This is a genomic window from Streptomyces sp. NPDC058045 (genome assembly GCF_042885635.1).
Classification (GTDB): domain Bacteria; phylum Actinomycetota; class Actinomycetes; order Streptomycetales; family Streptomycetaceae; genus Streptomyces.
The window spans coordinates 1-52,626 of the sequence record NZ_JBHVRR010000041.1 but is presented as its reverse complement, the minus strand read 5'-3'; the positions used below and the strand labels follow the sequence as shown (position 1 = coordinate 52,626).

The following is a 52,626-nucleotide window of genomic DNA, read 5'->3' as shown; positions in this document are numbered from 1 at the left end:
TGACTGTTGTACCGGTAATTCGGATGGTTCGGGGGGCTGGTAGCGAGTTCGGCCGCGGGATTCCGGTCGGAGCTCCGGCGGCGGAACGTCAGCGCGTCAAGGGGAATCGCCCGGCGTGTCCGGTCGTTCGGCCGACGTGCCGTCAGTGGGCGCGCCGTCAGTCGGCGCCGTCAGTGGGCGGCGGACTCCCAGTCCGGGCCGACGCCCACGGAGACGTCGAGCGGGGCGCGGAGGTCGGCGGCGGCCGGCATCTCCCGGCGCAGCAGTTCCTCGACGGCCTTCCGCTCGCCGGGGGCGATCTCCAGCACGATCTCGTCATGCACCTGGAGCAGCATCCGGGAGCTCAACTCCGCCTCGGTGAGCGCCTTGTCCACCCGCAGCATGGCGATCTTGACGATGTCGGCGGCGGTGCCCTGGATGGGCGCGTTGAGCGCCATCCGCTCGGCCATCTCGCGGCGCTGGCGGTTGTCGCTGTTGAGGTCGGGCAGATAGCGGCGGCGGCCCAGCATCGTCTCGGTGTACCCGGTGGCGCGGGCCTCCTCGACGACGCGGTGGAGGTAGTCCCGTACGCCGCCGAAGCGTTCGAAGTAGGTGTCCATCAGGGCGCGCGCCTCACCGGCCTCGATGCCCAACTGCTGGGACAGCCCGAACGCGGACAGCCCGTACGCCAGGCCGTACGACATGGCCTTGATCTTGCGGCGCATCTCCGGGTCGACCGCGTCCCGTGCCACGCCGAACACCTGGGAGGCGACGGTGGAGTGCAGGTCCTCGCCGGAGGTGAAGGCCTCGATGAGGCCGGCGTCCTCGGAGAGGTGCGCCATGACGCGCAGCTCGATCTGGCTGTAGTCGGCCGTCATCAGCGACTCGAAGCCCTCACCGACGACGAAGCCGCGGCGGATGGCGCGGCCCTCGTCGGTGCGGACCGGGATGTTCTGCAGATTGGGCTCGGTGGAGGAGAGACGGCCGGTGGCGGCGACGGTCTGGTTGAACGTGGTGTGGATACGGCCGTCGCCCGCGATGGTCTTCACCAGGCCCTCGACGGTGACCCGCAACCGGGCCTGCTCGCGGTGGCGCAGCATGATGACGGGCAGCTCGTGGTCGGTCTGGGTGGCGAGCCAGGCCAGGGCGTCGGCGTCGGTGGTGAAGCCGGTCTTGGTCTTCTTCGTCTTGGGCAGCGCCAACTCCCCGAAGAGGACCTCCTGGAGCTGCTTGGGCGAGCCGAGGTTGAACTCATGACCGACGGAGGCGTGCGCCTCCTTCACCGCCTGCTGGACGGCGGCGGCGAAGGTCTGCTCCATGGCCTGGAGGTGGCCGCGGTCGGCGGCGATGCCGTGCCGTTCGAGTCGGGCCAGCAGGGCGGACGTCGGCAGCTCGACATCGGTGAGGAGATCGGCGGCGCCGACCTCGGGCAGCCGCTCCCCGAAGGCCTCGCCCAGGTCGAGCACGGTACGCGCCTGCACCATCAGGGCCTGGGCCTCGGCCTCCTCCTCGGCGCCGAAGGCGAGTTGCCCGTCGGCCGCGGCGGGGGCCAGCTCCCGGCCCAGGTACTCCAGGGCGAGCGCGTCCAGGGCGAAGGAGCGGCGGCCGGGCTTGACCAGGTACGCGGCGAGCGCGGTGTCCATGGTGACGCCCTCGATGCGCCAGCCGTGCTCGGCGAAGACCCGCATGGCGCCCTTGGCGTTGTGCAGGACCTTGGGCGCGGCCGGGTCGGCGAGCCACCCGGCGAAGGCGTTCTCGTCGGCCTGGTCGAGCTGGGCCGGGTCGAACCAGGCGGCGGCACCGCCCGCGGTGGCCAGCGCCACCTCGCCGACCGAGCCGGTGCCGAGCTGCCAGGTGTCGACGGTGGCCATCCCCAGTACGGCGGCGCCGTGCTCCGCCAGCCAGGGCGCCAGCTCCCCGGTGCCGAGGACGCTGCCGTCGACCTCGATCTCCGCGGTGGGCGCCGGGGTGTCCGCCACCGCGCCCGGGTCGACGGCGAGCAGACGCTCACGCAGCGAGGGGTTCCGGATCTCCAGGGTGTCCAGGACCAGGGCCAGCGCCTTGCGGTCGTACGGGGCGCGGGCTAGGTCGGCGACGGTCCTGGGGAGGGCGACGTCGCGGACCATCTCGGTGAGGCGGCGGTTGAGCTTCACGGCCTCCAGGTGGTCGCGGAAGTTCTGCCCGGCCTTGCCCTTGACCTCGTCGGCGCGCTCCACCAACTCCGCGAAGGAACCGAACTGGTTGATCCACTTCGCGGCGGTCTTCTCGCCGACGCCGGGGATGCCGGGGAGGTTGTCCGAGGGGTCGCCGCGCAGCGCCGCGTAGTCCGGGTACTGGGCCGGGGTCAGGCCGTACTTCTCCTGGACCTTCTCCGGGGTGAAGCGGGTCAGCTCGGAGACGCCCTTGGTGGGGTAGAGCACCGTGACGTGGTCGGTGATGAGCTGGAAGGAGTCCCGGTCGCCGGTGACGATCAGCACCTCGAAGCCGGCCGCCTCGGCCTGGGTGGCGAGGGTGGCGATCACGTCGTCCGCCTCGAAGCCCTCGACCGCGAACCGCTCCGCGTGCATCGCGTCCAGCAGCTCACCGATCAGCTCCACCTGGCCCTTGAACTCGTCGGGCGTCTTGGAGCGGTTGGCCTTGTACTCGGTGAACTCCTCGGCGCGCCAGGTCTTCCGGGACACGTCGAACGCCACCGCGAAGTGGGTGGGCTCCTCGTCCCGGAGGGTGTTGGCCAGCATGGAGGCGAAGCCGTAGATGGCGTTGGTGGGCTGGCCGGTGGCGGTGGTGAAGTTCTCCGCGGGCAGCGCGAAGAACGCCCGGTACGCCAGGGAGTGGCCGTCCATGAGCATCAGGCGGGGGCGGACGCCGTGGGCCCGGGCCTCGGCGGCGGCCTCCTCGGCCTGCGCCACGGCGCTCGCCGCGGGCTCGGTCTGCTGGGGCTGCTGGGTCTGCTGCGCTGCTTTCTCTGCCACGGGTCCGATCCTGCCACGCCCCACCGACAGCGCGGCCCGCCCTCCGTACCCGCACGGCCCCGGCCCGCCAGGTCGTGTCCGGAGAGTCCCGCCGGGAGCCCGCCGCACCGGTCCCGGCTGTGGGCCGGGCACCCCGCCCGGGGGTCCGCCGCGGTGCGCCTGGAACAATCCGCAGCAGCCTAAGCAATTGCTCAGGCACACCGGTCGCCAGAAGTGCGGGAGTCCCGTTCCCGCCCGAAGGCCCAGAAGACCCAGAAGACCCGAAGAACGGAGCCGGCCCATGGGCGAGCAGCAGACCGTGAAGTTCCCGCAGAAGGTCATCGACGAGTACGCGGCGCTCGGCGTCGACCTGCCCGCCCTGTTCTCGGCCGGCCGCCTCGGCGAGCGGATGGGCGTGCGGATCCTGGAGGCCGCCGCGGACCGGGTGGTGGGCACCATGCCGGTGGAGGGCAACACCCAGCCGTACGGGCTGCTGCACGGCGGGGCCTCCGCGGTGCTGGCCGAGACCCTGGGCTCGGTCGGCTCGATGCTGCACGGCGGCCCCTCGAAGCTCGCCGTCGGCGTGGACCTCAACTGCACCCACCACCGCTCGGCCCACTCCGGTGTGGTCACCGGGGTCGCGACCCCGGTGCACCGCGGCCGGTCCACCGCCACCTACGAGATCGTGATCACCGACGAGGCGGACCGCCGGGTCTGCACCGCCCGTCTCACCTGCCTCCTCCGGGACGCCTCCGCAGCGTGACCGCCTGATCACCCAGGGGCCCAACTCCCGCTCACACAGCCCCGGTTGACGTGCCGCCCGGGGCCGCGGCCACCGATCACCGGCCGCCTCGGGCACCGTCTCCGCCGCCCACCCCGTACCCGTCACAGACCGTGTCCGTCCGCTATGCGGGCAGCCGGTCGCGCGTACCGGTGGGCGGTCGTGGTTCCGGCTCCGGGATCGCATAGGCCGCCGGGGGCGGGCGGGGAACGCGGTGTGCGCGGCGCCGGTCACCGGGGTGCGGATCGACGCCTACTCCCGGGCTCCCGGGGCCACTTCCTCACCTCGGGCGCCTTTCACACCGAAATCGGGAAACCGGCGCAGGAATCGCATCACCATGCGCGAAGAGGAATGCACCCGCACTCATCGGAATGCCGGACTCCCTTTCCCCGGAGTAACTCTGCGTGATTTTCCGGCAAAGCAGCGGCGGAGTTTCATCCCGGGACGGAACCACCCGAAGGCACTCTCCATCTCCCTCGGCCGGACCCGCTCGCCGGTCTCCCCGTCATGACCAAAACGAGCCGACAGTCCTGCCGGTAAAGCCGCGTCGGACACCCCGACCAGGAGCCATCCCCGGCCAATCGACCAGCCGGATTTCCGCCGGTAATCCCCAGCGGCATAACAAGAACGTCACAGCCTTGGCCAGACCACTCCTCTCCCCACAAAGGCGCGCTTAGAGTCACGGCCAGTCACCGCGCCACCGGATTCCTCGTCAGTTCGGTTCCAGCGCTCAACTCGGCGCCCGACAGGGAGCCGTGCCAGGGGAAAGGACTGAACGTGCGCCAACGTTCGCTCATAGCCATCACCGCCGCTCTCACCGCGGGGGCCCTCACCCTCACCGCCTGCGGTTCCCGCGGCGACAAGAAGGACGACGGGGGATCGGGCGGCGGCACCACCGTCGTCATCGGCGTGGACGCTCCGCTGACCGGCGACCTCTCCGCGCTGGGTGTCGGTATCCGCAACTCCGTGGACCTGGCGGCCAAGCAGGCCAACGCCAAGAAGTTCGTGGACGGTGTGACCTTCAAGATCGAGGCCCTCGACGACCAGGCCCAGGCCTCCTCCGGCCAGACCAACGCCACCAAGTTCGTCGGCGACAAGAAGGTCCTCGGCGCGGTCGGCCCCCTCAACTCCAACGTCGCCGAGTCCATGCAGAAGGTCTTCGACGACGCCGGCCTCGTACAGGTCTCCCCCGCCAACACCAACCCGGCCCTCACCCAGGGCAAGGACTGGAACGGCGGCACCAAGAAGCGCCCGTACGCCTCCTACTTCCGCACCTGCACCACCGACGCCGTGCAGGGCCCCTTCGCCGCGCAGTACCTCTTCGACAAGGCGAAGAAGAAGAAGGTCTTCATGATCGACGACAAGAAGACCTACGGCGCCGGCCTCGCCGGCACCTTCCGGACGGAGTTCACCAAGCTCGGCGGCAAGGTCGTCGGCACCGAGCACGTCAACCCGGACACCAAGGACTTCTCCGCCGTCGTCACCAAGGTGAAGAACTCCGGTGCGGACGTGGTCTACTACGGCGGCGAGTACCCCGTGTCCGGCCCCCTGAGCAAGCAGATCAAGCAGGCCGGGGCCAAGATCCCGCTGGTCGGCGGTGACGGCATGTACAGCGCGGACTACATCAAGCTCTCCGGCAAGGAGGGCAAGGGCGACTACTCGACCTCCGTCGGCCAGCCCGTCGAATCGCTGCCGTCCGCCAAGGAGTTCGTGGCCAACTACAAGAAGGCCGGCTACAAGGAGGCCTTCGAGGCCTACGGCGGCTACTCCTACGACTCCGCCTGGTCGATCATCGAGGCCGTCAAGAAGGTCGTCGACGACAACGACGGCAAGCTGCCCGACGACGCCCGCGCCCAGGTCATCAAGGCCATGAGCAAGGTGTCCTTCGACGGTGTGACCGGCAAGGTCTCCTTCGACCAGTACGGCGACGCCACCAACAAGACCCTCACGGTCTACGAGGTCAAGAACACCGCGGACCCGGCCACCGGCTGGAAGGCCGTGGAGTCCGGAACCTTCGCCGGCTGACCCACCGAGAACACCACCCACCGCGCGGGGCCGCTGTCAGCCGGCGCCCCGCGCGGTGCCGTATCCGCCGTCACCCCCGGCACCCGGCGGCCCCGCACGGCACCGGAACCACACCGAAAGACACGGAGGACCCGCGGTGCACGAACTGCCGCAACAGTTGGTCAACGGCCTGCTACTGGGATCCATGTACGGCCTGATCGCCATCGGCTACACAATGGTCTACGGCATCGTCCAACTCATCAACTTCGCCCACGGCGAGATCTTCATGACCGGGGGCTTCGGCGCCCTCACCGTCTGGCTCAGCCTCCCCGACGGCACCACGATGTGGCTGGCGCTGCCGCTGATGCTCATCGGTGCCATCGTTGTCTCCACCCTGATCGCCGTCGGCGCGGAACGTTTCGCCTATCGGCCGCTGCGCGGCGCGCCCCGCCTCGCGCCGCTGATCACCGCGATCGGCCTCTCCCTGGCGCTCCAGCAGGCCGTGTGGGCCTGGTACCCCGGCGCCAAGTCCGCCAGGACCTTCCCCGAGATACCCGGCGGCCCCTTCCACCTCGGCAGCGTCACCATCCAGACCGGCGACATCTTCCTCATCAGCGCCGCCCCGGTGTCCATGCTGATCCTCGGCTGGTTCGTGATGAAGACCCGCGTCGGCCGCGGGATGCAGGCCACCGCCCAGGACCCGGACACCGCCAAGCTGATGGGCATCAACACCGACCGCGTCATCGTCATCGCGTTCGCCCTCGGCGCCGCCTTCGCCGGTATCGCCGCCGTCGCCTACGGCCTCAAGTACGGCCAGGTCAACTTCAAGATGGGCTTCATCCTCGGTCTGAAGGCCTTCACCGCCGCGGTCCTCGGCGGCATCGGCAACATCTACGGCGCCATGATCGGCGGTGTGGTGCTCGGCGTCGCCGAAGCCCTCACCACGGCCTACGTCACCGACATCCCCGGTATGCAGCAACTCGGCGGCCAGACCTGGGCCGACGTCTGGGCCTTCGTACTCCTCATCGTCGTGCTCCTCGTCAGGCCCCAGGGCATCCTCGGCGAGCGCGTCGCGGACAGGGCGTGATCACCATGAACACACCGACCACCCAGACCCCGGCCGACGCCCCCGGCACCACCGCGGCCCCCGCGCCCGCCGGGCTGATCCCGCTGCCCGAGTCCCTGGCCCGCGCCCTGGCCACCGCGGGCGGCGCCCTCACCGTCGTCGCCTGCCTCCTCGCCTGGACCTGGACCTCGTCCTTCCCCGGCGACCTCACCGTCTACGGCTACCCGGGCGGCCTCCAGTGGCTCGTCCTGATCGCCGGCGCCCTCACCACCGTCCTCGGTGTCGCCTCGTACGGCGTCAAGGGCTTCCGGGTCCTCACCCCCGCCGGTGCCGACCCGGCGCTGCGGCTCGGTGCGCTGGCCGCGTTCACCACCGCCTGGTACACGATCATCGCCATCAGCACCGAACTCGGCGGTCTGGCCAACCTGGAGCCGGGCGGCTGGGTCGTCGCCGTCACCAGCCTGGTAGCCCTGCTCGGCGCGCTCGCGCTGCCCTACCAGCGGCCCGAGACCTACCCGCCCGACCCGGAGGACACCGCCTGGGAGCAGGCGATGCACCGCGGGCGCAACGCCTGGGCCGGGGTCAAGGCCGGCTTCGCCGCGCCCGCCCCCAAGGCCCCCGCGCAGCTCCCCGTCTGGATGGAACTGCTCGCCATCCTCGCCGCCCTCGCCGTCGGCCTGCTCGTCTTCACCTACGGCATCGGCACCGAGTACGACGAGTTGTTCATCGGCTTCCTGCTCACCACCGGCTTCGGCTTCGCCGCGCTCAACAAGTCCGGGCTGATCCCCCAACTCACCACCCTCAGCGGCCGGCACCGCACCTTCACCCTCATCGGGTCCTTCATCGCCGCCGCCCTCTTCCCCTTCACACAGTCCAGCGACCAGTACGCCACCCTCGGCGCGTACATCCTGATCTTCGCCACCGTCGCCCTCGGACTGAACATCGTCGTCGGCCTCGCCGGCCTGCTCGACCTCGGGTACGTCGCCTTCCTCGGCGTCGGCGCCTACGCCGCCTCGATGGTCTCCGGCTCGCCCTACTCGCCGTTCGACATCCACCTCCCCTTCTGGGGCGCGATCCTCGTCGGCGCCGCCGCCTCCCTGGTCTTCGGTGTGCTCATCGGCGCCCCGACCCTGCGGCTGCGCGGCGACTACCTCGCCATCGTCACCCTCGGCTTCGGTGAGATCTTCCGGATCGCCGCCAACAACCTCGACGGCACCTCGGGCCCCGACATCACCAACGGGTCCAACGGCATCTCGTCCATCCCGGACCTCAACATCCTCGGCCTGGACTTCGGCAAGGCCCACAGCGTCGGCGGCTTCGACATCGGCCGCTTCGCCAACTACTTCCTGCTGATGCTGCTGATCACCCTCGTCGTGGTCCTCGTCTTCCGCCGCAGCGGGGACTCCCGCATCGGCCGCGCCTGGGTCGCCATCCGCGAGGACGAGACCGCCGCACTCGCCATGGGCATCAACGGCTTCCGGGTCAAGCTCATCGCGTTCGCCCTCGGCGCCTCCCTCGCCGGACTCGCCGGCACCGTCCAGGCGCACGTCACCTACACCGTGACGCCCGAGCAGTACCAGTTCGCCAACTCGGTGCCGCCGAACTCCGCGTTCCTGCTCGCCGCCGTCGTCCTCGGCGGCATGGGCACCATCAGCGGACCCCTCATCGGCGCCTCGCTGCTCTACCTCATCCCCAACAAGCTCCAGTTCCTCGGGGACTACCAGCTCTTCGCCTTCGGCCTCGCCCTGGTGATCCTGATGCGCACCCGCCCCGAAGGCCTCATCCCCAACCGCCGCCGCCAACTGGAGTTCCACGACAGCGAACCGGCCACCGCCACCCCCGCCCTCGGCAAGACAGGGGCCTGACCATGACCACCACCCACACCGCCCCCGACACCGCCACCATCCTCGACGCCCGCGGCGTCACCATGCGCTTCGGCGGCCTCACCGCGGTACGCGGAGTCGACCTCACCGTCGGCTCCGGCGAGATCGTCGGCCTGATCGGACCCAACGGCGCCGGGAAGACCACCTTCTTCAACTGCCTCACCGGGCTCTACACGCCCACCGAGGGCGAGGTCCGCTACCGCGGCACCAAGCTCCCCGCGAAGTCCTTCAAGGTCACCGCGGCCGGCGTCGCCCGCACCTTCCAGAACATCCGCCTCTTCGGCAATATGACCGTCCTGGAGAACGTGCTCGTCGGCCGCCACACCCGCACCAAGGAAGGACTCTGGTCCGCCCTGCTGCGCGGCCCCGGATTCCACCGCGCCGAGCAGGCCAGCCGTGAACGGGCCACCGAACTCCTGGAGTTCGTCGGCCTCGCCGAGAAGGCCGACCACCTCGCGCGCAACCTCCCCTACGGCGAGCAGCGCAAACTGGAGATCGCCCGCGCCCTCGCCAGCGAACCCGGACTGCTGCTGCTGGACGAACCCACCGCGGGCATGAACCCGCAGGAGACCCGCGCCACCGAGGAACTGGTCTTCGCCATCCGCGACCAGGGCATCGCCGTCCTCGTCATCGAGCACGACATGCGCTTCATCTTCAACCTCTGCGACCGGGTCGCCGTCCTCGTCCAGGGCCAGAAGCTCGTCGAAGGCGACAGCGCCACCGTCCAGGCCGACGAGCGCGTCATCGCGGCCTACCTCGGCGAACCCATCGAGGGCGACCCCGGGCAGGCCGAGGCCGCCGAGGTCGCCGAGGCGGAAGCCGCAGCCCACAAGAACGCCACCGGCACCCCCGCCGCGGAGAACGCCGAGGAGAACGACCGATGACCGCACTCCTCGAAGTCGAAGACCTGCGCGTCTCCTACGGCAAGATCGAAGCCGTCAAAGGCATCAGCTTCACCGTCGACACCGGCGAGGTCGTCACCCTCATCGGCACCAACGGCGCCGGGAAGACCACCACCCTGCGCACCATCAGCGGGCTGCTGAAACCCACCGCGGGCCAGATACGGTTCGGCGGCAAGCCGCTGCGCCGCTACCGCCCCGACCAGATCGTCGCCCTCGGCCTCGCCCACTCCCCCGAGGGCCGGCACATCTTCCCCAGCATGACCATCGAGGACAACCTCCGCCTCGGTGCCTACCTCCGCAACGACCGCGCCGGGATCGAAGCCGACATCCGCAAGGCCTACGACCTCTTCCCCATCCTCGGGGAGCGCCGCCGCCAGGCCGCCGGCACCCTGTCCGGCGGTGAGCAGCAGATGCTCGCCATGGGCAGGGCCCTGATGTCGCAGCCGCGGCTGCTGATGCTGGACGAACCCAGCATGGGCCTCTCGCCGATCATGATGCAGAAGATCATGTCGACCATCGCGGAGCTGAAGGCCCAGGGCACCACCATCCTCCTGGTCGAGCAGAACGCGCAGGCCGCGCTCTCCCTCGCCGACCAGGGCCACGTCATGGAGACCGGCAACGTCGTCCTCTCCGGCAGCGGCAGCAACCTCCTGCACGACGAGTCCGTCCGCAAGGCCTACCTCGGCGAGGACTGACCCGACCCGGAGCACGACTGAGGGGCCGCCCGACGGGCGGCCCCTCACTGCTGCGTAATCCGACCAACTCGGCGCGGTCCGGCCCTACTTGCCGTCCTTCGCCGCCTTCTTCTCCTCGGAGTCCTCGATCACGGCCTCCGCCACCTGCTGCATCGACATCCGCCGGTCCATCGACGTCTTCTGGATCCAGCGGAACGCGGCCGGCTCCGTCAGGCCGTACTCGGTCTGGAGGACCGACTTCGCCCTGTCCACCAGCTTCCGCGTCTCCAGGCGCTGGGAGAGGTCCGCGACCTCCTGCTCCAGCGCCCGCAACTCGGTGAACCGCGACACCGCCATCTCGATCGCCGGCACCACATCGCTCTTGCTGAACGGCTTCACCAGATACGCCATCGCCCCCGCGTCCCGCGCCCGTTCCACCAGATCGCGCTGCGAGAACGCGGTCAGCATCAGCACCGGCGCGATCGACTCCCCCGCGATCTTCTCCGCCGCCGAGATGCCGTCCATCTTGGGCATCTTCACATCGAGGATCACCAGGTCCGGGCGGTGCTCCCGGACCAGCTCCACCGCCCGCTCACCGTCCCCGGCCTCGCCGACGACGGTGTACCCCTCCTCCTCCAGCATCTCCTTCAGGTCCAGCCGGATCAGCGCCTCGTCCTCCGCGATGACCACACGGGTCGTCGACGGAGGCACATGCGGCTGGTCGCCGTCGACGGCGGGCTGGGACGACTCGGCGGCGCTCACGGGGGTTTCTCCTCGTTCGGGGCAGACAGGCACTGCTCCCAAGAGCGTACCTAGCTGGGGTATGGTGGTGGCACGGCGGGTTTTCCACCGCCTTCGTTTTGCAGGAAGCCTCGGTAGTCCAGCGGCAGAGACACGGTGCTCAAACCACCGACAGCGTGGGTTCGAATCCCACCCGAGGCACTTACCTTCGATTCCAAGGTCGCAAGCGAATCGCGGGAGTCCACTCGATCAAGGGAATCCCGCGAGATCGAGCCCCATTTCGCCCGTCTGTGCGGCAGCCTCGCGCACATGTACGACCTGAGTACCCGTCAGCACGCTCTCCGTCTCGTCGAACAGGGCCGGAGTCTGAACTCCGTCAGCAAGGAGACCGGGGTGTCCCGGTCGGCCATCCGTTCCTGGCTCGTGCGGATAGAGCCGCACATGCCCCAGAACCTCTGCGCTCGGTGCCGGAACGACCCGCCTTCTCCTGCCGACGCCTACTCCTATCTGCTCGGGCTCTACCTGGGCGACGGCAACATCAGTGAGAACCGCCGCGGTGTCTACGCACTGCGCATCGCGTGCGCGGACGCCTATCCGGGACTGATCACCGCATGTGAGCAAGCGATCCTGGCAGTGCACCCGCACAACCGCGTGTGCCGCGTCCAGAAGCCCGGCTGTGTGGCTGTGACGTCCTGGAGCAAGCACTGGCCCTGCCTCTTCCCCCAGCACGGGCCAGGTAAGAAGCATGAGCGGCCGATCGTGCTGGAGGAGTGGCAGCGGGTGGTGGTGGACGCGCATCCGTGGGAGTTCATCCGGGGGCTGATCCACTCCGACGGTTGCCGGATCACCAACTGGACGACGCGCATGGTGGCCGGCGAACGCAAGCGGTACGAGTATCCGCGGTACTTCTTCACCAACAAGTCCGATGACATCAGGCGGTTGTTCACCGACACCCTGGACGCGGTGGGGGTGGGCTGGACCACGCTGGCGCGGGGGTCCGCCCCGTTCAACGTGTCCGTCGCACGCAGGGACGCCGTCGCCCTGCTGGACGCGCGGGTGGGTCCCAAGTCCTAGGCGCCGGCCCGGAGTTACTTCGGGCCGTCGTCCTCGCCGATGTGGTGCACCCGGACCAGGTTGGTGCTGCCGGAGACCCCGGGAGGTGAGCCGGCGGTGATCACGACCACGTCGCCGCGGTCGGCCCGGCCGATCTTCAGCAGTTCCTCGTCGACCTGGCCGACCATGGCGTCGGTGGAGGCGACGCTCGGGCCGAGGAAGGTCTCCACGCCCCAGGTGAGGCTGAGTTGGGCCCGGGTGTCGGGGTCGGGGGTGAAGGCCAGCAGCGGGATGGGCGAGCGGTAGCGGGACAGGCGCCGCACCGTGTCGCCGGACTGTGTGAACGCGACGAGCAGGGTGGCGCCGAGGAAGTCGCCCATCTCGGCGGCGGCGCGGGCCACCGCACCGCCCTGGGTGCGGGGCTTGTTGTGCTCGGTGAGCGGCGGGAGGCCTTGGGCGAGGACGTCCTCCTCGGCGGCTTCCACGATCTTGGCCATGGTGCGGACCGTCTCCACCGGGTACTTGCCGACGCTGGTCTCGCCGGAGAGCATCACCGCGTCGGTGCCGTCGATCACCGCGTTGGCGACATCGGAGGCCTCGGCGCGGGTGGGCCGCGAGTTGTCGATCATCGAGTCCAGCATCTGGGTGGCGACGATCACCGGCTTCGCGTTGCGCCGGGCCAGGCTCACCGCGCGCTTCTGGACGATCGGCACCTGCTCCAGGGGCATTTCGACGCCGAGGTCGCCGCGGGCGACCATGATGCCGTCGAAGGCGGCGACGATCTCCTCGATATGCGCGACGGCCTGCGGCTTCTCCACCTTGGCGAGGACCGGGACGCGGCGGCCCTCCTCGTCCATGATGCGGTGCACCTCGCGGATATCCTCGCCGGTGCGGACGAAGGAGAGGGCGATGAGGTCGGCGCCGATGCGCAGGGCCCAGCGCAGGTCCTCCTCGTCCTTCTCGGAGAGCGCGGGGACGGAGACGGCGACTCCGGGGAGGTTGATGCCCTTGTGGTCGGAGACCAGGCCGCCCTCGATGACCCGGGTGCGCACCCGCGGGCCGTCGACTCCGGTGACCTCCAGGGTGACCTTTCCGTCGTCCACCAGGATGCGTTCACCGGTGGAGACATCGGCGGCGAGACCGGCGTACGTGGTGCCGCAGATGTGTTGATCGCCCGCGGTGTCCGGTTCCACGGTGATGGTGAATTCATCGCCGGGTTCGAGAAGTACGGGCCCTTCGGTGAAGTGGCCGAGGCGGATCTTCGGACCTTGAAGGTCGGCCAGGATGCCGATGGTGCGGCCGACTTCCTCGGCGGCTTTGCGGACTTGGTGGTAACGCTGCTCGTGGTCGGCGTGACCACCGTGGCTGAGGTTGAGGCGGGCCACGTCCATTCCGGCCGCTACGAGTGCGTTGATCTGCTCGTACGAGTCGGTGGCGGGGCCCAGGGTGCAGACGATTTTTGCTCGGCGCATAAGCCGACCCTAGGCCTTACCGACGGGTAGATAATCAGCGTCCGGTGACCGGGGAACATCCTTTGCATTAAAGGCTGTTGACGACTATTGAATTGTGCGGGGCCTTGCTCCGATGAGCGCCCTGTACCGGCTCTATACGGGATCCATACGGGACAGAACGCCGTGCGGCCGGGAATTGCGACACTGAATGCCAGAATTCCCGGCACTGAATGCCGCGTTGTTCCCGGCCCTCGATTCGCCGAATCGGGCGCCCGGTTCACAGCCGGGGCGGCGCCATGGTGAAGCGGGCGTTGACCTGAGCGCGCACAGTCTGCCGCTGCGGCTCCAGATCCAGCGGCGGCGCCTCGGTCGGCGCTCCCCCGTAGGCGGCGCGCACACCCGGCGGCAGCCCGGCCGCGGCGGCGGGATAGGGGACCGCGACCTGCTCCGCGCCGATGTCGGCGAGTTCGACGAGGGCGACCAGCCGGGTGCCGAGGGCCTCGGCGTACTCGCGGGCCCGGCGCACCGCGTCATGGACGGCCTCCTGCCGGGCTCTGGCGTGGGCGGGCGAGTCGGTCCGCAGCCGCCACCAGGGTCCGGAGACCTGGGTGAGTTCCTGGTCGGCGAGGCGGGTGGTGAGTTCACCGAGGGTGGTGAAGTCGGCCATCTCCACGGTGAGATGGACCCGCCCGTGGTAGGCGCGGACCCGTTCGCCGCGGCCGCCCTTGACCAGTTCGGGGGTGACGGAGAAGGCACCGGTCTCGGTGGTGACGTCGTCGTAGCGGGCCAGCAGGTCGAGGACGGCGCGGTTGCGGCGGGTGAGGTCGTCGAGGGTGGTGCGGCGGTCCGGGCCGCGGGCGCCCACCGAGATGCCGACCCGGGCCAGTTCGGGGTCCACTTCGAGGTGGGCCGCGCCACGGACCGCGACCCGGGGTGCGGCGGGGGTGCCGTAGGGGACGGCCGGATCGGGGGTGGTGTCGGGGGCGGGGTCGGGGGCGAACGGGTTGCCGTCGACCGGCGTCGGTGTGCTCATGGGGCAACTCTGCACGCTGGCACGGTCGTCGCTCCACTTCCCGGTCACCGGATCGCAATGTGCACAGGGTGTCGTCCGGCTACGGGTCTGCGGAAGAATCTACGCGCGTCGCCGGTTCCCGACACCGGTGCCAACGCTCGTCGGCGACCAGGAGAAGGAGACGGAATGCCGCTCGACAGAAGGAAGTTCCTCGGCCGGTCCGCCGCCACGGGGGCGGGGATGGCGCTGGCGGGTTCCGCGGTGGCGCCCGCCGCGGCCGCGGGACCGGGCCGCGCCGACAGCGCGTCCGCGGAGAAGCGGTACTCGTTCACCGTGATGGGCACCACCGACCTGCATGGAAACGCCGTCAACTGGGACTACTTCACCGACCGCGAGTTCGACGACAAGAACCACAACGACGTCGGACTGGCGAAGATCTCCACCCTTGTCGACCAGGTGCGCCGGGACCGCGGCCGTGGCAACACCCTGCTGATCGACGCGGGCGACACCATCCAGGGCACCCAACTCGCCTACTACTACGCCCGGGTGGACCCGATCACCGCCGAGCGCGGCCCGGTGCACCCGATGGCCAAGGCGATGAACGCCATCGGCTACGACGCGGCGGCGCTCGGCAACCACGAGTTCAACTACGGCATCGAACTGCTGCGGAAGTTCCAGGAGCAGTGCCACTTCCCGCTGGTGGCGGCGAACGCCCTGCACGCCAAGTCGCAGCGGCCCGCCTTCCAGCCGTTCGTGATCAAGCGGCTGCGCACCCTGCACGGGCGGGATGTGCGGGTGGCCGTACTGGGCCTGACCAATCCGGGCATCGCCGTCTGGGACAAGGCCAATGTGCAGGGCAAGATGACCTTCCCGGGGCTGGAGGAGCAGGCCGCGGTGTGGGTGCCCAAGCTGCGGTCGATGGGCGCCGACGTGGTCATCGTCTCCGCGCACTCCGGCACCAGCGGCACCTCCTCCTACGGCGACCAGCTTCCGTATGTGGAGAACGCGGCGGTCAATGTGGCCGAGCAGGTGCCGGGGATCGACGCGATCCTGGTGGGGCACGCCCATGTGGAGATCCCCGAACGGCGCGTGCTGAACAAGGAGTCGGGCCGGGAGGTCGTGCTCTCGGAGCCGCTGATGTGGGGTGAGCGGCTGACCGTCTTCGACTTCGATCTGGTGTGGTCGAAGGGCCGTTGGACGGTGGAGCGTGCCGCGTCGAGCCTGCTCAACTCCAACACCGCCGAGGAGGATCCGCGGATCACCGGGCTGCTCGCCGAGCAGCACCGCAAGGTGGTGGCGTACGTCAACCAGGTCATCGGCACCTGCACCGACGCGATGAGCACCGAGGAGGGCCCGTACAAGGACGTCCCGATCATCGACCTGATCAACCACGTCCAGACGGAGACGGTCCGGGCGGCCCTGGCCGGGGGCGAGTACGCGGAACTGCCGGTGCTGTCGCAGGCCTCCTGCTTCTCCCGGACGGCGAAGATCCCCGCGGGCGATGTCACCCTCAAGGACGCGGCCGGCCTCTATCCCTTCGAGAACACCCTGGAGGCGCGGCTGCTCACCGGGGCCCAGCTCCGGGAGTATCTGGAGTTCTCCGCGAAGTACTACGTGCGGACCGCGCCCGGCGCACCCGTCGACCCGGCGAAGCTCACCAACGCGGACAACACCCCGGACTACAACTACGACGCGGTGTCCGGCCTGAAGTACGACGTGGACATCGCGCAGCCGACCGGCTCCCGCATCAAGAACCTCACCTTCGACGGCCAACCCCTGGACGACAAGGCGCAGTTCGTCTTCGCCGTGAACAACTACCGGGCCAGCGGCGGCGGCAACTTCCCGCATGTGGCCAAGGCCAAGCAGTTGTGGGCCAATTCGGAGGAGATCCGCAACACCATCATCACCTGGGTGAAGGAGAAGAAGACCATCGACCCGGGCCAGTTCGCCTCCGCGGACTGGCAGTTGACCCGGGACGGCAAGCCGGTCTTCTAGCGGGCGACCGTGGTCCGCTCACCGTCCCCGACTCCGGTGCCCGGTACGGCGGTTCGCTGCGCGGGCGGGGAGTCGGCGGGGGCGGTGGGCAGGCCGAAGGTGGTGAAGGCGGTGCGCTCCGGCAAGGGGTAAGTGGCCCGCCCCGTAAGGTCGTTGAGGATTCGGGCGCTGCGCCAGGCGGCCAGCCCCAGATCCGGGGCGCCCACCCCGTGGGTGTGCCGTTCCGCGTTCTGGACGTAGAGCTGGTGGCCCGGTGGCAGCGGCGGGTCCAGGACCAGGCGGTGCTGCTCGTCGACCTCGGGTCTGCCCTGCGTGTCCCGGGCCAGCCGGCCGGCCAGCGGCTCCAGCAGCCGGTCCAGGGGGCGTTCGCGGTAGCCGGTGGCGAGGACCACCGCGTCCGTGGTGAGGCGGGATCGGGTCCGCTGCTGGAGGTGCTCCAGATGCAGCTCGATCCGGTCACCCGCCAGCCGCCCCGCCGTACGCACCCGCACCGCCGGCGTGAGTACCGCGTCCGGCCAACCGCCGTGCAGGCTGCGGCGGTACAGCTCGTCGTGGATGGCGCTGATGGTGTCGGTGTCGATGCCCTTGTGCAACTGCCACTGGTGCGGCACCAGTCGGTCCCGCTCCGACTGCGGCAGGGCGTGGAAGTAGCGGGTGTAGTCCGGGGTGAAGTGCTCAAGTCCCAGCCTGGAGTACTCCATTGGCGCGAAGGCCTCGCTGCGGGCCAGCCAGTGGATCGCCTCCCGGCCCTTCGGGCGCCGTCGCAGCAGGTCAAGGAAGATCTCGGCGCCCGACTGGCCCGAGCCGATCACGGTGATGTGGCCCGCGGTCAGCAGCTCCTCGCGGTGGCCCAGATAGTCCGCGGAGTGCACCACCGGCACCTGTGGGTCCTGGGCCAACGGCCGTAGCGGGCCCGGGACATGGGGCGCGGTTCCGACTCCGAGGACCACCGAGCGGGTGGTGGTGCGGCCCAGGGCCTCCACCTCGCCGTCCGCGTCGAGCCGGGTGAAGTCGACCTCGAACAGGCCGCGTTGCTCGGCGAAGCGGACGGTGTCGGCCTGGTGCCCGAAGCGGAGCGAGGGCAGTTGCCCGCTCACCCAGCGGCAGTAGGCGTCGTACTCGGCGCGGTGGATGTGGAAGCGCTCGGCGAAGTAGAAGGGGAAGAGGCGGTCGCGGGTGCGGAGGTAGCTGAGGAACGACCAGCGGCTCGCCGGGTCCGCGAGCGTCACCAGGTCGGCCAGGAAGGGGACTTGGAGGGTGGCGCCGTCCAGGAGCAGGCCCGGGTGCCAGTGGAAGGCGGGGCGCTGGTCGAGGAAGACGGCGTCCAGACCGGTCAGCGGTTCGGCGAGGGCCGCCAGCGAGAGGTTGAAGGGGCCGATGCCGATACCCACCAAGTCCCTTGCGGAGGCGGGGGGTTCGGGGGCCGATGGGGTCTGGGTGGGCATCAGTGGGTGGGTCCTTCCACCAGGTCGAGGAGTGCGGCGAGGTCGTCCGGGGTGGCGTGCGGATTGAGCAGCGTCGCCTTCAGCCACAGCCGCCCCCCGAGCCGCGCCCGCCCCAGTACGGCCCGCCCCTCGGTGAGCAACCGGCGCCGTACCAGGGCGACTTGGTCGTCCGTGGCGGCCGTGGGGCGGAACAGCACGGTGCTGATGGCGGGCTCCGCGTACAGCTCCAGCCCGGGGCGGGCGGTGATCTGGGCGGCGAAGGTGTGGGCCAGTGCGCAGACCGCGTCCAGATGGGCGGCGAGGCCCCGGCGGCCCAGGGCGCGCAGGGTGACGGCCACCTTGAGGATGTCCGGGCGGCGGGTGGTGCGCAGCGAGCGGCCGAGCAGATCGGGGAGTCCGGCCTCGGTGTCGTCGTCGGCGTTGAGGTAGTCGGCGCGGTGCCCCAGCGGGGCGAGATCGGCGGCGTCCCGGACCGTCAGCAGCCCGGCCGCGACCGGCTGCCAGCCCAGTTTGTGCAGGTCGAGGGTGACGGTGTGGGCGCGGTCCAGGCCGTCCAGAAGGTGCCGGTGGCGTTCGCTCAGCAGCAGCGGTCCGCCGTAGGCGGCGTCCACGTGCAGCCGGGCGCCGAAGCGGTCGCAGAGGTCGGCCACGGTGTGCAGCGGGTCGATGAGCCCGGCGTCGGTGGTGCCGGCGGTGGCGACCACCAGCAGCGGGCCGTCCGTCGGGGCTGCGGCACATGCCTCGGCGAGGGCCGCCGGGTCCAGGGTGCCGGTGGGCGCGGGCACGGTGAGCGGCGCGGGCAGGCCGAGCAGCCAGGCGGCGCGGTGCAGGGAGTGGTGGGCGTTCTCCCCGCAGATCAGGCGGACGGGGGCGGGGCGCGCCCGCTCCCGGGCGAGGAGCAGGGCGAGTTGGTTGGACTCGGTGCCGCCGGTGGTGACCAGCGCGTCCGGGCTGGCGGCGGCGGGATGCACCTCCGCGGCCAGCACCGCGGTCACCTCGTCCTCCAGTACGGAGGCGGCCGGGGCCTGGTCCCAGGAGTCCATCGACGGGTTGAGGACGGAGGCGGCGAGGTCCGCGGCGGCGGCCAACGCCAGCGGCGGGCAGTGCAGATGGGCCGCGCACAGCGGGTCGGCCGGGTCGGCGGCCCCCTCGGCGACGGCCCGCACCACAGCCCTCAGCGCCTCGGTCGCACCGGTGCCCTCCTCCGGCAGTACGGGACCGAGGGCGCCGCGCAGTGCGGCGGCGACCGCCGTGGGACCGCCGGCGGGGAGGGGCCCGCCGCGGGCCGCGGCGCCCTCACCCAGGGCGGACAGGGTGGCGGCCAGTAAGGGGGTGAGGGGGTGGTCCTCCGGTGCGGGGGGTGCGGCGGTGGTACGGCGGGGCGTCGACGCCAGCGGCTCCAACGGGGCGGCTGCCGGGTCGGGCCGGGTCGCGCCGCGCGCACCGGGGAGTGCGGGGCTCGCGGTGGTGGTACTGGCGGGCGTGGTGCCGGGGCACATGGGCGGGCGTCCTTCGGATGTACACGTACGGATGCGCCCACCTTCGCCGTTGACGCACCCCCACCGACCCCGAAGCGCCCCATCACGACCCGAAAGGGGGACCCGGCGAAACCGTCAACTCCGGTGCGGGGGCCGGGGATACGCACATCGTGGTCGCCGCCCGCCGCACCGCGCACCCCCTGTCCGCGGAACCCCACCGGCCGTACTACGTGCGGACACGCCCCTACCCCCGGGTCCGCAAAGTCCGGGTGAGGTCGGAGAGGTTGTCGGTGAGTTTGCGGCGGAGGGCGGGGGTGGGGGAGGCGGTGCGGAGGCAGGTTTCGGTGAGTTCGCGGGTGCGGTGGTCGACGGCGTGGGCGGGGTAGGCGTGGCGGCCGGCGGCTTCGGCTATGGCGGGGCTGCGGCGGGCGGCGAGGGCGACCGCGTCGGTGAAGTAGCGGGGGATGAACTCGTCGAGGATCTCGGCCTGTTCGGGCTGCCAGAAGCCTTGGGCGGTGGCGGTGAAGAGGTAGGTGGAGAGGGTGTCGTCGGTGAAAAGGCGGTCCCAGGCGCGGTGTTTTGAAGCGGGGTCGGGGAGGGCGGCGAGGCAGCGGGCGGCGCCTTCCTGGCCGGTGGCGCTGGGGTCGCGGGCGAGTTCGGTGTCGATGGCGGTCTCGTCCACGGCGCCGAGGACGGCGAGCCGGGTGAGGATGCGCCAGCGCAGTTCGGGGTCGAGGTCGGGGCCGCCGGGGACGGAGTCGTCGGCGAGCCAGGCGCTGATGGTGTGCGGCTGGGTGGCGGCGTTGACGAGGTGGCGTACGGCGGTGAGGCGGAGGCCGGGGTGGTCGCCGTCCTCGGTGCGGCGGATGAGGTCGCGGCAGAGGTCGGTGATGGTGGTGAGGGCGGCGGTGCGTCCGGTGCCGGCGAGGTGGCGGTCGGCGATCTGGAGGGCGGCGAAGTTGAGGACGCCCTGCACGATGGACAGGTCGCTCTCGTACGGGAGTTGGGCGCGGGCGGCGTCCAGGTAGGTGGTGGGGGCGAGTTCGCCGTCGCGGACCATGTCGCGGGCGGCGTTCCAGAGGACGGCGCGGGCGAGGGGGTCGGGCAGGGCGGAGAGGGAGGTGAGGGCGGTCTCCCAGGAGTGCGGGTCGAGCCGGATCTTGGCGTAGCTGTGGTCCTGGTCGTTGAGGAGGACCAGGTCGGGGCGGCGGCCCTGGCCGGTGACGGTGGTGGGGGCGCCGTCGGCGGGGAGGTGGTGGTCCAGGCGGTCGCGGAGTACGAGGCGGCCGGTGTCGGCGAGTTCGCGGTCGTAGAGGCCGATGGTGAGGCGATGGGGGCGGAGGCCGGTGTGCTGGATGCCGAGGGTCCAGGTGCCCTGGTCGGCGGTGACGGCGGGGGTGAGGGTGTCGACGCCGGTGGTGCGGAGCCAGGCTGCGGCCCAGGCGTGCAGGTCGCGGTCGCTGTGCTGGGCGAGGGAGTCGATGAAGTCGGCGAGGGTGGCGTTGCCGAAGCGGTGGCGGCGGATGTGGGTGTTGATGCCGGCGAGGAAGTTCTCCTCCCCCAGCCAGTGGACGAGTTGGCGCAGTGCGGAGGCGCCCTTGGCGTAGGAGATGCCGTCGAAGTTGAGCAGCGCGGCGGCGGTGTCGTCGACGGCGTCGGGGGCCACGGGGTGGGTGGAGGGGCGCTGGTCGGCGTCGTAGCCCCAGGCTTTGCGTACGACGCCGAAGTCGACCCAGGTGTCGCGGAACGGGGTGGCTTCGGTGAGGGTCTGGTAGCCCATGTACTCGGCGAAGGACTCGTTGAGCCAGATGTCGTCCCACCACTTGAGGGTGACGAGGTCGCCGAACCACATATGGGCCATCTCGTGGGCGATGACCATGGCGCGGGTCTGGCGTTCGGTGTCGGTGACGGCGGAGCGGTAGACGAACTCGTCGCGGAAGGTGACGAGTCCCGGGTTCTCCATGGCGCCGGCGTTGAACTCGGGGACGAAGGCCTGGTCGTAGGAGTCGAACGGGTAGGGCTCGTCGAACTTCTCGTGGTAGCGGTCGAAGCAGGCGGTGGTGAGGGCGAGGAGTTCCTCGGCGTCGGCTTCCAGGTGGGGGGCGAGGGAGCGGCGGCAGTGCAGGCCGAAGGGCAGACCGCGGTGCTCGGTGCGCACGGTGTGCCAGGGTCCGGCGGCGACGGCGACGAGGTAGGTGGAGATGAGGGGGGTGGGGGCGGCGCGCCAACTGCCGTCTCCCTGGGGCTCGGTGACGCTGTTGGCGAGGACGCGCCAGCCGTCGGGCGCGGTGACGGTGAGCTCGAAGACGGCCTTGAGGTCGGGCTGGTCGAAGGCGCAGAAGACGCGCTGGACGTCGTCCAGGAAGAGCTGGGTGTAGGTGTAGGTCTCACCGTCGGTGGGGTCGGTGAAGCGGTGCATCCCCTCGCCGGTGCGGGAGTAGCGCATGGTGGCTTCGGTGGTGAGTTGGTGCGGGCCGGGGGTGAGGCCGGTGAGGGGGAGGCGGTTGCCGTCCAGGGTGCCGGGGTCGAGGGGGCGGCCGTCGAGGGTGGCGGTGTGCAGCCGCTCGGGTTTGATGTCGGCGAAGGTGTCCGCGGTGCCGCAGCCGTCGTGGCCGTCGTGGCCGTCGGGAACGGTGACGGTGAAGCGGATGGTGGTGCGGGAGGTGAAGGTCTCCTCGCCGCCGGTCAGGTCGAGTTCGACGGTGTAGTGCTGTACGTCGAGGAGCTCGGCTCGGCTGTGCGCTTCGTCGCGCGTCAGTACGGACATCTTCGGCATGGCGTCATGCTGCCATGGCCGCTCGCGGCGGTGGCGGGCGGCGGTGGTGGGGCTACCGGCCGGCGGTCGGGGCGCTGGTGTCGGCGATGCGCTCGTGGTGGCGGATCACTTCGGCGATGACGAAGTTGAGGAGTTTCTCCGCGAACGCCGGGTCGAGTTTGGCGTTCTCGGCGAGGCTGCGGAGGCGGGCGATCTGCTGGGCCTCGCGGGACGGGTCGGCGGGCGGGAGCCGGTGCGCGGCCTTGAGGTGGCCGACCTGCTGGGTGCACTTGAACCGTTCGGCGAGCATATGGACGACTGCGGCGTCGATGTTGTCGATGCTGTCCCGCAGCCGTCCCAGCTCGGCCCGGACCGCGGGGTCGACCGCGTCACCCGCCTCCACGGGCTCGACGGAGGACGGGCGGTCGGCGTCACTGGTGGTCATGAGGGGCACCCTACGTGGGACGGAGGCGGTGCTTCCGGAGTGCCCGGATGGCAGGACGGGCACGCCCTAGGGTGAGTGCGGTTCCCTGGTAGGGAGGGTGGGCGCGTGGCGGACGGTGGGCCGGTGGAGCACGGGTTCCCGCATCTGGCGACGGTACGGGCCGCGATCACGGCGCTGTACCGGCGGCTGTCGCCGGACACGGTGGCGCAGTTCGCGTCGAGTGTGGTGCCCGCGGATGTGGCGTTCGCGGACGCCGACGAACTGCATCTGGGGGTGCAGCGGGTGGCGGCCGGGATGGTGCGGCACTTCCGGCTGCCGGACGCGCGGTTCGTGGTGTCGTTCCGGGAGATGCGTCATGCGGCGAATGTCGAACTGGCCGCGGGGCCCGAGTACTTCGTGGAGTTGAACGACCGTTTCCGTACCCATCGGCGGGATATCGGGGCGGCGCTGGCGCACGAGGTGGCGCATGTGTATCTGCACCGGCTGGGCCTGGCTTTCGACGGGGTGCGGGACAACGAGATCCTCACCGACACGGTGACCGCTTATCTGGGCGCGGGCTGGCTGCTGCTGGACGCTTTCCGGGAGGACGGGATGTCCTCGCAGAAGCTGGGCTATCTGACGCCGGAGGAATTCGGTTTCGTACTGGCGAAGCGGGCGGACGTGTTCGGGGAGGATCCCTCGCCGTGGTTCACCAGCGCGCAGGCGTACTCGGCCTATGTGCGGGGTGCGGAGCGGGCGCGGCTCGACGGGCGGTTGCCGCCGCTGGCGGCCGCGGGCTGGGTGGGGCGGCGGCGCTACGCGCGGGAGCGGAGGCTGGCGCTCCAGGGCCGGGCGACGGATCCGGCCGCGGGGCCCTACCGCTTCGAGCCCGGTTCACCGCCGCGGGTGTCGTTCCCCTGTCCGACCTGCGGGCAGCGGATCCGGGTGCCGGTACGGGGGCGGGTGCGGGCGCGGTGCGGGCTGTGCCGGACGGTGCTGGACGTGGACACCTGAGCGGCGGGCACGGGACGGGGCCCGCACCGGGTGGGTGCGGGCCCCGTCCACGGAGGTTCGTCTCGGCGGTTCAGGCCGGAACGATGTTCTCCGCCTGAAGGCCCTTCTGGCCCTGGACCACGTCGAACGTGACCGACTGGCCCTCCAGGAGCTCACGGAATCCCGAGGCGTTGATGTTCGAGTAGTGCGCGAAGACGTCGGCGCCGCCGCCGTCCTGGGCGATGAACCCGAAGCCCTTCTCCGAGTTGAACCACTTCACCGTTCCGGTGGCCATGCGTTTTCTCCTTCTGAGGGGGATTACGGGGAACAGCATCGCTGAAATCCCCTGTCCCGCCGTTGAGCCCCACCCGGGGAAGTCCGGAAAACAATAAATGCGCGGTCGAAACGGCACACCGGACCGGACGCGGCGCGGCGCCCGCATGGTCCGGTCGGGGACGAGGCGGGCGCCGCGTTCATGTTCCGTACGCCGTTGTACGGGACGGTGGTGGGCCTCAGACGGTGAGGGCCCGGTCGGTGGGGTGGACGGGGGCGGGCAGGTCGCTGGCCCCGGTGAGGAAGCGGTCCACGCCGCGGGCGGCGGAGCGGCCCTCGGCGATGGCCCACACGATGAGTGACTGCCCGCGGCCGGCGTCACCGGCGACGAACACCCCGGGCACATTGGTCTGGAAGTCGGCGTCGCGGGCGATGTTGCCGCGCTCGTCGACGTCCAGGCCGAACTGCTCGACCAGCCCGTTGGAGCGGTCGGTGCCGGTGAACCCCATGGCGAGGGTGACCAGTTGGGCGGGGATACGGCGCTCGGTGCCGGGCTTGGGGACGGGGCGGCCGTCGGCGAACTCGACCTCGGTGAGGTGCAGCCACTGCACGTTGCCGTCCCCGTCGCCCTCGAAGTGGGTGGTGGAGACGGAGTAGACCCGCTCGCCGCCCTCCTCGTGCGCGGAGGTCACCTTGTACAGCAGGGGGAACGTCGGCCAGGGCTGGCCGTCGCTCCGCTCCTCGCCGGGGCGGGGCATGATCTCCAGCTGGGTGACGGAGGCGGCGCCCTGGCGGTGGGCGGTGCCCACGCAGTCGGCGCCGGTGTCGCCGCCGCCGATGACGACGACATGCTTGCCCTCGGCGGTGATCGGCGGCTGGACGAGGTCGCCCTCCTGCACCTTGTTGGAGAGCGGCAGGTACTCCATGGCGAAGTGGACGCCGTTCAGCTCCCGGCCGGGTACGGGCAGGTCGCGGGAGACGGTGGCGCCGGCGGCGATGACGACGGCGTCGTAGCGCTTGCGGAGGCTGGTGGCCTCCATGTCGCGGCCGATCTCGACGCCGGTGCGGAACTTGGTGCCCTCGGCGCGCATCTGCTCGATACGGCGGTTGATGTGCCGCTTCTCCATCTTGAACTCGGGGATGCCGTAGCGGAGCAGGCCGCCGATGCGGTCGGCGCGCTCGTAGACGGCGACGGTGTGGCCGGCCCGGGTGAGCTGCTGGGCGGCGGCCAGGCCGGCGGGGCCCGAGCCGATGACGGCGACGGTCTTGCCGGAGAGCCGTTCCGGGGCGCGGGGGGCGACGCCGCCGCCCTCCCAGGCCTGGTCGATGATGGAGACCTCGACGTTCTTGATGGTGACGGGCTGCTGGTTGATGCCGAGGACGCACGCCGACTCGCAGGGCGCGGGGCACAACCGGCCGGTGAACTCGGGGAAGTTGTTGGTGGCGTGCAGCCGTTCGGAGGCGGCCTGCCAGTCGCCGCGGTAGGCGTAGTCGTTCCACTCGGGGATGAGGTTTCCGAGCGGGCAGCCGTTGTGGCAGAAGGGGATGCCGCAGTCCATGCAGCGGCTGGCCTGCTCGGAGACGATCGGCAGCAGGGAGCCGGGGACGTACACCTCGTTCCAGTCGTGTACGCGCTCGCCGACGGGGCGGGTCTCGGCGACCTCGCGGCCGTGGTTGAGGAAGCCCTTGGGATCAGCCATTGGTCGCCGCCTCCATCATCTTCTCGGTGATCTGGGTCGGGGAGAGACCGGCCCGCTCGGCGGCGTCCTTGGCGGCGAGCACTGCCTTGTACGTACTGGGGATGATCTTGCTGAAGCGGGGGGTGGCCGCGTCCCAGTCGTCGAGGAGCTTGGCGGCGACGGTGGAGCCGGTCTCCTCGTGGTGGCGGCGCACCGCGTCGTGCAGCCACCGCCGGTCGGTGTCGTCCAGGGGCTCGACGGCGGCGGCGTTGCCCGGGTTGACGTGGTCGGGGTTCAGGTCGAGCACATAGGCGGTGCCGCCGGACATACCGGCCGCGAAGTTGCGTCCGGTGGGGCCGAGGACGACGGCGTGGCCGCCGGTCATGTACTCGCAGCCGTGGTCGCCGACCCCTTCGGAGACCACGGTGGCACCGGAGTTGCGGACGCAGAAGCGCTCGCCGGTGCGGCCCCGCAGGAAGAGTTCACCGCTGGTGGCGCCGTAGGCGATGGTGTTGCCGGCGATGGTGGAGAACTCGGCGAGGTGGTCGGCGCCGCGGTCCGGGCGGACCACGATCCGGCCGCCGGAGAGCCCCTTGCCGACGTAGTCGTTGGCGTCGCCCTCCAGCCGCAGGGTGATCCCGCGCGGTACGAACGCACCGAAGGACTGGCCGGCGGAGCCGGTGAAGGTGATGTCGATGGTGTCGTCGGGCAGTCCCGCGCCGCCGAACCGCTTGGTCACCTCGTGGCCGAGCATGGTGCCGACGGTGCGGTTGATGTTGCGGATGGCGACCTGGGCGCGTACCGGCTGGGCGGCGGTGTCCGACTCGGCGTTCAGGGCGTCGGCGGCCAGCCGGACCAGCTCGTTGTCGAGGGCCTTGGCCAGTCCGTGGTCCTGGGCGACGAGCTGGTGGCGGACGGCGCCGTCGGGCAGTTCGGGTACGTGCAGCAGCGGCGCCAGGTCGAGGCCCTGTGCCTTCCAGTGGTCGACGGCGCGGCCCACATCGAGTGCCTCGGCGTGGCCGACGGCCTCCTGCACGGAGCGGAAGCCCAGCTCGGCGAGGATCTCGCGGACCTCCTCGGCGATGAACTCGAAGAAGTTCACCACGTGTTCGGCCTTGCCGGTGAAGCGCTCGCGCAGCACCGGGTTCTGGGTGGCGATACCGACGGGGCAGGTGTCGAGGTGGCAGACGCGCATCAGGACGCAGCCGGAGACGACCAGCGGCGCGGTGGCGAAGCCGAACTCCTCGGCGCCGAGCAGCGCGGCGACGACCACATCGCGGCCGGTCTTCAACTGGCCGTCGGTCTGCACCACGATGCGGTCCCGCAGCCCGTTGAGCAGCAGCGTCTGCTGGGTCTCGGCGAGGCCCAGCTCCCAGGGGCCGCCGGCGTGCTTGAGCGAGGTCAGGGGGGAGGCGCCGGTGCCGCCGTCGTGGCCGGAGATCAGCACCACATCGGCGTGCGCCTTGGAGACACCGGCGGCGACGGTGCCGACGCCGACCTCGGAGACCAGCTTCACGTGGATGCGGGCCGCCGGGTTGGCGTTCTTGAGGTCGTGGATGAGCTGGGCGAGGTCCTCGATGGAGTAGATGTCGTGGTGCGGCGGCGGCGAGATCAGGCCGACGCCGGGGGTGGAGTGCCGGGTGCCGGCGACCCACGGATAGACCTTGTGGCCGGGGAGTTGGCCGCCCTCGCCGGGCTTGGCGCCCTGCGCCATCTTGATCTGGATGTCGTCGGCGTTGACCAGGTACTCGGAGGTGACGCCGAAGCGGCCGGAGGCCACCTGCTTGATCGCGGAGCGGCGCACCGGGTCGTAGAGGCGGTCCGGATCCTCGCCGCCCTCACCGGTGTTGGACTTGCCGCCGAGCCGGTTCATGGCGACGGCGAGCGTCTCGTGCGCCTCCTTGGAGATGGAGCCGTACGACATGGCGCCGGTGGAGAAGCGCTTGACGATCTCGGAGACCGGCTCGACCTCGTCGAGGTCGACGGGCTCGCGGCCCGAGTCGAAGCCGAAGAGGCCGCGGAGCGTCATCAGCCGCTCGGACTGCTCGTTCACCCGGTCCGTGTACTTCTTGAAGATGTCGTAGCGGCGGGCGCGGGTGGAGTGCTGGAGCCGGAAGACGGTGTCCGGGTCGAAGAGGTGCGGCTCGCCCTCGCGGCGCCACTGGTACTCGCCGCCGATGTCCAGCGCGCGGTGCGCGGACGCGATCCCGGAGGCCGGGTACGCCTTGGCGTGGCGGGCGGCGACCTCCCGGGCGATCACGTCGACGCCGACGCCGCCGATCTTGGTGGTGGTGCCGTCGAAGTACCGGGTGACGAACTCCTCGTCCAGGCCGATCGCTTCGAAGACCTGGGCGCCGCGGTAGGAGGCCACGGTGGAGATGCCCATCTTCGACATCACCTTGAGCACGCCCTTGCCGAGGGCGTGGATCAGATTGCGGATGGCCTGCTCGGCCTCGATCCCGGCGAGGAAGGTCCCGGCGCGCACCAGGTCCTCGACGGACTCCATCGCCAGGTACGGGTTGACGGCGGCGGCGCCGAAGCCGATGAGCGTCGCCACATGGTGCACCTCGCGGACGTCGCCGGCCTCCACCAGCAGACCCACCTGGGTGCGCTGCTTGGTGCGGATGAGGTGGTGGTGGACGGCGGCGGTGAGCAGCAGGGACGGGATCGGGGCGTGCTCGGCGTCGGAGTGCCGGTCGGAGAGGACGATCAGGCGGGCGCCGTTCTCGATGGCGGTGTCGGCCTCGGCGCAGATCTCGTCGATGCGCTCGGCGAGTGCGGTGCCGCCGCCGGAGACGCGGTAAAGACCGGAGAGGGTGACCGAGGTCAGGCCGGGCATGTCGCCGTCGGCGTTGATGTGGATGAGCTTGGCCAGCTCGTCGTTGTCGATCACCGGGAACGGCAGGGTGACGCTGCGGCAGGACGCGGCGGTCGGCTCCAGCAGATTGCCCTGCGGGCCGAGGGAGGACCGCAGCGAGGTGACCAGTTCCTCCCGGATGGCGTCCAGCGGCGGGTTGGTGACCTGCGCGAAGAGCTGGGTGAAGTAGTCGAAGAGGAGGCGGGGGCGGTCGGAGAGGGCGGCGATGGGGGTGTCGGTGCCCATCGAGCCGATCGGTTCCGCGGCGGCCTTCGCCATCGGCGCGAGCAGGACCCGCAGCTCCTCCTCGGTGTAGCCGAAGGTCTGCTGGCGGCGGGTGACGGAGGCGTGAGTATGCACGATGTGCTCGCGCTCGGGGAGGTCCCCCAGACCGATCTCACCGCTCTCCAGCCACTCCTGGTAGGGCTGTTCGGCGGCGAGGGACGCCTTGATCTCCTCGTCCTCGATGATGCGGTGCTCGGCGGTGTCCACCAGGAACATCCGGCCGGGCTGGAGGCGGCCCTTGCGGACGACCCTGGCCGGGTCGATGTCGAGTACGCCGACCTCGGAGCCGAGCACCACCAGCCCGTCGTCGGTGACCCAGTAGCGGCCGGGGCGCAGCCCGTTGCGGTCGAGGACGGCGCCGACCTGGACGCCGTCGGTGAAGGTGACGCAGGCCGGACCGTCCCAGGGCTCCATCATCGAGGAGTGGTACTGGTAGAAGGCGCGCCGGGCGGCGTCCTCCGGGGTGGAGACGGGGTGCCCCTCCCAGGCCTCCGGGATCATCATCAGCACCGAGTGCGGCAGGGAGCGCCCGCCGAGGTGCAGCAGTTCCAGGACCTCGTCGAAGGACGCGGAGTCGGAGGCGTCGGGGGTGCAGACGGGGAAGATCCGGTCCAGGCCGCCCTCGCCGAAGAGGCCGGAGGCGAGCTGCGACTCACGGGCCCGCATCCAGTTCCGGTTGCCCTTGACGGTGTTGATCTCGCCGTTGTGCGCGACGAAGCGGTACGGGTGGGCGAGCGGCCAGCTCGGGAAGGTGTTGGTGGAGAACCGCGAGTGCACCAGGGCGACGGCGGACGCGAAACGGCGGTCCGACAGATCGGGGAAGAACGGCTCCAACTGGCCGGTGGTCAACATGCCCTTGTAGACGATGGTGCGGGCGGACAACGAGGGGAAGTAGACGCCGAGTTCACGTTCGGCGCGCTTGCGCAGCACAAAGGCCCGGCGGTCCAGGGCGATGTCCCGGGCGGTGCCGTCGGCGTCGGCCACGAAGAGCTGGCGGAAGGCGGGCATGGTGGCGCGGGCGCTGGCGCCGAGCAGCGCCGGGGCGACGGGCACCTCGCGCCAGCCGAGAACAGTGAGGCCCTCTTCGGCGGCGAGCTCCTCGACCCGGGCGGCGGCGGAGTCGGTGCCGACCTGCGGAAGGAAGGCGATCCCTACCGCATAGGCACCGGCCGCGGGAAGGTCGAATCCGGCCACTTCGCGGAGGAAGGCGTCGGGGACCTGGGAGAGGATGCCGGCCCCGTCACCGGAGTCCGGCTCGGAGCCGGTGGCACCACGGTGTTCGAGGTTGGTCAGTACGGTCAGCGCCTGCTCGACCAGCGTATGGCTCGGCTCTCCGGTGAGGGTCGCCACGAAGCCGACACCGCAGGCGTCGTGCTCGTCACGCGGGTCGTACATGCCCTGGGCGGCAGGGCGGGCATCCATATGCGCCCAGGTGCGGGGCGCGGGATGCGGGGACGGCTGGCGCGGCGTACGCATCGGCTCTCCCGTCGTCGTCGGGGCTGGGGGGTGCCTCCCGGACGACCACGTCCTGAAGGCGGAAGGCCCAGGGACGACGTTGGCCCTTGGCTAAATCTGGTGCAGGTTACATGATGGAGCGATTCTCGAAAACTGGATACTCGGTTCCAACATGCGAACACCGGGAGGGGGTGCGGAACTCCCGCGCACGGCTGTGAGCAGGAAGGATCCACCGGACGGAGCGACGCCCGGGTGGAGCGGACCACAAAGGCCCGCGGTACGGCGGAGTTACTGCACCGGGTGGTGCCAGAGGTTCTGGAAGGGTCCCGGGAGGGACGGGGTCCTGCGATCTCGGCGGGCTTCATTGCCCGCGGCGCTTACGGCTCATGCCCGGGGCCCGTCAGATTGAAACCACCGGATATGGCTGCTTATACGAGGCTTCGTATAGTGGCGCGCCGTCTATCCTACGGCCGCGCCGAACAGCGCGCCCAGGAGATACGTCACACCTGCCGCCGCCCCACCGAGCGCCAACTGCCGCAGCCCGCTGAACCACCAGGAGCGCGCGGTCACCCGGGCCACCACCGCACCGCAGCCGAAGAGCCCCACCAGCGCCAGCATCACCGCGGGCCACAGCGCACTGGCACCCAGCAGATAGGGCAGCACCGGCAGCAGCGCACCCAGCGCGAAGGAACCGAAGGAGGAGACCGCCGCCACGGTCGGCGAGGGCAGATCCCCCGGGTCGATGCCCAACTCCTCGCGGGCGTGTATCTCCAGGGCCTGCTCCGGATCCTTGGACAACTGCCGGGCGACCTCCCGGGCCAGCTCCGGCTCCACCCCGCGGGACTCGTACAGCGCGGCCAGCTCATGCTCCTCGTCCTGCGGGTGCCGGCTCAACTCCCGGCGCTCCACGTCCAGTTCGGCCAGGACGAGTTCGCGCTGCGAGGCGACGGAGGTGTACTCGCCGGCCGCCATGGAGAAGGCACCCGCGGCCAGGCCCGCGAGACCGGTGATCACGATGGTCTGCTGGGAGACGGCGCCGCCCGCGACACCCGTCATCAGGGCCAGATTGGAGACCAGTCCGTCCATCGCCCCGAAGACCGCGGGGCGCAGCCAGCCCCCGTTCACATCACGGTGGGTGTGGTTGTCCCGGTGGGCCTCGTGGAGTGCGGCTTCGGTCTCGATGATCGCCATGCCGTCGAAAATACGCACGAAAATCCGCCGCCGCCAGCAAGGAAGGCCGTACTTACCTGCGCTTTCGGACGTTCCGCGGCCTCCCGGGCACGGTGGGTACCGGGCCTCGGAGCAGGGCTTTCGACGCGAACGGCGACCGGGAGCCGGGGGCGGAGGCCGACTGTCCGCTGACCCTCGGTGAGCACGGAGCGGGCACGGCGGGCATGACAAAGGGCGCCGGGCCGCGAGGTCCGGCGCCCTTCGCATACGCGGAGCGGGCGGGGGCGACGGGTGCCACTCCCTGAGCGGTCAGCCCTCCCGGGCCGGCGCGGCCGCCTTCTCGCCGTCCTTGTCCCCGGCATCCTCGGCCTTCTCTTCGGCCGTCACGTCCGCCTTCTCAGCGGCTTCGGAGGCCTCGGGGGCTTCGGACGCCGCTGCCTTGCCGGAGCCGGCGCCCTTCTCGGCCTTCTTCCCGCCGGCCTTCTCCGCTTCCGCCGCGTCGGACTCGGCGCCCGGTTCCACCGTCTCCTCGCGGCCCGGGCGGAGCTTCGCCGAGAGCACCAGATAGACGACGGCGAGCACGAAGACGCCGATCGCCGTCCAGTCGTTGAGCCGCAGACCGAGGACATGGTGCGCGTCGTCGACCCGCAGGTACTCGATCCAGCCGCGGCCCACGCAGTACGCGGCGACGTACAGGGCGAAGGCGCGGCCGTGGCCCAGCTTGAAGCGGCGGTCCGCCCAGATCACCAGGAGGGCGACGCCGACGCACCACAGCGACTCGTAGAGGAAGGTCGGGTGGTAGGTGCCGGGGACGCGGCCGTCGGTGGTGGAGGTGATCTTCAGCGCCCAGGGGACGTCGGTGGGCTTGCCGTAGAGCTCCTGGTTGAACCAGTTGCCCCAGCGGCCGCAGGCCTGGGCGAGGGCGATACCGGGGGCGATGGCGTCCGCGTAGGCGGGCATCGGGATGCCGCGGCGGCGGCAGCCGATCCAGGCGCCGACGGCGCCGAGCGCGATGGCGCCCCAGATACCGAGGCCGCCCTCCCAGATCTTGAAGGCGTCGACCCAGTTCCGGCCTTCGCTGAAGTAGAGCTGGTAGTCGGTGATCACGTGGTACAGCCGGCCGCCCACCAGGCCGAACGGCACCGCCCACACCGCGATGTCGGCGACCGTGCCGGAGCGGCCGCCGCGTTTGATCCAGCGCCGGTTGCCGATCCAGACGGCTACGAAGACGCCGATGATGATGCAGAACGCATAGCCGCGCAGCGGAAGGGGGCCGAGGTGCAGCACTCCGCGCGAGGGACTGGGGATGAAGGCAAGGTCCATGGCACGCCCGACGCTACCGTGCCGGACGGCGACGCGGGAATTCCGCGTGCTACGGCTCCATAACGCGCCGCCCGTCCGTGCCCCGCCCTCATCCCCGGTGCGCCGCCGTCATGCCTTGTCCGCGGCCTGCACCATCTGCTTCAGCTTCTGCGGGGTGAGCGGGTTCTTCTGGTCGGAGTAGATGTCCTTGCCGTTGAGCAGGATGGTGGGCGTGCCGCCGAAGCCGCCCTTCTGGAAGGCCTGGTCGGACTTGCCCACCCAACTGTTGTGGGTGCCGTCGTCGACGCAGGAGCGGAAGGACGGGGTGTCCAGGCCGGGCACCTTCTGCGCCAGCCCCGTCAGCTTGGCGTTGTCCGCGAAGGAGTCGGTGGTCTCCGCGGGCTGGTTCTCGTAGAGCACATCGTGGTAGGCGGGGAACTTTCCGGCCTGCTGGGCGCAGGCCGCCGCGTTCGCCGCGTGCAGGGAGCCGCTGCCGCCCATGTTCTGGTCGATCAGGGTGGCCAGGTGGTACTCGACCTTCAACTGCCCGGACCGCGTCAACTCGTGGATCGTGGCGCGGTAGGTGTCCTCGAACTGCTTGCAGGCGGGGCAGCGGAAGTCCTCCCAGATGGTGAGGGTGGACTTGGCGGACTCCTGGCCCACGGGGATGGCCAGCCCGTTCTTGCCGGTGGCGCCCTGCGGCGCGACGACCGGGCCCGCCTGCTTGCTGCTGCCGCCGCCCGAATTGGCCGCGATCACTCCGCCCACCGCGGCCAGCGCCAGCACGCCGACCACCGCACCCGAGACGATCAGCGTCCGGCGGCGCTTCTCCCGGGACTTCTCCCGCTCCCGCTGCGCGGCCAGTCGCTCGCGGGCGGTGCGCTTTCCCCTACGGTTGTTGTCACTCACACCCCGCAAACGAAGCGGGGAGGCAGCAGCGTGCCTCCCCGCTTCAGGACCACCCGGAAGAGTTACCCGCGGTGCGTGTCACGCCCTGCGGCGCACCCCTCGGGCCAGTTCCCCGGCCAGTTCGCGGACCGAGGCCAGGCCCGCCGCCTCGTCCGGCGCGTCCAGCATCCGCTTGACGAAGGCGGAGCCCACGATGACGCCGTCCGCGAAACCGGCCACCTCGGCGGCCTGCTCCGCGTCGGACACCCCGAGGCCCACGCAGACCGGCAGTTCGGTGCCGGCCCGGGTGCGCCGGACCAGGTCCTCGGCCTGGGCGCCGACCGAGGCGCGGGTGCCGGTGACGCCCATCAGCGAGGCCGCGTAGACGAAGCCGGAACCGGCCGCGGTGATGGTGGCGAGCCGCTCGTCCCGGCTGCTCGGGGCCACCACGAAGACCGTGGCCAGCCCGTGCTTCTCGGCGTGCTCACGCCACAGAGCGGACTCCTGGACCGGCAGGTCGGGCAGGATGCACCCGGCTCCCCCGGCCTCGGCCAGCTCCGCCGTGAACCGCTCCACGCCGTACCGGTCGATCGGGTTCCAGTACGTCATGACCAGGACGGGCTTGCCGGTGGCGCGGTGGGCCTCGCGGACCGTGCGCAGGGCGTCCGCGATCCGCACCCCGCCGCGCAGCGCGATGTCGTCCGCGGTCTGGATGACGGGCCCGTCGAGCACCGGGTCGCTGTGCGGCAGGCCCACCTCGACCACGTCGGCGCCGCCGTCGAGTACCGCCTTCACCGCCTCGATGCCGCCGTCCACGGTGGGGAAGCCGGCCGGGAGGTAGGCGATCAGCGCGGCGCGGTGCTCGGCCTTCGCCGCGGCCAGTGTGTCTTCCAACAGCCTGATGTTGCCGCTCACTTGGCGTCCCCCTCGATCTCGGCGGCGTCGCCCGCACCGGCGTCCGCGGCCACCGCGGTGTCCGTGTCGTACAGGCCGAAGTACCGCGCGGCCGTGTCCATGTCCTTGTCGCCGCGGCCGGAGAGGTTGATCACGATCAGCCCCTCGGGGCCGAGTTCGCGGCCCACCTGGAGGGCCCCGGCCAGTGCGTGCGCGCTCTCGATCGCCGGGATGATCCCCTCGGTACGGGAGAGCAGCCGCAGCGCCCGCATCGCCTCGTCGTCGGTGACGGCCCGGTACTCGCCGCGGCCGCTGTCCTTGAGGTAGGCGTGCTCGGGGCCGATGCCCGGGTAGTCCAGGCCCGCGGAGATCGAGTACGGCTCGGTGATCTGGCCCTCGTCGTCCTGGAGGACATAGCTGCGGGAGCCGTGCAGGATGCCGGGCTCGCCCGCGGTGAGGGTGGCCGCGTGCTCGCCGGTGGCGATGCCGTGGCCCGCCGGTTCGCAGCCGATCAGGCGGACGCCGGCGTCGGGGATGAAGGCGTGGAAGAGGCCGATGGCGTTGGAGCCGCCGCCGACGCAGGCCACGGCCGCGTCCGGCAGCCGCCCGGCGCGCTCCAGGAGCTGCCGCCGGGCCTCCACGCCGATGACGCGGTGGAAGTCGCGGACCATCGCCGGGAAGGGGTGCGGTCCGGCGACGGTGCCGAACAGGTAGTGGGTGTGGTCGACGTTGGCGACCCAGTCGCGGAACGCCTCGTTGATGGCGTCCTTCAGGGTGCGCGAGCCGGACTTCACGGCGACGACCTCGGCGCCGAGCATCCGCATCCGGGCCACGTTGAGGGCCTGCCGCTCGGTGTCGATCTCGCCCATGTAGACGGTGCAGTCGAGGCCGAAGAGGGCGCAGGCGGTGGCGGTGGCGACGCCGTGCTGCCCGGCGCCGGTCTCCGCGATGACGCGGGTCTTGCCCATCCGCCGGGTCAGCAGGGCCTGCCCCAGTACGTTGTTGATCTTGTGGCTGCCGGTGTGGTTGAGGTCCTCGCGCTTGAGGAACACCCGGGCGCCACCGGCGTGTTCGGCGAACCGCGGCACCTCGGTCAGGGCGCTGGGGCGGCCGGTGTAGTGCACCAGCAGCTCGTCGAGTTCACGGGCGAACCCGGGGTCGGACTTGGCCTTGTCGTACTCGGCGGCGACCTCGGCCACGGCGGCGACCAGCGCCTCCGGGATGAACATGCCGCCGTATGCGCCGAAGTACCCCTCGGCGCTGGGGACTTGCCCGTCTGGATCGGGGATGAAGCAGTCACTGGACATGCGGGAACCTCACGGTGGGTCTTCTCGGGTGACAAACGCCGTGGGGGCAGGGGTGGTTACTCGGCCGCGAGCCGTGTGTGCCCGCTCGCGGCGACGCGGCGGAGCCGCGGACTCAGTACCGTCCCGCGCCCCTCGTGGGGGCGCTCTGCCATCGCATTCCGTTGATCTGGCCCGGCTCGGAACCGATGTGGTACCGGACCCGGCGGCCGCGGACCCGGCGGGCCGGGGCGCGGCAGCCACGCGGTCGGCAACCGGGGGCCAGGGCGGACAGGGGCATCGCGGAGGTCAGCTCCTGCCGTGCCGCAGGGCCGGGTGGGCGCCCGCCGCGACCAGGTCGGAGACCGCGGTCCTCGGGTCCTTGCCGGTGACCAGGGACTCCCCGACGAGGACCGCGTCCGCGCCGGCGTTGGCGTAGGCGATCAGATCGTGCGGGCCGCGGACGCCGGACTCGGCGACGCGGACGATGTGCCCAGGGATCTCGGGGGCGACCCGCTCGAAGGTGTCCCGGTCGACCTTGAGGGTCTTCAGATTGCGGGCGTTGACGCCGATCACCTTGGCGCCGGCGTCCACCGCGCGCTCCACCTCGTCCTCGTCGTGCACCTCGACCAGCGGCGTCAGCCCGATGGACTCGGCGCGCTCGACCAGGGACTCCAGCGCGGGCTGCTCCAGCGCGGCCACGATCAGCAGCACCACGTCGGCACCGTAGGCGCGGGCCTCCCAGAGCTGGTACGAGGTGACGATGAAGTCCTTGCGCAGGACGGGGACGTCGACCTTGGCGCGGACCGCCTCCAGGTCGGCCAGGGAGCCGCCGAAGCGCCGCTGCTCGGTGAGGACGGAGATGACGGCGGCGCCGCCCGCCTCGTAGTCCGCGGCGAGGGCCGCCGGGTCGGCGATGGCGGCGAGCGCGCCCTTGGACGGGCTGGACCGCTTGACCTCGCAGATCACCTTGACGCCGTCGCCGCGGAGGGCGGCCGCACCGTCCTTGGCGGCGGGGGCCTTGGCCGCGCGCTCCTTCAACTCGTCGAGGCCGACGCGCTCCTGCCGCTCAGCAAGGTCGGCACGGACTCCGTCGATGATCTCGTCGAGCACACTCACGCGAGCGGTCCCCTTTCCTGTCCTGTTCCTGGCTTCCCGTCGATGGTCCTGAGTCCGGCGATCGGCCTGTACCAGCGATGGTATCCGCAGCCGGGGCACTCGCCCGCATCCGGGCGGCCGAGGTCCCACGGGCTGGACGGCGGGCTGTCGATCACGGGTGCAGCCAGCCGCCGAAGGGCAGATTCCGCACCACCGTGAAGACGGTGAGCAGGGCGCCGAGGCCCCAGAGCACGGCCGGCGGCGGATCGAACCGCAGCGGTCGGCCCTGTACGGAGCGCACCGCCCACAGCGCCCAGCAGGCGGCGAAGGCGAGATAGCCGGCGACGGCCAGCGCGTTGGCGCCGAGCGCGGCGCCGAACTCGCCGTGGACGACGGCGTGCGCGCTGCGCAGTCCGCCGCAGCCGGGGCACCAGACACCGGTGTAGCGCAGCAGCGGGCAGGCCGGATAGTGGCCGGGCTGGTTGGGGTCGACGGTGCCGACGTAGGCGAAGGCGCCGGCGACCGCGGCCAGTACGCCGAGCGGCACCAGCAGCCGGTGCGCCGCGGTGCGCCCGCCGCCGACCAGGTCGGGGGCGGCGGGCCGGGGACCCGCCGGGCGCGGCACGGCGGGCGGCTCACCGGGGGCGGTGGCGCGGGCGGTCGGCTCGCGGGCGGCGGCGGGTTCGGCGGTCACCCTGGCATTGTGCCCCGCGGTCCGGGGTGCCGCCCGGTGGGCCGTGGGCACCGGCGGAACACGCGCGGCGGGCCTCCTGGTGCTTCCGGGAGGCCCGCCGTCGTACGGCCGCGGGTGCGGGTCAGCTCTCGGCGGTGGCGGAGCGGTTCGGGGTCCGGTGCTGGCCCATGCCGGCGAGGTGCATGATGCCGCCGACCAGGCCGCCGAGCAGGATCACGCCGATGCCGGCCCAGAACCCGACGGGCTTGGCCATGACCATGAAGGCACCCGCGACGCAGAAACCGATGAACGCGATGATGACGCCGGTCCAGGCGGCCGGGGTGTGTCCGTGGTGGCTGCTGCCCGCCATGGCTTGCTCCTCGATTGCTGTTGTACGTGCTTGGTGTACGTGCTCGTCAGGACGTGCTGTTCGCGCTGTGCTGCCGGTGCTCGCCCACGCTCCGGCGACCATTGTCCCGTACCGGCGCGGGCGCACGAGCACGGGGGTGGGGCGGGTGCGGTGGTCAGGTGGTGGTGGGGTCCTCGCCGCGGTCCAGGGCCTTCCACAGGTCCTCGGGGCGGTCCGGGTCGACGGGGCGGGTACGGCGGGTGCGGGGGGCGCCGTCGCGTTCGTAGCGGCCTGACATGCCGGGCCAGCGGCTGCCGTAGCGCAGGGCGAGGAGGCCGGCGATCAGCAGCAGCAGCCCGCCGGCGGCGGCCACGTACGGCCAGGGGGTGTGGGTGAGGGACTCGACGGTGGCGGCGGTGTTGCCGGTGGTCTGGGCGGCCCTGCCGTCGAGGACGGAGTCGTCGCGGTGGGCGAGGAGGGCGGTGAGGACGGTGCCGGCGCCGCTGAGTGCGAGCAGTGCGGCGACCAGGAGGCGCCCGGCGCGGCGTACCGCGAACACGGCGACCATGGCGGCCAGGCCGACTATGGCGAGGGCGGCGGGCACTCCGGTGACGTCGCTGCCCTTGGCGGTGAGCGGGAAGCGGCCGCCGGCCACCGCGGCGGTGCCCTCGGCCCAGCCCTGGCGGCTGGCGAGGAGGACGACGGCGGCGCCCGCCGAGCCGAGGAGCAGGGCGGTGGCCAGGCTGCGGCGGCCGGCGGCCGGCAGAGGAGACGCGGGGCCGGCTTCGGTGCGGGGGGATGGCACGGCTGAAGTCACCCCACCACTATCCACCACCGGCTCACCCCGGCCCGCGCCCGGGGCCGCCCGGGTGACCCGCCCCGATCCGGGGCCGCCGCCTCCGGTTACCGGCTCGGTTACCGGTTCCTAGGACCGGCCGAGCCGGTTGGCGGTGTGGACGGCGCGGAGTACGGCGGCGGCCTTGTTGCGGCACTCGGTGTCCTCGGCGACCGGGTCGGAGTCGGCGACCACTCCCGCGCCGGCCTGGACGTAGGCGGTGCCGTCGCGGAGGAGGGCGGTGCGGATGGCGATGGCGGTGTCGGAGTCCCCGGCGAAGTCGAGGTAGCCGACGCAGCCGCCGTAGAGGCCGCGGCGGGTCGGCTCCAGCTCGTCGATGATCTGGAGGGCGCGGGGCTTGGGGGCACCGGAGAGGGTGCCCGCGGGGAAGCAGGCGGTGAGCACGTCGAAGGCGGTGCGGCCGGGGGCGACGCGGCCGGTGACGGTGGAGACGATGTGCATCACATGCGAGTACCGCTCGATCGACATGAAGTCCACGACCTCCACGCTGCCCGGCTCGCAGACCCGGCCGAGGTCGTTGCGGCCGAGGTCGACCAGCATCAGGTGCTCGGCGCGCTCCTTCGGGTCGGCGAGCAGCTCCTCGGCGAGCGCCTGGTCCTCCTGCGGGGTGGCGCCGCGCGGCCGGGTGCCCGCGATGGGGTGCAGCATCGCGTGCCCGTCCGCCACCTTGACCAGGGCCTCGGGGCTGGAGCCCACCACGTCGAAGCCGTCGAAGCGGAACAGGTACATGTACGGCGAGGGGTTGGTGGCGCGCAGGACCCGGTAGACGTCGAGGGCGCCGGCGGTGCACTCCGTCTCGAAGCGCTGCGAGGGCACCACCTGGAAGGCCTCGCCGGCCCGGATGCGCTCCTTGATGTCCTCCACGGCCCGCTGGTAGTCCTCACCGCCCCAGCCCGCGCTGAACTCGGGCAGCGCCGACGGCGGCAGCGCGGCCGGGGGCTGTACGAGGGGGCGGGAGAGGTCGGCCTCCATGGCGTCGAGGCGGGCCATGGCGTCGGCGTAGGCCTCTTCGACGCCGGTCTCCAGGTCGTTGTGGTTGATGGCGTTGGCGATCAGGCGGACGGTGCCGTCCCAGTGGTCGAGGACGGCGAGGTCGCTGGTGAGGAGCATGGTCAGCTCGGGCAGCCGCAGGTCGTCGCGGTCGCCGGGGCCGACCTTCTCCAGGTGGCGGACGATGTCGTAGCCGAGGTAGCCGACCATGCCGCCGGTGAAGGGCGGCAGGCCGGGGGCGAGGTCGCGGGGGGTGTGCAGGGCTTCGACGGTGGCGCGGAGCGCGGCCAGCGGGTCGCCGTCGAGAGGGACGCCGACGGGCGGGGTGCCCAGCCAGTGGGCCTGCCCGTCGCGTTCGGTGAGGGTGGCGGCGGAGCGTACGCCGACGAAGGAGTAGCGAGACCACAAGGACCCGGAGCGGCCGTTCTCGGCGGACTCCAGAAGGAAGGTGCCGGGGCGTTCGGCGGCCAGTTTGCGGTAGAGCCCCACCGGGGTGTCGCCGTCGGCGAGGAGGGTGCGGCTGACCGGAATGACGCGGCGGTCGGCGGCGAGCTTGCGGAAGGTCTCTTGATCCATGGCGGGAGACCCTACTGACCGGCCGGGGCGGTGCCCTCGGGGCCACCGGTGGCGGCGGGCAGCACATCGGCGTCGAAGCAGGTGCGGTCCCCGGTGTGGCAGGCCGCGCCGACCTGGTCGACCCGGACGAGGACGGTGTCCGCGTCGCAGTCCAGGGCGACGGACTTGACCCACTGGACGTGCCCGGAGGTGTCGCCCTTGACCCAGTGCTCGCGGCGGCTGCGGGACCAGTAGGTGCAGCGGCCGGTGGTGAGGGTGCGGTGCAGTGCCTCGTCGTCCATCCAGCCGAGCATCAGCACCTCTCCGGTGTCGTACTGCTGGGCGATGGCGGGGACGAGGCCGTCGCTGCTGCGCTTGAGGCGGGCGGCGATGGCCGGGTCGAGGCGGTTGGGCGTGCTGGTCATGGCGTCCATTGTGCGGGACCGCGAGGGGGGCGCGGGACGGCGGCGGTGCGGCCGGGGGTTCGGTACCGCTTCGGGGGCCGAGGCGTGGCCGGAGCGCGGCGGCGGTCGTAGGCTTGGCCGTATGTCGACCCATGCAAAGCGTGAACGGCTGTTGCTCGCCGACCTGTTGGAGTCCGCGGGGCCTGATGCCCCGACCCTTTGCGAGGGGTGGCAGACCCGGGATCTCGCCGCCCATGTGGTGGTGCGCGAGCGGCGTGCCGACGCGGCGGCGGGGATGTTCGTCAAGCCGCTGTCCGCCCGCCTGGACCGGGTGCAGGGCGAGTTCGCCGCCAAGCCGTACGAGGAGCTGGTGCAGCTCATCCGCACCGGGCCGCCGCGGTTCTCGCCCTTCTCGCTGAAGCAGGTGGACGAGGCGGCGAACGCGGTGGAGTTCTATGTGCACGCCGAGGATGTGCGCCGGGCTCAGCCGGACTGGACGGCGCGCGGCCTCGACCCGGTCTTCGCCGATGTGCTGTGGGCCCGGCTGGAGCGCACCGCCCGGATGCTGGCCAGGAAGGCCCCGGTGGGCCTGGTGCTGCGCCGTCCCGACGGCCGTACGGCGGTGGCCCATCGCGGTACGCCAGTGGTGACGGTCACCGGGGAGCCGGGTGAGCTGACCATGTTCACGTTCGGCCGCCAGGGGGTGGCGGACGTGCAGCAGGAGGGCGAGCCGGAGGCGCTGGAGAAGCTGGCCGGCGCCAAGCAGCTCGGTTTCTGACCGCATCCCCCGTTTCGTCAACTCCCTTGTTCAGGCGGGGAGTTCGGCGCGGCGCAGGGTCGGGGAGGCCAGTCCGACGAGGCCGCCGGCGGCGCACAACGCGGCGCCGGTGGTGAAGACCGGCACGGTGCCCCAGGCGCCGATCGCGGCGCCGGTCAGGGGGAAGGTCAGCGGGGCGACGCCCATGCTGAAGAGGCTGGTGAGGGCGGTGACGCGGCCGATCCTGGCCGGGTCCGCCTGGGTCTGGGTGAGGGCTCCGCAGAGCGCGCCGCTGAGGCCCATGAGCAGTCCGAGGGCGAGGGCGGCGGCGCCCGCCAGAGAGGCCCGCGGCATCAGGGCGATCAGCGCGATGGCGCCGGCGCCCGCGACGCTGGTGACACTGAGGACGAGCCCGGCCCGGGGCACCCGGCCGCGCACCGCCAGCAGCAGGGAGGCAGCGCCGGAGCCGGTGCCGAATCCGGCGAGGACCCAGCCGATCCCTGCGGTGCCCCAGCCGCGTTCGTCGGCGAGCAGGGCGAGACCGATGTTGAGCGGCCCTATGAAGCCCAGGTCGCCGAGGGCGCTGACCAGCACCAGCGGGGCGAGGACCCGGTGCCCTGCCACATAGCGGAGCCCGTCGCGCAGGGTGGGGCGTTCCCGAACGGAGCCCCGGGCGCCCGAAGTCCCGTCCTTGATACGCAGGGTCGCCAGCAGCGGTACGGAGGCGGCGAAGAGAAGTCCCGCCGCGGCAAAGGCAGTTGCGGGCCCGCCGAGCGCCACCCCCAGTCCGGCGAGCGGTGCGCCCAGGATGTTGGCGAGGCGGACCGCGATACCCCGCATCCCGTGGACCCGGGCGAGCTGGCCGGGGGCGGCGATCCTGGACGGCAGGGCGCCGACGGCCGGCAGGAAGAAGGCGTCGACCACGCCGAAGAGCAGGGCGAGCGCGGCCAGCAGCCAGAGGGCGGGGCCGGTGGCGAGGAGCAGTCCGGCGACGGCGAAGACGGCTGCGCAGCGGACGGCGTCGCTGCCGAGGACCACCCGCCGCAGCCCGAGGCGGTCGGCGACCACTCCCCCGCCGAGCATCAGCAGCGCCCGGGGCAGCGCACTGGCGGCGGTGACGAGTCCGGCCTGGGTGGGGGTGCCGGCCTGGACGGCGGTCCAGGACAGGGCGACGTAGTAGATGTTGTCGCCGAGGGTGGAGCAGGAGTAGGCGGCGAGCCAGCGGAGGACGGTGCCGTCGCGGTGGGCGGGACGCTCGGGGGCGGGAGCTTTCGCGGTGGTGGCGGTCGGGGGCGGCGTCACGTCGGTCCCTCTCTGCACCGGGTCGCGGTGCGGGCTGATGCTCGATGCCGGTCGACAGGGGGTCAGCTCCGGAACGGGAAGCCGTAGAGGTGGATGGCGGTGTTCTCGCGGCCCTCGGTGTCGCCCCCGTCCTCGGCGGCGCGGGCCGCCTTCTCGTGCCGGTCCACCAGGGCGTGCAACTCCCGGGCGAGGGCGGCCAGTTCGGCGGGGGTGAAGCGGGGCAGGAACTCCGAGTCGAAGGAGGCCTCGCCCCACTCCGGGCCCCAGGTGGCGCGTTCGTCGAGGTGGCGGCGGAAGAGGTCGACCCGGTGCTCCAGGAAGACGCGGCTGGCGGCGAGGTGGGCCGCGGTGCGCTCGGGGGCGTCGCGGAAGTCCGCGTCGTGGATGGAGACGCTTTCCTGGGCGGGGCGCCACCAGCGCTCTCGGCCGTCTCCGCTCTGCTGGGGTGCCTCCTCGATGAGGCCGTACTCGGCGAGCTTGCGCAGGTGGTAACTGACCAGCGACACCGCCTCGTCGACCTGCTCGGCGAGCTGGGAGGCGGTGGCGGTGCGGGCCGTGTAGAGGCTGCGGTAGAGGCAGCTGCGCAGCGGGTGGGCGAGGGCCTTGAGGGTGCCCAGGTCGGTGATACGGCGGCTCTCTGATCCGGTCATGCCTTCAGGCTAGATACGAAAGAAAAGTTGCACAACCAATCTTGCGGAACTTTTCTTTCGCATCTGCCCGGGCAGCCGCCCCGTTCGGAGAAGAGGGTCGGCCCGGGGTCAGCGGACGGGGTGGCCCGCCGCGCTGAGGGTCTGCTTGACCTCGCCGATCCGGAGGTCGCCGAAGTGGAAGACGGAGGCGGCGAGTACCGCGTCCGCGCCGGAGGCCACGGCCGGCGGGAAGTGCTCCAGGCGGCCCGCGCCGCCGGAGGCGATCACCGGTACCGACACCCGGCGCCGTACCGCCTCGATCATCTCCAGGTCGTAGCCGTCCTTGGTGCCGTCCGCGTCCATGGAGTTCAGCAGGATCTCGCCGGCGCCCAACTCGGCGGCGCGCTCGGCCCATTCGACGGCGTCCAGACCGGCGGAACGCCGCCCGCCGTGGGTGGTCACCTCGAAACCGCCGGACGGGGTGCGGCGGGCGTCCACCGACAGCACCAGCACCTGGCGGCCGAAGCGCTCCGCGATCTCCCGGATCAGCTCGGGGCGGGCGATGGCCGCCGTGTTGACGCCCACCTTGTCCGCACCGGCCCGCAGCAGCCGGTCCACGTCCTCGGCGGTCCGTACGCCGCCGCCGACGGTGAGCGGAATGAAGACCTGCTCGGCGGTGCGCCGCACCACGTCGTAGGTGGTCTCGCGGTTGCCGGAGGAGGCGGTGATGTCGAGGAAGGTCAGCTCGTCGGCGCCCTCCGCGTCGTACACCTTGGCCATCTCGACCGGGTCGCCCGCGTCGCGCAGATCGCGGAAGTTGACGCCCTTGACGACGCGGCCGCCGTCCACGTCCAGGCAGGGGATGACTCGGACCGCCAGGGTCATGACCGCTCGGGCTCCTCCGCTGCCGCCTGGCCGCCCCGGAAGGCCTCCAGTTCCACCTCGACCATGATCCGCGGGTCCACGAAGCCGTTGACCACGACCAGGGTGCACACCGGGCGGACCTCGCCGAAGACCTCCTGATGGGCGCGGCCCACCGGGTCCGCGTCCCGCGCGTGGGTCAGATACAGCCGGGTGCGGACCACGGCGGAGGCGTCCAGACCGAAGCGGCCGATCGCCTCCAGCGCGCTGTGGAAGGCCGTCCGCGCCTGCTCGTACGGGTCGCCCTCGCCGTAGAGGACCTTGCCGCGGAAGGCGGTGGTGCCGCCGACCAGGACGCGGTCGCCGGCCGCGACGGCGCGGGCGAAACCGATGGAGTCCTCCCAGGGCGAGCCGCTCTGCACCCGCCGCACCTGATCCGTCACGGGGCCACCGTCCTCAGCGCCTCCTGGAGCGTGAACGCCTTGGCGTACAGCGCCTTGCCGACGATGGCGCCCTCCACGCCGAGGGGCACCAGCGAGGCCAGGGCCCGCAGATCGGCCAGCGAGGAGACGCCGCCGGAGGCCACCACGGGGCGGTCGGTGGCGGCGCAGACGGTGCGCAGCAGCTCCAGGTTGGGGCCCTGGAGGGTGCCGTCCTTGGCGATGTCGGTGACCACGTAGCGGGCGCAGCCCTCGGCGTCGAGGCGGGCCAGCGTCTCGTAGAGGTCGCCGCCGTCGCGGGTCCAGCCGCGGCCGCGGAGAGTGGTGCCGCGGACGTCGAGGCCGACGGCGATCTGGTCACCGTACTCGGCGATGACCTTGGCGACCCACTCGGGGGCCTCCAGGGCGGCGGTGCCCAGATTGACCCGGGTGCAGCCGGTGGCGAGGGCGGCGGCGAGGGTGTCGTCGTCGCGGATGCCGCCGGACAGTTCCACCTTGACGCCGCCCGCCGCGATCCCGCGGGCGACCTCGGCGATCAGGGCGCGGTTGTCGCCGGTGCCGAACGCGGCGTCCAGGTCGACCAGGTGGAGCCACTCGGCGCCGGCCTGCTGCCAGGCGCGGGCGGCCTCCAGCGGTGCGCCGTAGGAGGTCTCGGTGCCGGACTCGCCGTGGACGAGGCGGACGGCCTGGCCGTCGCGGACGTCGACGGCGGGCAGGAGTTCAAGCGTCTGAGCCATGATCAGAGGGTCTCGATCCAGTTGGAGAGGAGCTGGGCGCCGGCGTCGCCGGACTTCTCGGGGTGGAACTGGGTGGCCCACAGTGCACCGTTCTCCACCGCCGCCACGAAGGGCTCGCCGTGGGTGGTCCAGGTGACGAGGGGGGCGCGCATCGCCGGGTTGGCCGTCTCCAGGGTCCAGTCGTGCACCGCGTAGGAGTGCACGAAGTAGAAGCGGGCGCCGTCGGGGCCGGTGCCGACGCCGTCGAAGAGGCGGGAGCCGGCGGGCGCGTCGACCGTGTTCCAGCCCATGTGCGGGACGGTCTCGGCCGTCAGCGGGCCGACGGTGCCGGGCCACTCGTCCAGGCCCTCGGTCTCCACGCCGTGCTCGACGCCGCGGGCGAAGAGGATCTGCATCCCGACGCAGATACCGAGGACGGGGCGGCCACCGGACAGGCGGCGGTCCACGATCCAGTCGCCGCGGGCCGCGGTCAGGCCCCGCATACAGGCGGCGAACGCGCCGACGCCGGGCACCAGCAGCCCGTCGGCGTTCATCGCCCGGTCGAAGTCGCGGGTGATCTCCACCTCGGCGCCGGTCCTGGCGAGGGCGCGCTCGGCGGAGCGGACATTGCCGAAGCCGTAGTCGAAGACCACAACTCGCTTGCGGGTACCGCTCATCGGGCCTCCTCAGCTCCAGTAGTCGAGCCGCAGCACACCGGCCACCAGGCAGAGCCCGGCGCCGATGGACAGCAGGGTGACCAGGCTGCGCGGCATCCCCTGCTTGACGAAGGAGATGATGCCGCCGACCAGGAACAGCCCGACGAGGATGAGGACGGTGGACAGGCCGCTCATGGTCAGAGGGCGCCCTTCGTGGAGGGGAGGATCCCGGCCGCCCGCGGGTCCGGCTCGCTGGCGTACCTCAGAGCGCGGGCGAGCGCCTTGAACTGGCACTCCACGATGTGGTGCGCGTTGCGCCCGTAGGGCACGTGGACGTGCAGCGCGATCTGGGCCTGGGCGACGAACGACTCCAGGATGTGGCGGGTCATGGTGGTGTCGTAGCTGCCGATCATCGGCGCCATGTTCTCCGGCTCGCTGTGCACCAGGTAGGGGCGGCCGGAGAGGTCCACGGTGACCTGGGCGAGCGACTCGTCCAGCGGGACGGTGCAGTTGCCGAAGCGGTAGACGCCGACCTTGTCGCCGAGGGCCTGCTTGAAGGCGGCGCCCAGGGCGAGGGCGGTGTCCTCGATGGTGTGGTGGGTGTCGATGTGCAGGTCGCCCTCGGTCCGCACGGTGAGGTCGAAGAGGCCGTGGCGGCCCAACTGGTCGAGCATGTGGTCGTAGAAGCCGACCCCGGTCGCCACATCGACCCGGCCGGTGCCGTCGAGGTCGATCTCGACCAGGACCTTGGTCTCCTTGGTGCTGCGTTCTACCCGCCCTGTGCGGCTCATGCGCCCTGCTCCTGCTTCTTCTGCGTCTGTTGGGTCTGCTCGGCGGAGTCGTCCGCGCCGGGTCCGTGCCGCAGGGCGCGTACCGCGTCGAGGAAGGCGTCGTTCTCCGCGGGGGTGCCGGTGGAGACCCGCAGCCACCCCGGTACGCCGTTGTCGCGGACGAGTACCCCGTGGTCCAGGATGCGCTGCCAGGCGGCGTGCGAGCCGCCCGGCCCCTCGAACCGGCCGAACTGCACGAAGTTGGCGTCCGACTCGGTCACCTCGAAGTCCAGCGCGCGCAGCTCGGTGACCAGCCGGTCCCGCTCGGACTTGAGCTGCTCGACATAGCCGAGCAGGGTGTCGGTGTGCTCCAGCGCGGCCAGCGCGGTGGCCTGGGTGACGGCCGACAGGTGGTACGGCAGCCGCACCAGTTGCACCGCGTCCACCACCGCCGGGTCCGCCGCGAGATAGCCGAGGCGCAGCCCGGCCGCGCCGAACGCCTTCGACATGGTGCGGGAGACCACCAGATGCGGCCGCCCCGCCAGCAGCGGCAGCAGCGAGGTGCCGTGGCTGAACTCGACATACGCCTCGTCCACGATCACCATGGACGGCTTCGCCGCCTGCGCCGCCTCGTACAGGGCGAGGACGGTCTCGGCGGGGACCGCGTTGCCCGTGGGGTTGTTCGGGGTGGTGACGAAGACGACGTCGGGGCGGTGCTCGGCGATCGCGGCCGCGGCCCGCGGCACATCGACGGTGAAGTCCGCGCCGCGCGGCCCGGACACCCACCTCGTGCCGGTGCCGCGGGCGATCAGCGCGTGCATCGAGTACGAGGGTTCAAAGCCGAGCGCGGTACGGCCGGGCCCGCCGAAGGTCTGGAGCAACTGCTGGATGACCTCGTTGGAGCCGTTGGCCGCCCAGATCTGCTCGCGGCGCAGCGGATGGCCGCCGGTGCGGGTCAGATAGCGGGCCAGCTCGGTGCGCAGCTCGACGGCGTCCCGGTCCGGGTAGCGGTTGAGGTCGCGGGCGACTTCGCGCACCCGCTCCGCGATCCGCTCCACCAGCGGCTCGGGCAGCGGGTACGGGTTCTCGTTGGTGTTCAGCCGGACCGGCACATCGAGCTGCGGCGCACCGTACGGGGACTGGCCGCGCAGCTCCGCGCGGATCGGCAGGTCGTCGATACGGGTGGGACCGCTCGCCTGCTCTGTGCTGCTCACTTGCCTCCGGGGACCTTCCACTCGAACCTCGCCCTGACCGCCGCTCCGTGCGCGGGCAGGTCCTCCGCCTCCGCAAGCGTGACCACATGGTGGGCGACCTCGGCCAGCGCGTCCCGCGAGTAGTCCACGATGTGGATGCCGCGCAGAAAGGACTGCACGGACAGCCCGGAGGAGTGGCAGGCGCAACCGCCGGTGGGCAGTACGTGGTTGGAGCCCGCGCAGTAGTCCCCGAGGGAGACCGGCGCCCATGGGCCGACGAAGATCGCGCCCGCGTTCCGCACCCTTCCGGCGACGGCCGCGGCGTCGGCGGTCTGGATCTCCAGGTGCTCCGCCGCGTAGGCGTCGACCACCCGCAGGCCCTCCTCCACCCCGTCCACCAGGACGATCGCGGACTGCCGGCCGGAGAGCGCGGGCGCGATCCGCTCCGCCACATGCTTGGTGGCGGCGAGCTGCGGGGCCAGCTCCCGCTCCACCGCGTCCGCCAGCTCCGGCGAGTCGGTGACCAGGACGGCGGCGGCCAGCGGGTCGTGCTCGGCCTGGCTGATCAGGTCGGAGGCGAGGTGCACCGGGTCGGCGGTGGCGTCGGCGAGGACGGCGATCTCGGTGGGACCGGCCTCCGCGTCGATCCCGACCCGGCCCTTGAGCAGGCGCTTCGCGGCGGCGACGTAGATGTTCCCGGGGCCGGTGACCAGGTCGACGGCGGGGCAGTCCGCGGTGCCGTGGGCGAACATGGCGACCGCCTGGGCGCCGCCCGCCGCGTACACCTCGTCCACGCCGAGGAGGGCGCAGGCGGCGAGGATCGTCGGGTGCGGCAGCCCTCCGAAGGCCTCCTGCGGCGGGGAGGTCACGGCCACCCCCTCGACACCGGCCTCCTGCGCGGGCACCACGTTCATCACCACGGACGACGGGTACACCGAGAGCCCGCCCGGTACGTAGAGCCCGACGCGGCCGACCGGCACCCACTTCTCGGTGACGGTGCCGCCGGGCACGACCTGGGTGGTCACCGTCTCCCGGCGCTGCTCGCGGTGGACGAGGCGGGCGCGGCGGACGGACTCCTCCAGCGCGGCGCGCACCGCGGGGTCGAGACCGGCCAGTGCCTCGCTCAGGGCGGCGGCGGGCACCCGCAGCGACTCGGGCCGCACCCCGTCGAACTTCTCGCCCCACTCCAGGACCGCCTCGGTGCCGCGATGCCGGACGTCCTCGCAGATGGGCCGCACCTTCTCCAGGGCGGCTTCCACGTCGAACTCGGCTCGGGGCAGGAGGTCGCGCAGGGCGCCGCCCTCGGGGAGGGCGGCACCGCGCAGATCGATTCGGGCCAAAGCGAATGAGTGCAGCACGTGCCCAATTCTCGCAGACCCGCGCCCCGCCCCGGACGCACGTATCACTGGCTGATACACGCCGCGGACACCACCGGTGTCACTCCGTGCACGGTCCTGGTGTTCACGCCGCCGGGACCGGGCATGAGCAGTCGTGACCGGGGAGCAACTGCGGTGCGGGGCAAGGGATTCAAGGAATGACACGGGGAGGAAGGGTGCCGGTGGTCGACGGCGGCGGCACGGTGGAACTGCCGGACGGGCTGACGGGGGCCGAGGTCGGGATGTGGCAGGCGTTCCGCAACGGCAGCGTCTACGATCTGCGCGGCGGTGATCCGCTGGTGGACGACGCGCACGGGGGCCACCCCTGGGGGCCGGAGCGGACGGTGCGGGCCCGGATAGTGGCCTGGCTGCTGCTGGCGGGGCCGCCGCCGCTGCCCGGCCGGGTCGCCTCGCTGAAACTGCACGGGGTGCAGATCACCGGCGCCCTGGATCTGGCGGGCGGCCAGGTGGAGCCGTATGTGGAGATGAAGGGCTGCCGCTTCGAGAAGGAGATCCTGCTGCCGGAGGCGCGGGTGACCACACTGCGGATGGTGGACTGCTCGATCCCGCGGTTCGAGGGCGCCCGTCTGCACACCGAGGGCGATCTGCATCTGCCGCGCTGCCGGCTGCACAACGGCATCCGCCTCAGCGACGCCCATATCGGCACCGACCTGCTGCTCAACCAGGCCGTCATCTACCGGGACCGCAGCGGCCGCTCCCTGATGGGCGACGGGCTGACCGTCGGGCAGGACCTCCAGGCCGAGTTGATGGAGTCGCACGGTGAACTCAGCCTGCGCGGCGCCCAGGTGGGCGTCTCGCTCAGCCTCCGCGGCAGCCACCTCGCCAACGTCTACGGGCGCCGCGCGTTCAACGCCCCCCAGATGACCGTGGAACGCGCCCTGTACCTGACCCCGGCCAGCCTCGGCGACCCGGTGCTGACCAGCGGCGCCACCCCGGCCCGCGGCACCCGGGTCCAGCGCTTCGAGTGCCAGGGCGGGATAAGGCTGGACGACGGCCGGTTCGGGGACGCCGTCGACATGGACCAGGCGCGCTTTCTGCTGGAGAACGAGCAGGAGCTGTCCCTGCGCCGCATCCAGACCCCCGAACTCCGCTTCCTCGGCGAGCGGCCGCAGCGCGGCCGGGTCGTCCTGTCCGGCGCCAAGGTGATCAACCTGGTGGACCGCGCGGTGAGTTGGCCCCGCGAGGCCGGCCTGCTCTCCATGGGCGGCTTCGCTTACGAGAACCTGGTGCCGCGCGGCCCGTTCAGCCTCACCCAGCGGCTGGAGTGGCTGTCCGCGGCGACCGCCGAGTACAACCCGGAGCCCTTCGAGCGGCTCGCCACCGTACTGCGCAACGGCGGCGAGGACGCCGACGCCCGCGAGGTGCTCCTCGCCAAGCAGCGCCGCCGCCGCAAGACCCTCCCGCTGGCCGCGAAGCTCTGGGGCTACGCCCAGGACGTGACCGTCGCCTACGGCTACCGGCCGGGGCGGGCGGCGCTGTGGATGGCGCTGCTGTGGGCGGCCGGCACGATCGCCTTCTCGCACGCCCCGCACCCGCCGATGAAGGCCGACGAGCACCCCGACTGGAGCGCCCCGCTCTTCGCCCTCGACCTGCTGATCCCGGTGATCAACCTGGGTCAGGAGGACTACTGGCGGCTGTCCGGGCTGTGGCAGTGGGCGGCGGCGGTGGTGATCGTCCTCGGCTGGATACTGGCCACCACGGTCGCCGCCGGCGCCACCCGGCTGCTGCGCCGCGGCTGACCGGGGGCGCGGGCAGCGGGCGGGGGTTGTACTGGGGCGCGGGCGGCGGGGCCATTAGGCTTGCGCGTCGTGACCGTCCGCCTGCCGCTGTTCCCGCTCGACTCGGTGCTGTTCCCGGGTCTCGTGCTCCCCCTGAACGTCTTCGAGGAGCGCTATCGCGCCATGATGCGCGACCTCCTCGCGGCACCGGAGGGCGAGCGCCGCTTCGCCGTCGTCGCCATCCGGGACGGCCATGAGGTCGCGCCCAGCCGCCCCGGGCTGCCGGACCCGACGGCACCGGCGGAGCACGGCCCGGCCGCCGGTTTCGGCGGCGACCCGGCGCGAGCCCTGCACGGCGTGGGCTGCATCGCGGACGCGGCCACGGTGCGGGAGCGGCCCGACGGCACCTTCGAGGTACTGGCCACCGGCACCACCCGGGTACGGCTCGGCGCGATCGACACCAGCGGCGACTATCTCACCGCCGAGGTCGAGGAGTTGACGGAGGAGCCAGGCGACGAGGCGGGGGCGCTCGCGGAGGGTGTGCTGCGGGCCTTCCGCGGCTACCAGAAGCGGCTGGCCGGCGCCAAGGAGCGGTCGCTGTCCACGGGCGCGGAGCTGCCGGACGAGCCGTCCGTGGTGTCGTATCTGGTGGCGGCGGCGACGGTGCTGGACACGCCGACCAAGCAGCGGCTGCTCCAGGCCCCGGACACCGCCTCCCGGCTCCGGGACGAACTGCGGCTGCTGCGCGGCGAGACCGCGGTACTGCGCCATCTGCCCTCGCTGCCCGCGACCGACCTCACCCGCGGCCCGACCAGCCTCAACTGACCGTCTCCGCACGCCTGTTGCCAGGCGCCGCGGACACGACCCAGGGGGACCGAAACCGATGGCGAAGAAGAAGCAGAAGCAGCACTCCGGCGGCACCCCGGCGACGGTGGCGCTGACCGGGGCCGGGGTGGCGTTCACCGTGCACTCCTACGTACACGACCCGGCGCACCCCTCCTACGGCGAGGAGGCGGCGGAGGCGCTGGGTGTGCCTCCGGAGCGGGTGTTCAAGACGCTGGTGGCGGAGGTCGACGGGGCGCTCACGGTGGCCGTGGTGCCGGTGGCGGGGTCGCTGGATCTGAAGGCGCTGGCGGCGGCGGTCGGCGGCAAGCGGGCCGCGATGGCCGATCCGGCGGCCGCCGAACGCGCCACCGGCTATGTGCGCGGCGGCATCTCCCCGCTGGGCCAGCGCAGACGGCTGCCGACGGTCCTGGACGCCTCGGCCGCCGAGCATCCCACCATCTGCGTCTCTGGCGGACGCCGCGGCCTGGAGGTGGAGCTGTCCCCCACCGACCTGGCCACCCACACCGCCGCCGTCCTGGCCCCCGTCACCCGCACCTGACCGGTACGGAGCCTAGGCCGTGTCGTTTGGATCTCCGTGGCGTCGCGGGCCCTGGCACGCTCCCCCAGCTACCTCTGGGAGGTGCCCCACTCGCCGCACCGGCCGAAAGCCCAAGTAGCTCCGCTACGAGGACTTCCAACCGGCACGCCGAGAGCACGCACCAGACCCCGCTCCTTGCTCCACGGAGATCCAAACGACACGGCCT

46 protein-coding genes and 1 tRNA gene are annotated in these 52,626 nt (G+C 71.7%); 14 read left to right on the top strand and 33 right to left on the bottom strand.

The window, feature by feature from the left end; all coding sequences use genetic code 11:
• Nucleotides 1-170: 170 nt before the first annotated feature.
• Nucleotides 171-2,828, bottom strand: a complete 2,658-nt coding sequence (gene polA / locus ACFVST_RS22450; protein ID WP_390154803.1) for a DNA polymerase I — start codon at nt 2,826-2,828, stop codon at nt 171-173.
• 403 nt (nt 2,829-3,231) lie between these two features.
• Here polA and ACFVST_RS22445 point away from each other — a divergent pair, with 403 nt between their 5' ends.
• From ACFVST_RS22445 to ACFVST_RS22420, 6 genes are all read left to right on the top strand, one after another.
• Nucleotides 3,232-3,693, top strand: coding sequence for a PaaI family thioesterase (locus tag ACFVST_RS22445; RefSeq protein ID WP_390154794.1), 462 nt, complete (start codon nt 3,232-3,234; stop codon nt 3,691-3,693).
• A gap of 795 nt (nt 3,694-4,488) precedes the next feature.
• Nucleotides 4,489-5,736 carry a branched-chain amino acid ABC transporter substrate-binding protein gene (locus ACFVST_RS22440; RefSeq protein WP_390154792.1) on the top strand — a complete coding sequence of 416 codons (1,248 nt, stop codon included), beginning with the start codon at nt 4,489-4,491 and terminating at the stop codon, nt 5,734-5,736.
• A gap of 136 nt (nt 5,737-5,872) precedes the next feature.
• The gene (locus ACFVST_RS22435; RefSeq protein WP_390154789.1) at nt 5,873-6,802 is read left to right on the top strand and encodes a branched-chain amino acid ABC transporter permease; all 930 of its coding nucleotides are present in this window, start codon (nt 5,873-5,875) and stop codon (nt 6,800-6,802) included.
• A gap of 5 nt (nt 6,803-6,807) precedes the next feature.
• Nucleotides 6,808-8,646, top strand: coding sequence for a branched-chain amino acid ABC transporter permease (locus ACFVST_RS22430; RefSeq protein WP_390154787.1), 1,839 nt, complete (start codon nt 6,808-6,810; stop codon nt 8,644-8,646).
• A 2-nt stretch (nt 8,647-8,648) separates the two neighbouring features.
• Nucleotides 8,649-9,548, top strand: coding sequence for an ABC transporter ATP-binding protein (locus ACFVST_RS22425; RefSeq protein ID WP_390154784.1), 900 nt, complete (start codon nt 8,649-8,651; stop codon nt 9,546-9,548).
• Complete coding sequence (locus ACFVST_RS22420; RefSeq protein WP_390154781.1) at nt 9,545-10,261, top strand: ABC transporter ATP-binding protein; 717 nt, start codon at nt 9,545-9,547, stop codon at nt 10,259-10,261. Before ACFVST_RS22425 ends, ACFVST_RS22420 begins: the two co-directional genes overlap by 4 nt.
• A gap of 84 nt (nt 10,262-10,345) precedes the next feature.
• Here the strand turns inward: ACFVST_RS22420 and ACFVST_RS22415 are convergent, their stop codons facing one another.
• The gene (locus tag ACFVST_RS22415; RefSeq protein WP_390154778.1) at nt 10,346-11,002 is read right to left on the bottom strand and encodes an ANTAR domain-containing response regulator; all 657 of its coding nucleotides are present in this window, start codon (nt 11,000-11,002) and stop codon (nt 10,346-10,348) included.
• A gap of 107 nt (nt 11,003-11,109) precedes the next feature.
• Here ACFVST_RS22415 and ACFVST_RS22410 point away from each other — a divergent pair.
• Nucleotides 11,110-11,182: transfer RNA gene (locus ACFVST_RS22410), tRNA-Leu, on the top strand.
• A 108-nt stretch (nt 11,183-11,290) separates the two neighbouring features.
• Complete coding sequence (locus tag ACFVST_RS22405; RefSeq protein WP_390154775.1) at nt 11,291-12,055, top strand: transcriptional regulator; 765 nt, start codon at nt 11,291-11,293, stop codon at nt 12,053-12,055.
• A 14-nt stretch (nt 12,056-12,069) separates the two neighbouring features.
• Here ACFVST_RS22405 and pyk read toward each other — a convergent pair whose 3' ends face one another.
• Both pyk and ACFVST_RS22395 read right to left on the bottom strand, forming a co-directional pair.
• On the bottom strand, nt 12,070-13,506 hold the full coding sequence (pyk, locus tag ACFVST_RS22400) for a pyruvate kinase (RefSeq protein WP_390154772.1): 1,437 nt from the start codon (nt 13,504-13,506) through the stop codon (nt 12,070-12,072).
• 256 nt (nt 13,507-13,762) lie between these two features.
• Nucleotides 13,763-14,518 (bottom strand): SIMPL domain-containing protein, encoded by a 756-nt coding sequence (locus ACFVST_RS22395; RefSeq protein WP_390154769.1) that lies wholly within the window; start codon nt 14,516-14,518, stop codon nt 13,763-13,765.
• 165 nt (nt 14,519-14,683) lie between these two features.
• Here ACFVST_RS22395 and ACFVST_RS22390 point away from each other — a divergent pair, with 165 nt between their 5' ends.
• Nucleotides 14,684-16,492 carry a bifunctional metallophosphatase/5'-nucleotidase gene (locus ACFVST_RS22390; protein ID WP_390154766.1) on the top strand — a complete coding sequence of 603 codons (1,809 nt, stop codon included), beginning with the start codon at nt 14,684-14,686 and terminating at the stop codon, nt 16,490-16,492.
• Here the strand turns inward: ACFVST_RS22390 and ACFVST_RS22385 are convergent.
• The 4 genes from ACFVST_RS22385 to ACFVST_RS22370 form a co-directional block, all read right to left on the bottom strand.
• On the bottom strand, nt 16,489-17,937 hold the full coding sequence (locus ACFVST_RS22385; RefSeq protein ID WP_390154764.1) for a lysine N(6)-hydroxylase/L-ornithine N(5)-oxygenase family protein: 1,449 nt from the start codon (nt 17,935-17,937) through the stop codon (nt 16,489-16,491). The two genes, ACFVST_RS22390 and ACFVST_RS22385, sit on opposite strands and share 4 nt — an antisense overlap.
• The gene (locus ACFVST_RS22380; protein ID WP_390154762.1) at nt 17,937-19,436 is read right to left on the bottom strand and encodes a pyridoxal phosphate-dependent decarboxylase family protein; all 1,500 of its coding nucleotides are present in this window, start codon (nt 19,434-19,436) and stop codon (nt 17,937-17,939) included. The genes ACFVST_RS22385 and ACFVST_RS22380 overlap by 1 nt, the downstream gene beginning before the upstream one ends.
• Nucleotides 19,437-19,659: 223 nt before the next feature.
• Complete coding sequence (pepN, locus tag ACFVST_RS22375; protein ID WP_390154759.1) at nt 19,660-22,191, bottom strand: aminopeptidase N; 2,532 nt, start codon at nt 22,189-22,191, stop codon at nt 19,660-19,662.
• Nucleotides 22,192-22,243: 52 nt separating this feature from the next.
• Nucleotides 22,244-22,615 (bottom strand): chorismate mutase, encoded by a 372-nt coding sequence (locus ACFVST_RS22370; RefSeq protein WP_390154756.1) that lies wholly within the window; start codon nt 22,613-22,615, stop codon nt 22,244-22,246.
• A 105-nt stretch (nt 22,616-22,720) separates the two neighbouring features.
• Here ACFVST_RS22370 and ACFVST_RS22365 point away from each other — a divergent pair, with 105 nt between their 5' ends.
• Complete coding sequence (locus ACFVST_RS22365) at nt 22,721-23,608, top strand: hypothetical protein (RefSeq protein WP_390154753.1); 888 nt, start codon at nt 22,721-22,723, stop codon at nt 23,606-23,608.
• 70 nt (nt 23,609-23,678) lie between these two features.
• On the opposite strand, the gene ACFVST_RS22360 is transcribed toward ACFVST_RS22365, so the two are convergent.
• The 15 genes from ACFVST_RS22360 to hisI all read right to left on the bottom strand — a co-directional run bounded on the left by ACFVST_RS22360 (nt 23,679) and on the right by hisI (nt 40,619).
• Complete coding sequence (locus tag ACFVST_RS22360; RefSeq protein ID WP_390154750.1) at nt 23,679-23,882, bottom strand: cold-shock protein; 204 nt, start codon at nt 23,880-23,882, stop codon at nt 23,679-23,681.
• Between the two features lie 217 nt (nt 23,883-24,099).
• The gene (locus ACFVST_RS22355; RefSeq protein ID WP_390154747.1) at nt 24,100-25,560 is read right to left on the bottom strand and encodes a glutamate synthase subunit beta; all 1,461 of its coding nucleotides are present in this window, start codon (nt 25,558-25,560) and stop codon (nt 24,100-24,102) included.
• Nucleotides 25,553-30,157: a glutamate synthase large subunit gene (gene gltB / locus ACFVST_RS22350; RefSeq protein ID WP_390154745.1), complete on the bottom strand. Its 4,605-nt coding sequence runs from the start codon at nt 30,155-30,157 to the stop codon at nt 25,553-25,555. The genes ACFVST_RS22355 and gltB overlap by 8 nt, the downstream gene beginning before the upstream one ends.
• Before the next feature lie 438 nt (nt 30,158-30,595).
• A complete protein-coding gene (locus ACFVST_RS22345; RefSeq protein WP_390154742.1) occupies nt 30,596-31,327 on the bottom strand; it encodes a VIT1/CCC1 transporter family protein in 732 nt (243 codons plus the stop codon).
• 288 nt (nt 31,328-31,615) lie between these two features.
• Nucleotides 31,616-32,629: a prolipoprotein diacylglyceryl transferase gene (gene lgt, locus ACFVST_RS22340; RefSeq protein ID WP_390154739.1), complete on the bottom strand. Its 1,014-nt coding sequence runs from the start codon at nt 32,627-32,629 to the stop codon at nt 31,616-31,618.
• A 108-nt stretch (nt 32,630-32,737) separates the two neighbouring features.
• Nucleotides 32,738-33,517 (bottom strand): DsbA family protein, encoded by a 780-nt coding sequence (locus tag ACFVST_RS22335; RefSeq protein WP_390154736.1) that lies wholly within the window; start codon nt 33,515-33,517, stop codon nt 32,738-32,740.
• A 78-nt stretch (nt 33,518-33,595) separates the two neighbouring features.
• Nucleotides 33,596-34,411 (bottom strand): tryptophan synthase subunit alpha, encoded by an 816-nt coding sequence (gene trpA / locus ACFVST_RS22330; RefSeq protein WP_390154733.1) that lies wholly within the window; start codon nt 34,409-34,411, stop codon nt 33,596-33,598.
• Nucleotides 34,408-35,697, bottom strand: coding sequence for a tryptophan synthase subunit beta (trpB, locus tag ACFVST_RS22325; protein ID WP_390154731.1), 1,290 nt, complete (start codon nt 35,695-35,697; stop codon nt 34,408-34,410). Before trpB ends, trpA begins: the two co-directional genes overlap by 4 nt.
• A 112-nt stretch (nt 35,698-35,809) precedes the next feature.
• Nucleotides 35,810-35,974: a tryptophan biosynthesis modulator TrpM gene (gene trpM / locus ACFVST_RS22320; protein WP_390154729.1), complete on the bottom strand. Its 165-nt coding sequence runs from the start codon at nt 35,972-35,974 to the stop codon at nt 35,810-35,812.
• Nucleotides 35,975-35,982: 8 nt separating this feature from the next.
• Nucleotides 35,983-36,792: an indole-3-glycerol phosphate synthase TrpC gene (gene trpC, locus ACFVST_RS22315; protein WP_390154726.1), complete on the bottom strand. Its 810-nt coding sequence runs from the start codon at nt 36,790-36,792 to the stop codon at nt 35,983-35,985.
• A gap of 151 nt (nt 36,793-36,943) precedes the next feature.
• Nucleotides 36,944-37,357: a DUF2752 domain-containing protein gene (locus ACFVST_RS22310; protein WP_390154800.1), complete on the bottom strand. Its 414-nt coding sequence runs from the start codon at nt 37,355-37,357 to the stop codon at nt 36,944-36,946.
• A gap of 229 nt (nt 37,358-37,586) precedes the next feature.
• Nucleotides 37,587-37,814 (bottom strand): HGxxPAAW family protein, encoded by a 228-nt coding sequence (locus ACFVST_RS22305; protein ID WP_390154723.1) that lies wholly within the window; start codon nt 37,812-37,814, stop codon nt 37,587-37,589.
• Nucleotides 37,815-37,968: 154 nt separating this feature from the next.
• A complete protein-coding gene (locus ACFVST_RS22300) occupies nt 37,969-38,610 on the bottom strand; it encodes a TIGR02234 family membrane protein (protein ID WP_390154720.1) in 642 nt (213 codons plus the stop codon).
• Between the two features lie 108 nt (nt 38,611-38,718).
• Nucleotides 38,719-40,215, bottom strand: coding sequence for an anthranilate synthase component I (locus tag ACFVST_RS22295; RefSeq protein WP_390154717.1), 1,497 nt, complete (start codon nt 40,213-40,215; stop codon nt 38,719-38,721).
• A gap of 11 nt (nt 40,216-40,226) precedes the next feature.
• Entirely contained in the window at nt 40,227-40,619 is a 393-nt protein-coding gene (hisI, locus tag ACFVST_RS22290) for a phosphoribosyl-AMP cyclohydrolase (protein ID WP_390154714.1), read from the bottom strand.
• A gap of 121 nt (nt 40,620-40,740) precedes the next feature.
• Here hisI and ACFVST_RS22285 point away from each other — a divergent pair, with 121 nt between their 5' ends.
• Nucleotides 40,741-41,376 (top strand): TIGR03085 family metal-binding protein, encoded by a 636-nt coding sequence (locus ACFVST_RS22285; RefSeq protein ID WP_390154712.1) that lies wholly within the window; start codon nt 40,741-40,743, stop codon nt 41,374-41,376.
• A gap of 30 nt (nt 41,377-41,406) precedes the next feature.
• On the opposite strand, the gene ACFVST_RS22280 is transcribed toward ACFVST_RS22285, so the two are convergent.
• From ACFVST_RS22280 to hisD, 10 genes are all read right to left on the bottom strand, one after another.
• Nucleotides 41,407-42,657 (bottom strand): MFS transporter, encoded by a 1,251-nt coding sequence (locus tag ACFVST_RS22280; RefSeq protein ID WP_390154711.1) that lies wholly within the window; start codon nt 42,655-42,657, stop codon nt 41,407-41,409.
• A gap of 62 nt (nt 42,658-42,719) precedes the next feature.
• Complete coding sequence (locus ACFVST_RS22275) at nt 42,720-43,307, bottom strand: ArsR/SmtB family transcription factor (RefSeq protein ID WP_390154708.1); 588 nt, start codon at nt 43,305-43,307, stop codon at nt 42,720-42,722.
• 108 nt (nt 43,308-43,415) lie between these two features.
• Nucleotides 43,416-44,171, bottom strand: a complete 756-nt coding sequence (gene hisF / locus ACFVST_RS22270; RefSeq protein WP_390154705.1) for an imidazole glycerol phosphate synthase subunit HisF — start codon at nt 44,169-44,171, stop codon at nt 43,416-43,418.
• Complete coding sequence (locus ACFVST_RS22265; RefSeq protein ID WP_390154702.1) at nt 44,168-44,590, bottom strand: RidA family protein; 423 nt, start codon at nt 44,588-44,590, stop codon at nt 44,168-44,170. Before ACFVST_RS22265 ends, hisF begins: the two co-directional genes overlap by 4 nt.
• Entirely contained in the window at nt 44,587-45,324 is a 738-nt protein-coding gene (priA, locus tag ACFVST_RS22260) for a bifunctional 1-(5-phosphoribosyl)-5-((5-phosphoribosylamino)methylideneamino)imidazole-4-carboxamide isomerase/phosphoribosylanthranilate isomerase PriA (RefSeq protein WP_390154699.1), read from the bottom strand. Before priA ends, ACFVST_RS22265 begins: the two co-directional genes overlap by 4 nt.
• A gap of 2 nt (nt 45,325-45,326) precedes the next feature.
• Nucleotides 45,327-45,980 carry an imidazole glycerol phosphate synthase subunit HisH gene (hisH, locus tag ACFVST_RS22255; RefSeq protein WP_390154698.1) on the bottom strand — a complete coding sequence of 218 codons (654 nt, stop codon included), beginning with the start codon at nt 45,978-45,980 and terminating at the stop codon, nt 45,327-45,329.
• A gap of 9 nt (nt 45,981-45,989) precedes the next feature.
• A complete protein-coding gene (locus ACFVST_RS22250; protein ID WP_390154695.1) occupies nt 45,990-46,154 on the bottom strand; it encodes a hypothetical protein in 165 nt (54 codons plus the stop codon).
• A 2-nt stretch (nt 46,155-46,156) separates the two neighbouring features.
• On the bottom strand, nt 46,157-46,750 hold the full coding sequence (gene hisB / locus ACFVST_RS22245) for an imidazoleglycerol-phosphate dehydratase HisB (RefSeq protein WP_390154693.1): 594 nt from the start codon (nt 46,748-46,750) through the stop codon (nt 46,157-46,159).
• The gene (locus ACFVST_RS22240; RefSeq protein WP_390154690.1) at nt 46,747-47,943 is read right to left on the bottom strand and encodes a histidinol-phosphate transaminase; all 1,197 of its coding nucleotides are present in this window, start codon (nt 47,941-47,943) and stop codon (nt 46,747-46,749) included. The genes hisB and ACFVST_RS22240 overlap by 4 nt, the downstream gene beginning before the upstream one ends.
• Complete coding sequence (gene hisD, locus ACFVST_RS22235) at nt 47,940-49,277, bottom strand: histidinol dehydrogenase (RefSeq protein ID WP_390154797.1); 1,338 nt, start codon at nt 49,275-49,277, stop codon at nt 47,940-47,942. The genes ACFVST_RS22240 and hisD overlap by 4 nt, the downstream gene beginning before the upstream one ends.
• A 179-nt stretch (nt 49,278-49,456) precedes the next feature.
• Between hisD and ACFVST_RS22230 the strand changes: the two genes are divergently transcribed.
• Genes ACFVST_RS22230 through ybaK form a run of 3 tightly spaced genes read left to right on the top strand, consistent with a single transcriptional unit; the run spans nt 49,457 to nt 52,421 of the window.
• On the top strand, nt 49,457-51,058 hold the full coding sequence (locus tag ACFVST_RS22230) for an oxidoreductase (protein WP_390154687.1): 1,602 nt from the start codon (nt 49,457-49,459) through the stop codon (nt 51,056-51,058).
• A 60-nt stretch (nt 51,059-51,118) separates the two neighbouring features.
• Complete coding sequence (locus ACFVST_RS22225) at nt 51,119-51,862, top strand: LON peptidase substrate-binding domain-containing protein (protein ID WP_390154685.1); 744 nt, start codon at nt 51,119-51,121, stop codon at nt 51,860-51,862.
• 58 nt (nt 51,863-51,920) lie between these two features.
• The gene (gene ybaK, locus ACFVST_RS22220; RefSeq protein ID WP_390154682.1) at nt 51,921-52,421 is read left to right on the top strand and encodes a Cys-tRNA(Pro) deacylase; all 501 of its coding nucleotides are present in this window, start codon (nt 51,921-51,923) and stop codon (nt 52,419-52,421) included.
• Nucleotides 52,422-52,626: the final 205 nt, after the last annotated feature.

Coding starts and splice junctions, on each gene's coding strand:
- ACFVST_RS22380 (WP_390154762.1), bottom strand. CDS start 19,436: ATGTGCCCCGGCACCACGCCCGCCAGTACCACCACCGCGAGCCCCGCA.
- ACFVST_RS22445 (WP_390154794.1), top strand. CDS start 3,232: ATGGGCGAGCAGCAGACCGTGAAGTTCCCGCAGAAGGTCATCGACGAG.
- ACFVST_RS22395 (WP_390154769.1), bottom strand. CDS start 14,518: ATGAGCACACCGACGCCGGTCGACGGCAACCCGTTCGCCCCCGACCCC.
- ACFVST_RS22360 (WP_390154750.1), bottom strand. CDS start 23,882: ATGGCCACCGGAACGGTGAAGTGGTTCAACTCGGAGAAGGGCTTCGGG.
- lgt (WP_390154739.1), bottom strand. CDS start 32,629: ATGGACCTTGCCTTCATCCCCAGTCCCTCGCGCGGAGTGCTGCACCTC.
- polA (WP_390154803.1), bottom strand. CDS start 2,828: ATGCTCATGGACGGCCACTCCCTGGCGTACCGGGCGTTCTTCGCGCTG.
- pyk (WP_390154772.1), bottom strand. CDS start 13,506: ATGCGCCGAGCAAAAATCGTCTGCACCCTGGGCCCCGCCACCGACTCG.
- ACFVST_RS22230 (WP_390154687.1), top strand. CDS start 49,457: ATGACACGGGGAGGAAGGGTGCCGGTGGTCGACGGCGGCGGCACGGTG.
- hisI (WP_390154714.1), bottom strand. CDS start 40,619: ATGACCAGCACGCCCAACCGCCTCGACCCGGCCATCGCCGCCCGCCTC.
- hisH (WP_390154698.1), bottom strand. CDS start 45,980: ATGAGCGGTACCCGCAAGCGAGTTGTGGTCTTCGACTACGGCTTCGGC.
- pepN (WP_390154759.1), bottom strand. CDS start 22,191: ATGCCGAAGATGTCCGTACTGACGCGCGACGAAGCGCACAGCCGAGCC.
- ACFVST_RS22390 (WP_390154766.1), top strand. CDS start 14,684: ATGCCGCTCGACAGAAGGAAGTTCCTCGGCCGGTCCGCCGCCACGGGG.
- hisB (WP_390154693.1), bottom strand. CDS start 46,750: ATGAGCCGCACAGGGCGGGTAGAACGCAGCACCAAGGAGACCAAGGTC.
- ACFVST_RS22305 (WP_390154723.1), bottom strand. CDS start 37,814: ATGGCGGGCAGCAGCCACCACGGACACACCCCGGCCGCCTGGACCGGC.
- ACFVST_RS22355 (WP_390154747.1), bottom strand. CDS start 25,560: ATGGCTGATCCCAAGGGCTTCCTCAACCACGGCCGCGAGGTCGCCGAG.
- ACFVST_RS22430 (WP_390154787.1), top strand. CDS start 6,808: ATGAACACACCGACCACCCAGACCCCGGCCGACGCCCCCGGCACCACC.
- ybaK (WP_390154682.1), top strand. CDS start 51,921: ATGGCGAAGAAGAAGCAGAAGCAGCACTCCGGCGGCACCCCGGCGACG.
- ACFVST_RS22425 (WP_390154784.1), top strand. CDS start 8,649: ATGACCACCACCCACACCGCCCCCGACACCGCCACCATCCTCGACGCC.
- trpM (WP_390154729.1), bottom strand. CDS start 35,974: ATGCCCCTGTCCGCCCTGGCCCCCGGTTGCCGACCGCGTGGCTGCCGC.
- ACFVST_RS22285 (WP_390154712.1), top strand. CDS start 40,741: ATGTCGACCCATGCAAAGCGTGAACGGCTGTTGCTCGCCGACCTGTTG.
- hisF (WP_390154705.1), bottom strand. CDS start 44,171: ATGACCCTGGCGGTCCGAGTCATCCCCTGCCTGGACGTGGACGGCGGC.
- ACFVST_RS22405 (WP_390154775.1), top strand. CDS start 11,291: ATGTACGACCTGAGTACCCGTCAGCACGCTCTCCGTCTCGTCGAACAG.
- ACFVST_RS22345 (WP_390154742.1), bottom strand. CDS start 31,327: ATGGCGATCATCGAGACCGAAGCCGCACTCCACGAGGCCCACCGGGAC.
- ACFVST_RS22275 (WP_390154708.1), bottom strand. CDS start 43,307: ATGACCGGATCAGAGAGCCGCCGTATCACCGACCTGGGCACCCTCAAG.
- ACFVST_RS22370 (WP_390154756.1), bottom strand. CDS start 22,615: ATGACCACCAGTGACGCCGACCGCCCGTCCTCCGTCGAGCCCGTGGAG.
- ACFVST_RS22420 (WP_390154781.1), top strand. CDS start 9,545: ATGACCGCACTCCTCGAAGTCGAAGACCTGCGCGTCTCCTACGGCAAG.
- ACFVST_RS22385 (WP_390154764.1), bottom strand. CDS start 17,937: ATGCCCACCCAGACCCCATCGGCCCCCGAACCCCCCGCCTCCGCAAGG.
- trpB (WP_390154731.1), bottom strand. CDS start 35,697: ATGTCCAGTGACTGCTTCATCCCCGATCCAGACGGGCAAGTCCCCAGC.
- ACFVST_RS22295 (WP_390154717.1), bottom strand. CDS start 40,215: ATGGATCAAGAGACCTTCCGCAAGCTCGCCGCCGACCGCCGCGTCATT.
- priA (WP_390154699.1), bottom strand. CDS start 45,324: ATGGCTCAGACGCTTGAACTCCTGCCCGCCGTCGACGTCCGCGACGGC.
- gltB (WP_390154745.1), bottom strand. CDS start 30,157: ATGCGTACGCCGCGCCAGCCGTCCCCGCATCCCGCGCCCCGCACCTGG.
- ACFVST_RS22250 (WP_390154695.1), bottom strand. CDS start 46,154: ATGAGCGGCCTGTCCACCGTCCTCATCCTCGTCGGGCTGTTCCTGGTC.